Genomic DNA, 57,671 nt, shown 5'->3' with positions numbered 1-57,671 from the left:
CCCGGTGGCGGTGCTGGCGCAGGCTTCGACCCGCGAGCTGCTGGGGCGGGTGCCGGTGATCGATCTGGATCAGAACCTCTGGCAGCACCTGCCGGAGACCGATCCACAACTGCCGACGCTGACCCCGGCGCATCTGGCCTACGTGATCTACACCTCGGGTTCGACCGGCCAGCCGAAAGGCGTGATGGTCGAACACGCAACCCTGGAAAACCTCGTGCACTGGCACTGCGAGGCGTTCGACCTGCGGGCCGGCAGCCACACCGCGAGTGTCGCTGGCTTCGGTTTCGACGCAATGGCCTGGGAGGTCTGGCCGGCGCTGTGCGTTGGCGCGACCCTGCACCTGCCGCCGCAATCGATTGGCAACGAACACCTGGATGACTTGCTCGACTGGTGGCGCGCGCAACCGTTGCAGGTGAGTTTCCTGCCGACGCCGATTGCCGAATACGCCTTCAGCCGTGAGTTGCAGCACCCGACGCTGCGCACGCTGCTGATCGGCGGTGATCGCCTGCGCCAGTTCCACCGCGAACAACGCTTTGCGGTGATCAACAACTATGGCCCGACCGAGGCCACGGTGGTCGCGACCTCCGGCCAGATCCATGCCGGCCAGTTGTTGCACATCGGCCGGCCGATCAGTAACGCCCGGGTCTATCTGCTCGATGAGCAGCAACGTCCGGTGCCTGTTGGCGTGGCGGGCGAGTTGTATGTCGGTGGCGCTGGCGTGGCCCGGGGTTATTTGAACCGCCCTGAACTCAGCGCCGAACGCTTTCTCGAAGACCCGTTCAGCGACGAACCGCAGGCGCGCATGTACCGCACCGGCGACCTCGCGCGCTGGCAGGCCGATGGCAACATCGAGTACCTGGGGCGCAACGACGATCAGGTCAAACTGCGCGGCGTGCGCGTGGAGCTCGGGGAAATCGACGCCGCGCTGCTGAGTCATCCGGCGGTGCAGGACGCGGTGGTGCTGGTGCGCGACGCGCGCCTGATCGCCTGGTTCACCGCCCGTACGGCGGTCGACATCGAAGAACTGCGCCTGCACCTGCAGGCACGCTTGCCGCAGGCACTGGTGCCCGCTGCTTACGTGCGCTTGCCAGCGCTGCCACTGACCGCCAACGGCAAGCTTGACCGCAAGGCCTTGCCCGAACCGGATCAGGACGCTTGGCTCAGCCGCGAATACGCGGCGCCGCAAGGCGCGGTGGAAACCGCACTGGCGCAGGTCTGGGCCGAAGTGCTGCAGGTCGAGCAGGTCGGGCGGCACGACAACTTCTTCGAGCTGGGCGGCCATTCGCTGCTGGCGGTGACCCTGATCGAACGCCTGCGTCAGCTCGGCCTGAGCACCGACGTGCGCGTGCTGTTCAGCCAGCCGACCCTCGCCGCACTGGCCGCGGCGGTGGGCAGCGGTCGCGAAGTCGAGGTGCCGGCCAACCTGATTCCGCCTGGGTGCGCGCACATCACTCCGGACATGCTGACGCTGGTGCAACTGGATCAGCAGAGCATCGAACGGGTGGTGGCTACGGTGCCGGGCGGCGCGGCCAACGTGCAGGACATTTATCCGCTGGCGCCGCTGCAGGAAGGCATTCTTTATCACCACTTGAGCGCCGCGCAGGGCGATCCGTACCTGCTGCAATCGCGTCTGGCGTTCGACAGCCTCGAACGCTTGCAGGCCTTCGCCGCCGCGCTGCGTCAGGTCATGACCCGCCACGACATCCTGCGCAGCGGGGTGGTGTGGGAGGGCTTGGCGACGCCGGTGCAAGTGGTGTGGCGTGAGGCCGAACTGCCGGTGCAGGAAGTCGCATTCGACCCGGCGGCCGGTGACGTTCTGGCGCAGTTGTACCAGCGTTTCGATGCGCGGCATTACCGCATCGAGCTCAGTCAGGCGCCGTTGATTCGTCTGGTCTATGCACGCGATCCGGCCAACCAGCGGGTGGTCGCGATGCTGCTGTTCCATCACATCGCCACGGACCACACGGCGCTGGCCGTGGTGCAGGCGGAAATGCAGGCGATTCTTTTCGGCCACGGTGAAGCGCCGCAGCCGGCGGTGCCGTACCGCAACTACGTGGCGCAGACGCGCCTGGGTGTCAGCGAGCAGGAGCATGAAGCGTTCTTCCGTACGATGCTCGGTGACATCGACGAGCCGACGCTGCCGTTTGGTTTGCTCGACGTTCATGGCGACGGCAGTGATATCGAAGAAGTGCGCCAAAGCGTGCCCGAGGCCTTGGCCCTGCGCTTGCGCGGCCAGGCGCGGCAGTTGGGGGTGAGCGTTGCGAGCCTGTTCCATCTGGCGTGGGCGCAGGTATTGGCCGCGACGTCCGGGCAGGAGCGCGCGGTGTTCGGCACCGTCTTGCTGGGCCGGATGCAGGGCGGCAGCGGCGCCGATCGCGGCCTGGGCATGTTCATCAACACCTTGCCGTTGCGCGTGGACCTGGGCGACACCCCGGTGCGTGCCGCCGTGCGTGCGACCCATGCGCAACTCACCGCGTTGCTCGGCCATGAGCATGCGTCGCTGGCGCTGGCCCAGCGTTGCAGCGGGGTGGCGGCGCCGGCGCCACTGTTCAGCGCGATGCTCAATTACCGCCACAGTGTCAGCGAGGAGCAGCAGCAGGCCACGCGCCTGAGCTGGCAAGGTATCGAAAACCTCTCCAGCGAAGAGCGCACCAACTATCCGCTGAGCCTCAACGTCGACGACCTCGGCCAAGGCTTTTACCTGACGGCGATGATCCCTTCACGCCTCGGTGCGGCACGGGTGTGTGGCTACCTGCAACAGGCGTTGTCGGGGCTGGTCGAGGCACTGGAGCAGGCACCGCAGCAGGCGTTGAACCGTGTGCCGGTGTTGCCGGATGCCGAGCGCCGGCAATTACTGTTCGACCTCAATGCCACCGCCGTCGATTACGATCTTCAGCAGACGATTCACGGGCTGTTCGAGGCGCAGGTGCAGCGCTCGCCGCAGGCACCGGCGGTGGTCGCCGGTGAGCTGGCGCTGACCTATGCCGAGCTCAATGCCCGGGCCAATCAGTTGGCGCATCACTTGCGCGGATTGGGAGTGCAGCCGGATTCACGGGTCGGGATCTGCGTCGAGCGTGGTCTGGACATGGTGGTCGGGCTGCTGGCAATCCTCAAGGCCGGCGGCGGTTATGTGCCGCTGGACCCGGCGTATCCGCTGGAGCGTCTGGCCTACATGCTGCAAGACAGCGCGCCGCTGGCAGTGCTGGTGCAGGGTTCGACTCGCGCATTGCTCGGTGAAGTGGCGGTGCCGTTGATCGATCTGGATCAGCCGCACTGGCAGTCGCTGCCGACCGATAATCTTGCGGTCGCTGAACTGACCCCGCAGCACACCGCCTACGTGATCTACACCTCCGGCTCGACCGGGCAACCGAAAGGCGTGATCAACGAACACAGCGGGGTGGTCAACCGCCTGCTGTGGATGCAGGACGCTTATCAGCTGACGGCAGCCGACACGGTGTTGCAGAAAACCCCGTTCAGCTTCGACGTCTCGGTGTGGGAGTTCTTCTGGCCATTGATGACCGGTGCGCGTCTGGTCATGGCGCAACCCGGTGGGCATAAGGATCCGCTGTATCTCAGCGAAATCATCGAGCGCGAGCACATCACCACGCTGCACTTTGTGCCGTCGATGCTCGACGTGTTCCTCGCCCACGCCGACACTGCACGCTGCGGCAGCCTGCGTCAGGTGATGTGCAGCGGCGAGGCCTTGCCGGGCAGCATGGTGCGGCGCTTCAAACAGCAATTGCCGGGCAGCGAACTGCACAACCTCTACGGCCCGACCGAAGCGGCGGTGGACGTCACCGCCTGGCATTGCGCCGGCCCCCTTGCACAAACCCCGGACAACACACCCATCGGCAAACCGATCGCCAACACCCGCCTGTACATCCTCGATGCGCAGCAGCAACCGGTGCCGCACGGCGTGGTCGGCGAGTTGTACATCGGCGGCGTGCAAGTGGCCCGTGGTTATCTGAACCGTCCGGAGCTGAACGCCGAACGCTTCCTTGACGATCCGTTCAGCGAACAACCGAACGCACGGATGTACCGCACCGGCGATGTCGCCCGCTATCTGCCGGACGGCAATATCGAATACCTCGGCCGCAACGACGATCAAGTGAAGATCCGTGGCCTGCGCATCGAACTCGGTGAAATCCAGGCGCGCCTGACCCAGATCGACGGCGTACAGGAAGCCGCCGTGCTGGCCCGCGAAGACGTGCCGGGGGACAAGCGTCTGGTGGCGTACTACACCGGTGTGCGACTCGAAGTCGACGTTCTGCGCAGTCATCTGCTGGAGCGTCTGCCGGACTACATGGTGCCCGCCGTGTTCATGCACCTCGATACGTTGCCGCTGAGCCCCAACGGCAAACTCGACCGCAAGGCGCTGCCGGCACCGGATCAGGCAACGCTGACCACGCGCGAGTACGAGGCCCCGGTCGGCGACGTCGAGATCCTCCTCGCACGGCTGTGGGCAGAGCTGCTGAATGTCGAGCGGGTAGGGCGCCACGATCATTTCTTTGAACTGGGTGGTCACTCATTGCTGGCGGTCAGTCTGATCGGCCGCTTGCGTCAGGAAGGCATGGAAGCCGATGTCAGGTCGTTGTTCGAACATCCGACCCTGGCCGGCTACGCCGCAATTACCGAACGAATGGAGATCGTCCTGTGAACGTGATCGAACTGTTGGCCACATTGAAGGCTAAAGATATCCAGCTGGCGGTCGCGGACGACCAATTGCGCGTCAACGGCAACAAGCAGGCGTTGAACGACCCGGCCTTGCTGGCGCTGTTGCGCGAACACAAACCGGCGCTGATCGAACTGATCAAGGCCGGGCAATACTCGGCCACCCGGCACGGGCAGGTCGAGGTGCCGGCCAACGGCATCGTCCCGGGGACGACGCGCATCACCCCGGCGATGCTGACCCTGGTCGAACTCGACCAGGCGACCATTGACCATCTCGTCGAGCAAGTGCCCGGCGGCGCGGCCAATGTGCAGGACATTTACCCGCTGGCGCCGCTGCAGGAAGGCATCCTCTATCACCACGCCAGTGGCGGTGAGGGCGATCCGTATGTCATGCAGTCGCACTTCGCTTTTGCCAGCCGCGAGCGTTTTCAGGCGTTCGCCCAAGCGCTGCAAACCGTGATCGATCGGCATGACATCCTGCGCACCGCGGTGTTCTGGCAAGGGCTGGACGCACCGGTGCAGGTGGTCTGGCGTCGGGCCGAACTGCCGGTGGAAGCGGTGACGCTGCCAGACGCCGCCAGCGATGTTCTGGCGTATATGCACGAGCGCTTCGACGCCCGGCACTTCCGCCTCGACGTCACCCGCGCGCCGCTGATGCGCCTGGCTCACGCCTGGGATGAAGCCGGGCAACGGGTGGTCGCCACGCTGTTGTTCCATCACATGGCCCTCGACCACTCGGCCCTCGACGTGGTGCGCCATGAAATGCGTGCCTGCCTGACCGGGCAGCGTGAATTACTCGGGCGCCCGGTGCCGTTTCGCAACTACGTGGCCCAGGCGCGTCTGGGTGTCAGCGAAGCCGAGCACGAAGCGTTTTTCCGCGACATGCTCGGCGCCATCGACGAGCCGACGCTGCCCTACGGTCTGCAGGACGTGCAGGGTGACGGCAGCCACATCGTTGAGCTGAGCGTGCCGGTCGAAGCGCTGCTGGGCCAGCGCTTGCGGGCGCAGGCGCGGACGCTGGGGGTCAGTGTCGCGAGCCTGTTTCACCTCGGCTGGGCGCAGGTGCTGGCAGCCCTCACCGGCAAACAGCAGGTGGTGTTCGGCACCGTACTGATGGGGCGCATGCAGGGCGCCGAGGCGATCGATCGGGCGCTGGGGATTTTCATCAACACCTTGCCGCTGCGGGTGGATATCGACAACCAGGACGTGCGCGCGGCGGTCAACGCCACTCACGCACGGCTGACCACCCTGATGCGCCACGAACACGCGCCGCTGGCCCTGGCCCAGCGTTGCAGTCACGTGGTGGCGCCGACGCCGTTGTTCAGCACGCTGCTCAATTATCGCCACAGCCACAGCGTCGCCACGGCCAGCGCGCAAACCCTCGCGGCGTGGGACGGTATCGCCACGCTGCACTCCGAAGAGCGCAGCAACTATCCGCTGACCCTGAGCGTCGATGACCTTGGTGACGCGTTCAGCCTGACCTTGCTGGCGAGCACGCAAACCGACCCGCAGCGCATCTGCGATTACATGCACTGCGCCCTGCAGAATCTTCTCCTCGCCCTGGAGCAGGCGCCGCAGACGCCGGTCAATCAACTGCCGATCCTGCCGCCGGCAGAGCTTGAGCAGGTGCTGGTCGGCTTCAATGCGACGCAGGTTGAATTCGCCAACACCCTGACCATTCACCAGCGTTTTGAAGCGCAGGTGGCCGAGCGGCCTGAGGCCGTGGCGGCGGTATTTGCCGACACGCCGTTGACCTACGCCGAACTCAACCGTCAGGCCAACGCCCTCGCGCACCACCTGATCGAACGGGGAGTGAAACCCGACGACCGCGTCGCCATCGTCGCCCGCCGCGGGCTGGATACGCTGGTGGGACTGGTGGCGATCCTCAAGGCCGGCGCCGGTTATGTGCCGATTGACCCGGCGCACCCGGCCGAGCGTTTGCACTATCTGCTCGGTGACAGCGCACCGGTGGCGGTCCTGACCCAAAGCCCTCTGCGCGAGCGCTTGCCGGACCTCGGGGTGCCGATTATCGAACTCGACCACTGCACCTGGCCGCCGGGCGTTACCCATGACCCGCAAGTACCGGGCCTGAGCAGTGCACACCTGGCCTACGTGATCTACACCTCCGGTTCCACCGGCCTGCCCAAGGGCGTGATGGTCGAGCATCACACCTTGAGCAACCTGGTGGATTGGCACTGCACGGCGTTCGACCTGTGCGCCGGTCGCCACACCTCAAGCCTGGCCGGGTTCGGTTTCGACGCCATGGCCTGGGAGGTCTGGCCGGCGTTGTGCGCGGGCGCGACCCTGCATCTGGCACCGACCCACGAGGGCGGTGAAGACATCGATGCGCTGCTCGAATGGTGGCGCGCGCAGCCGCTGGACGTGAGTTTCCTGCCGACCCCGGTGGCCGAATACGCCTTCAGCCAGAACCTCGAACACCCGACCCTGCGCACGCTGCTGATCGGCGGCGACCGCTTGCGCCAGTTCAACCGCAACCAGCATTTCGATGTGATCAACAACTATGGCCCGACCGAAGCCACAGTGGTCGCCACCTCCGGGTTGGTGGAAAGCGGTGATGCGCTGCACATCGGTCAGCCGGTGAGCAACGCCACGGTGTACCTGCTCGACGAACAGCAGCGCCCGGTGCCGATTGGCGTGGCCGGCGAGTTATACGTCGGTGGTGCCGGGGTCGCCCGTGGCTACCTCAATCGCCCGGAGATGACCGCCGAACGCTTCCTGCGTGACCCGTTCAGCAGCGCACCCGACGCGCGGATGTATCGCACCGGCGACCTCGCGCGTTGGCGCGAGGACGGCAACATCGAGTACCTGGGGCGCAACGACGATCAGGTGAAAATCCGTGGCGTGCGCATCGAGCTGGGGGAAATCGAAACCTGCCTCAACCAGTTGCCGGGGATTCAGGAGGCGGTGCTGCTGGCCCGCGAAGACCAACCCGGGCAGGTGCGACTGGTGGCCTACTTCACCGAGCAGGCGCAGGTCGAGGCGCTGCCGGTGGGCGAGTTGCGCGCGCAATTGCTCAGCCGCTTGCCGGAATACATGGTGCCGACAGCGTTCGTCAAACTCGCCGCGCTGCCGCTGACCGCCAATGGCAAGGTCGACCGCAAGGCTTTGCCGGCGCCGGACCTGGCGGCGCTGTTCACCCGCGAATACATGGCGCCCGAAGGCGAGGTGGAAACCGCGTTGGCGCAGATCTGGGCCGATGTGCTGCAGGTCGAGCGGGTGGGGCGTCAGGATCACTTTTTCGAACTCGGCGGCCACTCGCTGCTGGCGATGCGCATGGTCTCGCAGGTACGGCAACGGCTGGGCGTCGAGCTGGCGCTGGGGGATCTGTTTTCCAACGCCGAACTGGCGGCGGTCGCTTTAGTCCTGAGTGAAGCCGGACGCTGTGCGCAACCGCAGATCGTGCCGGTGCCACGTGACGGTGCCTTGCCGCTGTCGTTCGCCCAGCAACGCCTGTGGTTCCTCGCGCAGATGGAGGGCGCCAACACCGCCTACAACATTCCCGTGGCTCTGCGCCTGCGCGGCCGTCTCGATGATCAGGCGCTGCAACAGGCACTGGCGCGCATCGTCGCCCGCCACGAAACCCTGCGCAGCCGCTTCGCCCAATTCAACGACGCAGCCCAAGTGCTGATTGCCCCGGTGGACACCGGCCTGCTGCTGCGCGTCGAAGACCTGCGTCAGCACCCGCAACCCGAAGAAACCCTGCAAGCGCTGATTCAGGGCGAAGCCTCGGCACCGTTCGACTTGCAGGACGATCCATTGATTCGCGGACGCCTGGTGCGTCTGGCCGACGATCACCACGTGCTGTTGCTGACCCTGCACCACATCATCTCCGATGGCTGGTCGATGGGCGTGCTGACCCGCGAACTGATGGCGCTGTATCAGGCGTTCAGCCATGGCCAGCCCGATCCGCTGCCACCGCTGGCGCTGCAATACACCGACTACGCGGTGTGGCAGCGACGCTGGCTCAGCGGCGAAGTGCTGCAACGCCAGAGCGAATACTGGCAGCAGACACTCGCCGGCGCGCCGGCGCTGTTGATGTTGCCCACCGACCGACCACGTCCGGCGCAGCAGGACTATGCCGGCAGCAGCGTTGCCGTGGTGCTCGACGAACGCCTGAGTGCCGGGCTCAAAGCCTTGGGCCAGCGGCACGGCGTGACCCTGTACATGACGCTGATGAGTGCCTGGGCGATGCTCCTCAGTCGCTTGTCCGGGCAGGCGGAAGTGGTGATCGGTTCGCCGGTGGCCAACCGCACTCGCGCCGAGATCGAAGGCCTGATCGGCATGTTCGTCAACACCCTGGCCTTGCGCATCGATACGGCGGGCGCGCTCAGCGTTGAAGCGCTGCTCGCCCGGGTCAAGGCGCAGACCCTGCAAGCGCAGGCGCATCAGGACCTGCCGTTCGAGCAGGTGGTGGAAGTCACTCGACCGGTACGCAGCCTGGCGCACAGCCCGTTGTTCCAGACCCTGCTGAGCTGGGACGGCCTCGAAAGCCCGACCCTGGTCCTCGGCGAGCTGATGCTGGAAGGCCTGGCCGAGCCGAGCCACTTTGCCAAGTTCGACCTGTCGCTGAACCTGAGCGAGTCCAACGGCGTGATCCGCGGCTCGCTGGAATACGCCACGGCGCTGTTCGACGAGACCACGGTCGAGCGCTTTGTCGGCTACTTCCAGCGCCTGTTGCAGGCGATGGTCGCCAACGATCAGGCAGTGCTGGAACATGCGCCGCTATTGGCGCAGGAAGAGCAGCAGCGCTTGCTGGTCGAGTTCAATGCCACCGCCGTCGATTACGATCTTCAGCAGACGATTCATGGGCTGTTCGAGGCGCAGGTGCAGCGCTCGCCGCAGGCACCGGCGGTGGTCGCCGGTGAGCTGGCGTTGACCTATGCCGAGCTCAATGCCCGGGCCAATCAACTGGCGCATCACTTGCGAAGTTTGGGTGTACAGCCGGATTCGCGAGTCGGGATCTGCGTCGAGCGTGGTCTGGACATGGTGGTCGGGCTGCTGGCGATCCTCAAGGCCGGCGGCGGTTATGTGCCGCTGGACCCGGCGTATCCGCTGGAGCGTCTGGCCTACATGCTGCAAGACAGCGCACCGCTGGCGGTGCTGGTGCAGGGTTCGACTCGCGCATTACTCGGTGAAGTGGCGTTGCCGTTGATCGATCTGGATCAGCCGCACTGGCAGTCGCTGCCGACCGATAATCTTGCGGTCGCTGAACTGACCCCGCAGCACACCGCTTACGTGATCTACACCTCCGGATCGACCGGGCAACCGAAAGGCGTGATCAACGAACACAGCGGGGTGGTCAACCGCCTGCTGTGGATGCAGGACGCTTATCACCTGACGGCAGCCGACACGGTGCTGCAGAAAACCCCGTTCAGCTTCGACGTCTCGGTGTGGGAATTCTTCTGGCCGCTGATGACCGGCGCCCGATTGGTCATGGCCCGGCCCGAGGGGCACAAGGATCCGCTGTATCTCAGCGAAATCATCGAGCGCGAGCACATCACCACGCTGCACTTTGTACCGTCGATGCTTGATGTGTTTCTCGCCCACGCCGACACCGATCGTTGCGGCAGCCTGCGTCAGGTGATGTGCAGCGGCGAGGCCTTGCCGGGCAGCGTGGTGCGGCGCTTCAAACAGCAATTGCCGGGCAGCGCACTGCACAACCTCTACGGCCCGACCGAAGCGGCGGTGGACGTCACCGCCTGGAATTGCGCCGGCCCGCTTGCACAAACCCCGGACAACACGCCTATCGGCAAACCGATCGCCAACACCCGCCTGTACATCCTCGATGCGCAGCAGCAACCGGTGCCGCACGGCGTGGTCGGCGAGTTGTACATCGGCGGTGTGCAAGTGGCCCGTGGTTATCTGAACCGTCCGGAGCTGAACGCCGAACGCTTCCTCGACGATCCTTTCCAGATCAATGGGCGGATGTACCGCACCGGCGACGTCGCCCGCTATCTGCCGGACGGCAATATCGAATACCTCGGCCGCAACGACGATCAAGTGAAGATCCGCGGCCTGCGTATCGAACTCGGTGAAATCCAGGCGCGCCTGACCCAGATCGACGGGGTGCAGGAGGCCGCCGTGCTGGCCCGCGAAGACGTGCCGGGGGACAAGCGTCTGGTGGCGTATTACACCGGAGAATCGCTGGAAACCGATGCGCTGCGCAGTCATCTGCTGGAGCATCTGCCGGACTACATGGTGCCCGCCGTGTTCATGCACCTCGACACGTTGCCGCTGAGCCCCAACGGCAAACTCGACCGCAAGGCCTTGCCAGCACCGGATCTGGCAGCGCTGACCACCCGTGAATACGAAGCGCCGGTCGGTGAAGTGGAAATCGCCCTGGCGAAACTCTGGGCCGACCTGCTCAACGTCGAACGGGTAGGGCGCCACGATCATTTCTTCGAACTGGGTGGGCACTCGTTGCTGGCGGTGAACCTGGTGGCGCGGATGCGCCGTGTCGGCCTCAGCGCCGACATTCGCGTGCTGTTCAACCAGCCGACGCTGGCCGCCCTGGCTGCTGCCGTCGGCGGTGAGCCCGAGGCCGAAGTCGCGGCCAACCTCATCCCGGCGGATTGCACACGCATCACCCCCGAGCTGCTGCCATTGGTGGCGCTCGACCAGCCGAGCATCGACCGCATCGTCGCGAGCATTCCCGGCGGCGTCGCCAATGTGCAGGACATCTACCCGCTGGCGCCGCTGCAGACCGGCATCCTCTTTCATCACCTGTCTGCCGTGCAGGGCGATCCGTACGTGTTGCAGGCGCAGTTTGCGTTTGCTGATGAACAGCGTCTGAACAGCTTCACCCAAGCCCTGCAAAGCGTGATCCAGCGCCATGACATCCTGCGCACCTCGCTGTTCTGGGACGGGTTGCAAGACCCGGTGCAAGTGGTCTGGCGCGAGGCGCCGCTGGCCTGCGAAAGCCTTGCGCTGGACCCGGCGCACGGCGATGTACTGGAGCAATTGCGCGCTCGGTTCGACGCCGGTCAGTACCGCATGGCGGTCAATCAGGCGCCGCTGATGCGTGTGGTGCACGCTTGGGACGCTGACAATCAGCGCGTGGTGGCATTGCTGCTGTTCCATCACCTGGTGATGGATCACGTGGCGCTGGAGGTGCTGCAACATGAAATGCAGGCCTTCCTGATCGGCCAGCCGCAACGTCTGGCCGCGCCGGTGCCGTATCGCAACTACGTGGCGCACACCCTGTCGGGGCTGACTGAGCAGCAGCACGAACGCTTCTTCCGCGAAATGCTCAGTGATGTCGGCGAGCCGAGTGTGCCGTATGGCCAGCACGGCATTGCTGAGGGCCACGCCGAAGAAGCACGGTGTTTGCTCGACCTTGATCTGAGTCAGCGCGTCCGGGCCAAGGCCCGGCGTCTGGGGATCAGCGCCGCGAGCCTGATGCATTTGGCCTGGGCGCAGGTGCTGGGGAAACTCTGCGGACAGGACGCCGTCGTGTTCGGCACCGTGTTGCTGGGGCGGTTGCAGGCGGGCGAGGGCGCCGAGCGGGCGCTGGGGGTGTTCATCAACACCTTGCCGCTGCGCGTCGATCTGGGACAACGCTCGGTGAAGGATGCTGCCCTCGCCACTCACCAACAATTGAACGGGTTGCTGCAACACGAGCATGCGCAATTGGCGCTGGCACAGCGTTGCAGTGCCATGCCCGCCGGCACGCCATTGTTCAGCACGCTGTTCAACTATCGCCACAGCGCCACTGCCGGCGCGTCCTCCAGGGAGGCCGCGAGCGCATGGCAAGGCATGCAGTTGCTCAATACCCAGGAGCACACCAACTACCTGCTGAGCGTGAGTGTCGATGACCTGGGCGAGGGGTTTGGTTTCACCGCACTGGCCGCCTCCGGCATTGATGCCGGACGCATCTGCGAGTATCTGCAACTGGCCGTGAGCAACCTGCTGCAGGCGCTGGAGCAGACACCGCAACTGAGCGTTGATCAGGTGTCGATCCTGGCGCAGGACGAACGCCAGCAATTGCTGGTCGAGTTCAATGCCACCGAGCGTGAATACCCGCGTGCGTTGACCGTGCAGGCGTTGTTCGAAAGGCAAGCGTCGGCAGATCCGCAGGCCATCGCTGTGGCACATGGCGAGCACACGGCGAGTTATGGCGAATTGAATGATCGGGCCAATCGGTTGGCCCACTACCTGATCGCTCAAGGCGTGCAGCCGGCCGACCACGTAGCGATCCTGTTGCCGCGCTCGCTGGAACTGCTGGTGGCGCAACTGGCGATTGCCAAGTGCGCGGCGGCCTATGTGCCGCTGGACATCAACGCGCCAAGCGAGCGCCAGGCGTTCATGGTCGAGGACTGCCGCGCCGTGGCGTTACTGACCCTGCGTGGAGAAAACATCGACTATCCGGTGCGACGCATCGATCTGGATGCCCTGGCGCTGAACGGCCAGCCTGCGCACAACCCGAACCTGGCACAGTCCGCGGAAGCGCTGGCGTACATCATGTACACCTCCGGCTCCACCGGCACGCCGAAGGGCGTGATGGTCCCGCACCGTGGCATCGCGCGCCTGGTGCTGAACAACGGTTACGCCGATTTCAATGCGCAAGACCGCGTGGTGTTCGCCTCCAACCCGGCGTTCGACGCCAGCACCATGGACATCTGGGGACCGCTGCTCAACGGCGGGCGGGTGGTGGTGATCGATCACCAGACCTTGCTCGATCCGCACGCGTTCGGCCGCGAATTGAACGCCAGTGGCGCGACAATCCTGTTTGTCACCACCGCGCTGTTCAACCAGTACGTGCAGTTGATTCCGCAGGCGCTCAAGGGCTTGCGCATCCTGCTGTGTGGCGGTGAACGCGGCGATCCGGCGGCGTTCCGCACGTTGCTGGCGGTCGCCCCGCAACTGCGCATCGTGCATTGCTACGGCCCGACCGAAACCACCACGTACGCCACGACCTTCGAAGTGCACGAAGTGGCGGATAACGCCGAGAGCGTGCCGATTGGCGGGCCGATCTCCAACACCCAGGTGTATGTGCTCGATGCGCATCAACAACCGGTGCCGATGGGCGTGACCGGCGAGTTGTACATCGGCGGGCAGGGCGTGGCCCTCGGTTACCTGAACCGGCCGGAGCTGACGGCCGAGAAGTTCCTGCGCGATCCGTTCAGCGATCGTCCTGGCGCGTTGCTCTACCGTACCGGTGACCTTGTGCGCTGGCTGGCGCCGGGGCAACTCGACTGCATCGGGCGCAATGACGATCAGGTGAAAATCCGCGGTTTCCGCATCGAACTCGGCGAGATCGAAAATCGCCTGCTGGGCTACCCGGGGATCAAGGAAGCCGTGGTACTCGCCCGTCGCGATGGCCAGCAGCCGCTGCGGCTGACGGCCTACTACACCGCGCACGACGGCGTGGTCGAACTTGCCGATCTGCGTGAGCATGTGCAGGCGCAGTTGCCGGAATACATGGTGCCGAGTGCCTGGGTGCAACTCGATGCCTTGCCGCTGAACAACAACGGCAAGGTTGATCGCAAAGCCTTGCCCGAACCGGATGCTGCGGCGTTGTTCAGCCGCGAATACGTTGCGCCACAGGGCGAACTGGAAATCGCGCTGGCGCAGATCTGGGCCGAGACCCTGCAGGTCGAGCAGATCGGACGCCATGACAACTTCTTCGAACTCGGCGGTCATTCGTTGCTGGCGATGCGCATGCTGTCGCAGGTGCGCCAGCGCCTGGGCGTCGAACTGCCCCTGAGCGAGCTGTTTGCCGATCCGCATCTCGGCGCGGTGGCCGCAGTGCTGAACCGTGCCGGGCGCAGCACCTTGCCGGAAATCGTACCGGCGGCGCGTGATCAAGCGCTGCCGCTGTCCTTTGCCCAGCAACGTCTGTGGTTCCTCGCGCAAATGGCCGGCGGCAACTCGGCGTACAACATTCCGATGGGGCTGCGCTTGCGCGGGCGCCTCGATAGCGAAGCGCTGCAACGCGCATTGGCCCATATCGTCGCGCGGCACGAAACCCTGCGCAGCCGTTTTGTCAGCATCGACGATCAGGCGCAGGTCACGATTGCCCCCGTCGATAGCGGTCTGCTGTTGCAGGTGGAAGACCTGCGCCAGGACCCACAGGCCGAAGCCAGCGTGCAGGCGCTGCTGGCGCAGGAAGCCGCGACCGTCTTCGATCTGCAGCACGATCCGCTGATTCGCGGGCGACTGCTGCGTCTGGCCGACACGCACCATGTGCTGTTGCTGACCGTGCATCACATCGTCGCCGACGGCTGGTCGATGGGCGTACTGACCCGTGAACTGATGGCGCTGTATCAGGCCTTCAGCCACGGCCAGCCCGATCCGTTGCCGCCACTGGCGCTGCAATATGGCGATTACGCCGTGTGGCAGCGGCGCTGGCTCAGCGGCGAGGTGCTGCAACGCCAGAGCGAATACTGGCAGCAGACCTTGGACGGCGCGCCGGCCTTGCTGACCCTGCCCACCGACCGTCCGCGCCCGGCGCAGCAGGATTTTGCCGGCAGCACGGTCGAGGTGCGGCTGGACGAGCGCCTGAGTGCCGGGCTCAAAGCCTTGAGTCAGCGTCACGGCGTGACCCTGTTCATGACCGTGATGAGTGCCTGGTCGCTGCTGCTGAGTCGGCTGTCCGGACAGACCGATGTGGTCATCGGTTCGCCCGTGGCCAACCGCACCCGCGCTGAAATCGAAGGCCTGATCGGCATGTTCGTCAACACCCTGGCCTTGCGCATCGACACCTCGGGCGCGCCGAACACGGCCGCGCTGCTGGCGCGGGTCAAGGCGCGCACGCTGGAGGCTCAGACGCATCAGGATCTGCCGTTCGAGCAGGTGGTGGAAATCGTCCGGCCGGTGCGCAGTCTGGCGCACAGTCCGTTGTTCCAGACCACTTTGAGCTGGGACAGCCACGTCGGGCCGAACCTCGCCCTCGACGATTTGACCCTCGAAGGCGTGGCCGCGCCGGCACAGGTTGCCAAGTTCGATCTGACCCTGACCCTGGGCGAGGTCAACGGCGTGATTCGCGGTTCGCTGGAGTACGCCACGGCGTTGTTCGATCAGTCGACCGTCCAGCGTTATGTCGGCTACTTGCAGCGCCTGCTGGCGGCGATGGTCAGCGATGATCAAACGGTGTTGGAACAGGTGCCGTTGCTCGCCGAGGATGAGCGTCAGCGCCTGCTCTGCGGCTTTAATGCCACTGCGCGCGATTACCCGCAGGCGCTGACCGTGCACGGGATTTTCCAGCAGCAAGCCGCGGCGCATCCAAAGGCTGTGGCGGCAGTGCACGGCGAGCATTCGCTGAGCTACTTTGAGCTGAATGCCCAGGCCAACCGCCTCGCGCATCACTTGATCGGCCAAGGCGTGCAGCCCGGCGACCACGTGGCGATCCTCTTGCCGCGCTCGCTGGAACTGCTGGTCGCGCAACTGGCGATTGCCAAGTGCGCGGCGGCCTATGTGCCGCTGGACATCCATGCCCCGAGCGAGCGTCAGGCGTTCATGGTCGAGGACTGTCACGCCGCTGCATTGCTCACCCTCAGCGGCGAAGTGCTCGACTACGCCGCGCCGCGCATCGACCTGGACCGGCTCAACCTCAGCGCCCAGCCGACGCACAACCCGAACCTGCTGCAGTCCTCGGAAGCGCTGGCGTACATCATGTACACCTCCGGCTCCACCGGTACCCCGAAAGGCGTGATGGTTCCGCACCGGGCTATTGGCCGGCTGGTGCTGAACAACGGGTACGCCGATTTCAATGCGCAAGACCGTGTGGTGTTCGCCTCCAACCCGGCGTTCGACGCCAGCACCATGGACATCTGGGGGCCGCTGCTCAACGGCGGGCGGGTGGTGGTGATTGATCACCAGACCCTGCTTGATCCGCACGCGTTCGGCCGCGAATTGAGTGCCAGTGGCGCGACAATCCTGTTTGTCACCACCGCGCTGTTCAACCAGTACGTGCAACTGATTCCGCAGGCGCTCAAGGGCTTGCGCATGCTGCTGTGTGGCGGTGAACGCGGCGATCCGGCGGCGTTCCGCACGTTGCTGGCGGCCGCGCCGCAATTGCGCATCGTGCATTGCTACGGCCCGACCGAAACCACCACGTACGCCACGACCTTCGAAGTGCACGAAGTGGCGGATAACGCCGAAAGCGTTCCGATTGGCGGGCCGATCTCCAACACCCAGGTGTATGTGCTCGATGCGCATCAACAACCGGTGCCGATGGGCGTGACCGGCGAGTTGTACATCGGCGGGCAGGGCGTGGCCCTCGGTTACCTGAACCGGCCGGAGCTGACGGCCGAGAAGTTCCTGCGCGATCCGTTCAGCGACCGGCCTGGCGCGTTGCTCTATCGCACCGGCGACCTCGCACGCTGGCTGGCGCCGGGGCAACTCGATTGCATCGGGCGCAATGACGATCAGGTGAAGATCCGTGGTTTCCGCATCGAACTGGGGGAAATCGAGAGTCGCTTGCTCAACTGCGCCGGGGTCAAGGAAGCCGTGGTGCTGGCGCGCCGCGACGGTCAGGAAAGCACGCGTCTGGTGGCCTATTACACGGTCCACGAGCAGCCGCTGGACAGCGCCGACCTGCACGCGCAATTGCAGGCGCGGCTGCCGGAGTACATGGTGCCGAGTGCGTGGGTGCAACTCGATGCCTTGCCGCTGAACAACAACGGCAAGATCGACCGCAAGGCGTTGCCGGCGCCGACTCAGGAGGCGCTGCTCAGCCGCGCTTACGAGGCACCGGCCAATGCGCTGGAAGCCGGTCTGGCGCAGATCTGGAGCGAGTTGCTGCAGGTTGCGCAGGTCGGTCGTCACGACAACTTCTTTGAACTGGGTGGGCATTCGCTGCTGGCCATGCGCATGCTGTCCCAGGTGCGCCAGCAACTGGGAATCGAGCTGGCGCTGGGTGAGCTGTTCGCCAACCCGGAACTGGCCGCCGTGGCCGAGGTGCTCGGCCGCGCCGGGCGCAGCACGCTGCCGGACATCCTGCCGGCGCCGCGTGATCAAGTGCTGCCGCTGTCGTTCGCCCAGCAACGCCTGTGGTTCCTGGCGCAAATGGGCGGTGGCAACAGCGCTTACAACATCCCGGTCGGCCTGCGCCTGCGCGGTCGCCTCGATGAAGACGCACTGCAACGGGCGCTGGGGCGAATCGTTGCGCGCCACGAAAGCCTGCGCAGCCGGTTCCACCCGCTCGACGATGCGGCTCAGGTGCTGATCCTGCCGGCAGACACTGGCTTGCTGCTGCAGGTCGAAGACTTGCGGGGCTTGCCGCAGGCCGACGAAGCCCTGCGCCGGTTGGCCGAGGCCGAGGCCAGCGCGCCGTTCAACTTGCAGGACGATCCGCTGATTCGCGGTCATCTGGTGCGGCTGGCCGACGATCACCATGTGCTGTTGTTGACGATGCACCACATCGTCTCCGACGGTTGGTCGATGGGCGTGCTGACCCGAGAACTGGCGGCGTTGTATCAGGCGTTCAGCCATGGCCAGCCCGACCCGTTGCCGCCGCTGGCGTTGCAATACACCGACTACGCGGTGTGGCAACGCCGTTGGCTGAGCGGCGAGGTGCTGCAACGCCAGAGTGATTTCTGGCAACAGGCGCTGGCCGGCGCGCCGGCCTTGCTGACCCTGCCCACCGACCGTCCGCGCCCGGCGCAACAGGACCACAGTGGCGCCGGCGTCGACATCCAGCTGGACGAGCAGCTGAGTGCCGGGCTCAAGGCGCTGTGTCAGCGTCGCGCGGTGACGCCATACATGGTGATCATGAGCGCTTGGGCGATGACGCTCAGTCGCCTGTCCGGGCAGTCCGAGGTGGTGATCGGTTCGCCGGTGGCCAACCGCACGCGGGCCGAGATCGAAGGCCTGATCGGCATGTTCGTCAATACGCTGGCCCTGCGCATCGACACCTCGGACGAGCCGAGTGGTGAAGCGTTGCTGGCGCGGGTCAAGGCGCAAACCCTGCAAGCGCAGGCGCATCAGGACTTGCCGTTCGAACAGGTGGTGGAAATCTGCAAGCCGCTGCGCAGCCTGTCCCACAGCGCGTTGTTCCAGACCCTGCTCAGTTGGGACAACAACGACGGGCCGGCGCTGACCCTGGGCGATCTGACCCTCGAAGGCGTGGCCGGGCCGAGTCGTTTCGTCAAATTCGACTTGTCGCTGACCCTCGGTGAGCACCCAAGCGGCATTCGCGGGGCGCTGAATTACGCCACGGCGCTGTTCGACGAGGCGACCATTCGGCGCTTCGTCGGCTACTTCCAGCAGTTGCTGGCGGCGCTGGTCAACGATGATCAGGTGGTGCTGGCGCAGGTGCCGTTGCTGGCGGCGGATGAGCGTCAGCGTTTGCTGGTGGACTGCAACGCGACGCAAGTCGATTGCCCGCTGGAGCAACCGCTGCAGGCGTTGTTCGAAGCGCAGGTGCGGCGCAAACCGGATGCCGTCGCGCTGCAATCCGCGCAAGGAACTCTGACTTACCGCGAGCTCAATCAGCGTGCCAACCGCTTGGCCCATCATCTACGCGAACTCGGTGTGCAGCCCGATGCGCGCGTGGCGATCTGTGTCGAGCGCGGGCTGGATCTGGTGGTTGGCCTGCTCGGCATTCTCAAGGCGGGCGGCGCCTATGTGCCACTGGACCCGAGCTATCCGGCAGAACGTCTGGCCTACATGCTCAAGGACAGCGCGCCAACGGCGGTGCTGGTGCAAACGGCCACTCGCGGGTTGTTCGATGCCTCTGCAGCGACATTGATCGACGTTGATCACAACACCTGGCAGCACCTGCCGGAGCATGACGTGCAGGTGCCGGGCCTCAACGCCTCGAACCTCGCTTACATGATCTACACCTCGGGTTCTACCGGACTGCCCAAAGGCGTGATGATCGAACACCGCAGCGCCTGCAACATGGTGCACTGGGGTTCGGAGATTTCCCCACCCACCGAGCACGGTGCGCTGCTGCAAAAAGCCCCGTTCAGTTTCGACAGTTCGGTGTGGGAGATCTTCTGGCCGCTGTGCTCCGGGATGCGTCTGGTGCTGGCGCGGCCGGATGGCAACCGTGATTCGGCGTACGTGGTGCAAACCATTCGCGAGCAGCAGGTGACGGTGGTCAAGTTCGTGCCGGCGCTGCTGCAGCAGTTCATCGAGCAGGACGGTGTCGAGCAGTGCACCAGCCTGACTGATGTGCTCAACGGTGGCGGCGAACTCAGCGCCGCGCTGGCGCGCCAAGTGCGTGCGCGGCTGCCGTGGGTGCGTTTGCACAACGTCTACGGTCCGACCGAAACCACGGTCGACAGCACCGGCTGGACGCTGGAACCGCACATGAGCGTGCCGGACAGCGTGGTGCCGATCGGCAAGGCGTTGAGCAATACTCGTTTGTACGTGCTCGATGCATACGATCAACCAGTGCCGCAAGGTGTCAGCGGTCAGTTGCACATCGGCGGCGTCGGCGTGGCGCGGGGTTATTACGGCTTGCCCGAGATGCAGGCCGAGCGCTTTATCGACAGCCCGTTTGTGCCCGGTGATCGGCTGTACTGCACCGGGGATCTGGTGCGCTACAACAATGACGGCGAACTGGAATTCCTCGGCCGCAACGACTTCCAGATCAAGCTGCGTGGCTTGCGTCTGGAACCGGGAGAAATCGAGGCGCGGCTGGTCGAGCATCCGGCGATCCGCGAAGCGGTGGTGATGGTTCGTGACGAGCGTCTGGTTGCCTGGTACACCGTGCGCTCCGGCGTCGACGCGCCCAGTCTGGAGACCTTGCGCGCGCATGTGCTGGAGCGTTTGCCGGAGTACATGGTGCCGGGCGCGTTTGTGCAACTCGACGCGTTGCCGCTGACGCCGAACGACAAGATCGACCGCAAGGCCTTGCCGGAACCGGGGGCGGACGCGGTGATCAACCGGCCTTATGTGGCGCCGCAAGGTGAAATCGAAACCACGCTGGCGCGGATCTGGGGTGAAGTGCTGGGCGTCGAACAGGTCGGGCGTCACGACAACTTCTTCGAACTCGGGGGCCATTCGTTGCTGGCGGTGCGGCTGGTCAATCTGATGCAACGGGCCGGGCTGACACTGTCGTTGGCCGAACTGTTCCAGCATCCGAGCGTCGAGTCTGCCGCCGCGCTGCTCAGTCAGGGCGCGGTGGGCGGGCAGCCGGACGGGCTGGTCGTGGTACGTGCCGGGCGCCACGGTACGCCGTTGTTCCTGATGCACGAGTTCAGCGGCCGCGACGTGTATTTCCCGACGCTGGCCCGGCACATCGGCGGCGAATTCCCGATCTACGGCTTGCCCGGCGTGCCCCTTGGGCAAGCGCAATTGCGCACGCTCGAGTGCATGGCGCAGCGCATGGTCGGGATCATCCGTGCGGTGCAGCCGCACGGGCCGTATCGACTGGCGGGCTGGTCGTTCGGCGGGGTGCTGGCACACGAGGTCGCGCAGCAATTGCTCGGCCTCGACGAGCCGGTGGAATTCATCGGCATGCTCGACAGCTACGCGCCGAACCCGCTGGCCCAGGACAAGGTGATGTGGAGCGGCGAGGGCCTGGACAAGCGCCAGTTGCTCGGCCATTGCCGTGGACGTTCGCTGATGCTCGGTGCCGAAGGCGAGGCGGCGCTGGTGGCGGTGCAGGCGCTGGAAGCTCAAGTCGAACAGCTGGCTTTCCCTGAGCTGTTCCAGCGTTGCCAGGCGCAACAACTGACCGACCCGGAACTGGCGACGGTCAGCGCGGCGGATGCCTGGCATTACTTCGATCGCGAAGCGGCGCATCGCCTGGCGCTGGCGCATTACCGGCTCAGCCCGGCGAGCCAGACGATCCACCTGTTCCGTGCCCAGGAATTGATGGACGGGCAGTCCATGCCGAGCCCGACCCGTGGCTGGGAAGAACGCTTCGACAGCGGTTTGCTGCGCTGCATCGACATCCCCGGCGATCACCGGACCATGATGAAAGCACCGCACATCCAGGCTCTCGGCCAGGCGCTGACGCAGGCACTGGACGCGGTGGTGGCGCCGACAGCAGCGCCGTATCAGCCGCTGCTGACGATCCAGACCGGGCACGCCGGGCATGCGCCGATTTTCTGCGTGCCGGGGGCGGGTGACAGCGTCACCGGGTTCATTCACCTGACCGAGGCCATCGGTCCGGAATGGCCGATCATCGGCCTGCAACCCCGAGGGCTGGACGGCGTCAGTGTGCCGCACAGTGCGGTGGAGGCGGCGGCGACGTGCTACCTGCAGGCCATCGAGCAAATCTATCCGCAAGGGCCGGTGCACCTGATCGGCCATTCGTTCGGCGGCTGGGTGGCGCATGCGATGGCGGCGCAGTTGCAGGCGGCCGGCCGTGAAGTGGCGTCGCTGACCTTGATCGACAGCGAGGCACCGGGCGGCGATGGCACCGCGGGCAAGCCGTACACCGCCACCGCTGCGCTGCAACGGCTGATCGACACCCTGCAGTTGTCCTGTGGCAAGTCGCTGGGCATCGATCCGGCGGCCTTCGCAACCGCCGATGACCGCACGCAATTGCGTCTGCTGCACGACGGCATGGTGCGCGCCGGGGTGTTGTCGCAGCGGGCGGCGCCGGACGCGATGCACGGTCCGGTGCGCACCTTCGCCACGGCGCTGCGCACGGTCTATCAACCGCGTCTGGCCTACACCGGGCCGGTGCGGCTGGTGCTGGTCGATGACCCGACGCTGGACGAGTGGGGCAATCAGCGCGAACAGGCGGCGATGCTCGAAGGCTGGCAGCGGCAGGTCAACGATCTGGCGGTGTGGTACGGGCCGGGCAACCACTTCACGATTCTCAAGGCGCCCAACGTCTTCAGTTTCGCCGCGTGGTGGCATGACGGTCTGTCGCTGGCGGTCGACCAGGTGCTGTCCTGAGTGTGGTTTTTCTATCAAGACCCGGCCGCTGGCCGGGTCCATCCCTGAACGAACTTGTGGTTATTTATGGAAAAGTCGAAGTTGCGCAAAGTCGGTATGGGGTTGGCGTTGGCGGCGGTGGCCGGGTTGGTGCTGTACACGGTGCAGGCACCCGCCGAAGCACCGAAATATCAGACGGCGCCGGTCGAACGTACGGACATCGAAAACACTGTGCTGGCTACCGGTTTGCTCGAGGGCATCAAGCAGGTGGACGTCGGCGCGCAGGTGTCGGGGCAGTTGAAGTCGCTCAAGGTCAAGGTCGGCGACAAGGTCAAGAAGGGCCAGTGGCTGGCGGAAATCGATCCGCTGGTGCTGCAGAACACCCTGCGTCAGGCCCAGGTCGACGAGGAAAACCTGCAAGCGCAAAAGCGTGCGACGCAAGCCCAGCTCAAGCAAACCAAAGCGATCTACGAGCGCTATCAGAACCTGCAGGAAGACGCGTCGATCTCGCGTCAGGATTTCGAAACCGCGCAATCGAACTACGAGGTGCAGCAGGCCAACCTGTTGTCGCTGGAGGCGCAGATCAAGAGTGCACACATCCAGATCGACACCGCCAAGGTCAACCTCGCGTATACGCGGATCATCGCGCCCATCGACGGTGACGTGGTCGGCATCGTCACCCAGGAAGGCCAGACCGTGATCGCTAACCAGTTGGCGCCGGTGCTGCTGAAACTGGCGGATCTCGACACCATGACCATCAAGGCCCAGGTCTCCGAAGCCGATGTGATTCACATCGCGCCGGGGCAGGCGGTGTATTTCACCATTCTCGGCGAGGACAAACGTTATTACGGCAAGCTGCGCGGCACTGAACCGGCGCCGCAGAATTTCCTCGAAACGCCGCCGGCCGGTACGCCGAAACAGAACACCGCGGTGTTCTACAACGCGCTGTTTGACGTGCCCAACCCCGATCATCGCTTGCGCATCTCGATGACCGCGCAGGTGCGTATCGTCCTCGACACCGCGCAATCGGTGCTGACCGTGCCGGTGGCCGCACTCGGGCCACGCAATGCCGATGGCAGCTTTCCGGTGCGGGTGCTGGATGCCAAAGGCCAAGCGCAGTCGCGCAACGTTCAGACCGGGATCAACAACAACGTCAAAGTGCAGATCAACCAGGGCCTGAGTGAAGGCGACCGGGTGGTGATCGGCGAGCCGTTGCCCGCCGTGGCGGGGGCCTGAGCATGACGCACGCGCTGCTGCAACTGACCGGCATCACCCGCAGTTTCACCGCCGGCGACCGCGAGTTCCTGGCCCTGAACAACATCAACCTGACGATCCATGCCGGAGAAATGGTGGCGATCATCGGCGCCTCCGGCTCCGGCAAATCGACCCTGATGAACATCCTCGGCTGCCTCGATTACGCCACCGCCGGCAGCTACAAGATCAATGGCCAGGAAACCCGCGACCTCGATGATCAGGCGCTGGCCGAGCTGCGCCGCGATTACTTCGGCTTCATCTTCCAGCGTTATCACTTGCTGCCGCACCTGAGTGCGATGCACAACGTCGAGATGCCGGCGATCTACGCTGGCATCCCCGCGCCGCAGCGTCACGCCCGGGCCCGCGAGTTGCTGGCGCGGCTGGGGCTGGACGGGCACCTGACCCACCGTCCAAGCCAGCTCTCCGGCGGCCAGCAACAACGGGTGAGTATCGCCCGCGCCCTGATGAATGGCGGTGAAGTGATCCTTGCCGACGAACCCACCGGCGCCCTCGACACCGCCAGCGGCAAGGAAGTGATGCGCATCCTGCTTGAGCTGCACGCCGCCGGGCACACGGTGATTCTGGTGACCCATGATCCGAAAGTCGCGGCCAACGCCGAACGCATCATCGAGGTCAGCGACGGTGAAATCCTCAGCGACCGCCTCAACGAGCGCGATAGCGGGCAACTGCCGAGTGAAGAGGACGTGGCGCCGAAACCCCCGGCAACCCGCCGACTGGTGGCCAGCCTGGGCCTGTTCAAAGAGGCGTTCAACATGGCCTGGGTGGCGCTGGTGTCACACCGCATGCGCACCTTGCTGACCATGCTCGGGATCGTCATCGGCATCACCTCGGTGGTGTCGATTTCGGCGATCGGCGAGGGCGCCAAGCGCTACGTGCTCAAGGACATCTCGGCAATCGGCAGCAACACCATCGATATCTATTCCGGCACCAGTTTCGGCGACAAGCGCGCCGCGTCCATCGAGACACTGGTGCCAGCCGACGTCACCGCGCTGAATCAGCTCTACTACGTCGACAGCGCAACCCCGGTGGTCGGCCGCAGCATGCTCCTGCGTTACCGCAACATCGACCTCGACGCGCAGATCAACGGTGTCAGCGACCAGTATTTCCAGGTACGCGGGATCAAGCTGGAGGCGGGGATTGCCTTCAGCGAAAACGACGCCCGGCGTCAGGCGCAAGTGGTGGTGATCGACTACAACACCCGGCATCGGCTGTTTGCCGAGGGCGTTGATCCGCTGGGCCAGGTGATCCTGATCGGCAACCTGCCGTGCACGGTGATCGGCGTGGCGGCAGAGAACAAGAACCTGTTTGCCTCAGGCAAGACCCTCAACGTCTGGGTACCCTACGAAACCGCCGCCGGCCGTCTGTTGGGCCAACGCTTCCTCGACAGCATCAGCGTGCGGATGAAGGACGGGCAGTCGAGCAAAGTGGTGGAGGAGCACGTCAACCAGCTGATGCTCCAACGCCACGGCATCAAGGACTTCTACACCAACAACCTCGACAGCGTGCTGCAGACCGTGCAGAAAACCAGCCGCTCGCTGGCGCTGCTGCTGTCGCTGATCGCGGTGATTTCGCTGGTGGTCGGCGGCATCGGCGTGATGAACATCATGTTGGTGTCGGTCACCGAGCGCACGCGGGAGATCGGCATTCGCATGGCGGTCGGTGCGCGTCAGTCGGACATTCGTCAGCAGTTTCTGGTGGAAGCGGTGATGGTCTGTCTGCTCGGCGGGGCGATCGGGATTTCCCTGTCGTATGCCATCGGGCACCTGTTCTCGGTGTTCATCAAGGAATGGGAAATGGTCTTCTCGCTGGCCTCGGTGATCACCGCAGTGATTTGCTCGACGCTGATCGGCATCGTTTTCGGCTTCGTGCCGGCGCGCAACGCGTCGCGTCTGGACCCGATCGAGGCGCTGGCACGGGACTGAACAACGCCCACAAAAAAACCGCCGTCCGGGAGGGCGGCGGTTTTTTTGTGGGTGGTCCGGCTCAGGCCGCGCTGGTGGCGTGGCCGGTGTCGTCGGGTGAATACATCCAGCGCATCAACGAATGCCGGCCGCTGATGCCCAGTTTGATCGCGGCGCGCTTGAGGTAGCTTTCCACCGTGTTGACCTTCAACTGTAACTGCTCGGCCAGCTCCGGCGCGGTACGCCCGGCGAGCAGCCCGATGCACACTTCGGTTTCGCGATTGGACAGGCTCAGGCCCAGTTGCTGCAGCCGTTCGCCGAAACGCTGGCGCAGGTTGTCCAGTCCCGGTTGCGTGCCGTCGGCGTTGGGCGCCTGATCGTCAACGTTGGCCCTTGGCGGTTGCAGGGCGTGAATGTGTTTTTCCACCATCGGCAACAGCACCGGAGAAATATCCTGCAACAAACTTCGCTCCTGGGCCGAGAAACGTTGCGACTGATCGTTGCGATACACCGAGATCACATAGCGGTAGCCGTCCTTGCGTCGGGTCAGGTGCAGTTGTGAGGCATCAGTGCTGGCCGGGTGCGCGTCGACCGGCTCGGCACTGCGCGCGGCGCTGTGTTCGGAGAACACCGTTTCGGCCAGCAGGGCCGGGTCCTTGCCGGCGTCCGCCTGGCTGCGGTGGGGGCGGCCCACCGGCTCGACGCGCATCTGGCAGATGTGCATGGCGTCCACCGCCAGTTGCGTCTGGATCAAGTCATGCAGCATCCGTGGAAAGTGCCGGCTGCCGGTGCTGGCAATGACTTTACCGATGTGGGGAAACAGGTGTGAGTTCATAAGCGTCATCCATGATTTACAGGTGAAACGATCCATTCCTGACCGTGCGCCGAGCGTGTTCCCGGGCCAACGCAATTCCAGCAATTGGATCCTATCCTAGTACAACGTTTGGAAGACGGCTTAATGAAGGTGTTATTAGCTCATAACCGCTTATTGTCCCTTTTGAGTTGACAGTGAAACGCTTTTCAACCGATTTATCCGCTCCGGTTGTGTCCGTAATCTGTGCCCATGTTCAACGCAACGCCAACTACCACAACCAAGAAAAGGGATTCAACCATGAGCACTGCAACCTACAACCGCCTCAATAAAGACGACGCCGTAGTTCTGCTGGTCGACCACCAGACCGGTCTGATTTCTCTGGTTCAGGACTTCTCGCCAAACGAGTTCAAGAACAACGTGCTGGCCCTGGCCGACCTGGCGAAATTCTTCAACCTGCCGACCATCCTCACCACCAGTTTCGAACAAGGCCCCAACGGCCCGCTGGTCCCGGAACTGAAAGAAATGTTCCCCGACGCCCCGTACATCGCCCGTCCAGGCCAGATCAACGCCTGGGACAACGAAGACTTCGTCAAGGCCATCAAGGCCACCGGCCGCAAGCAGATCATCATCGCCGGCGTTGTGACCGACGTCTGCGTCGCATTCCCGACCCTGTCCGCACTGGCCGAAGGCTTCGACGTGTTCGTCGTCACCGACGCCTCCGGCACCTTCAACACCACCGTCCAGCAAGCCGCCTGGAGCCGCATGACCCAGGCCGGCGCACAAATGATGAACTGGTTCTCGGTGGCCTGTGAGCTGCACCGCGACTGGCGCAACGACATCGAAGGGCTGGGTAACTTGCTGTCGCAGCGGATTCCCAACTATCGCAACTTGATGAACAGTTATTCGGCGTTGACCGCGCAGCAGAAGTGACTGCAGCGTTGTAAAAATGAAAGCCTGCCCTGAAAAGCAGGCTTTCTTCGTTTGCGCCGCTGCATCGACCCACGCTACCCGGCGCGGTGAGGTGAGTGCTGGCTTCTGCGGTTTTTGATCAGCCTGTGCTGGGTATTCCCTGACGTTTGCGGCTAATCTGCGCACTCGCTGACGACAACAAGACAAAAACAGGAGTCACTGATGCAACCGATCCGTCTCGGTCTGGTGGGCTACGGCAAGATTGCCCAGGATCAACATGTGCCGGCGATCAACGCCAATCCCGGGTTTCACCTGGTGTCGGTCGCCACGCAAGGCAAACCCTGTGCCGGGGTGGAGAACTTTTCCTCGTTGAGCGAGTTGCTGGAAAACGGCCCCCAGGTGGATGCGATTGCGTTTTGTACGCCGCCGCAAGGTCGGTTCGCACTGGTGCAGCAGGCGCTGGCTGCCGGCAAACATGTGCTGGTGGAAAAACCGCCGTGCGCCACGCTGGGCGAGGCGATGGCCTTGATCAGTCAAGCGCAGCAGCAGGGTGTCAGTGCGTTGTTCGCCTGGCATTCGCGCTACGCCCCCGGGATTGAGGCCGCCCGCGACTGGCTCGCCAGCCGAACGCTGCAAAGCGTGCAGATCGACTGGAAGGAAGACGTGCGCAAGTGGCATCCCGGTCAGACGTGGATCTGGCAGCCCGGTGGTCTGGGCGTGTTCGATCCGGGCATCAATGCCTTGTCGATTGTCACCCGTTTGCTGGCGCAGCCATTGATTGTCGAAGCCGCCGAACTGCGCGTACCGGACAACTGCCAGTCGCCGATTGCCGCGTCGATCAAGATGTCTGACGCGAACCGGCTTGATGTGCAGGCCGAGTTCGATTTTGACCACGGTCACGACGAACTCTGGAGCATCGAGATTCGCTGCGCCGAAGGGCTGCTGCGTCTGGATAACGGCGGGGCACTGCTGAGCATCGACGGCGTGCGCCAGGCGGTGTCGGAGGAGGGCGAGTACACGGCGGTGTATCGCCACTTCCGGCAACTGATTGGCGACCGGGCCAGCGACATGGATCTGCAGCCACTGCGGCTGGTGGCTGACAGTTTCTTTGTCGGCAGCCGGGTGGCGGTCGAGCCGTTTTATGACCCGGCCCGCTGATCAATTGAAGCGCTCCTCACCTCGATGACTGTCGAGACAGGTTGTCGTTGGCATTAAGGTTTTTGCGCAAGCAGCCGAGTCAGACCGTAGGCAATATTCAAACAGGTCCGACTCCTGGTCATCACAGGGAGAGGCGAAGGTATCAGGGAGCGCTTGATGTTCGGGTTTCGCAAATTGGCTGGGTGCGCGCTGGTGGCGGGCACTGTCGTGCTCAGTGGCTGCACTTCACTTTTCATGGGCAAGCAGTATGAGTTTCCTCGCGCGGACGAGCCTTCGGCCACTGTTCGCTTGAAATATGGCTCTGGCACCACACTGGACGCCATCACCTTCAGCGAAAAAACCTGCTACGCGGGGTTCACCCCGCTGCCCTATAACGGTGAATACATCGAGTCGAAAGTCGCCGTGGACAAAGAACTTGTCCTGAATTACACCAACGTGGTGGGTGGCGCGCAGTGTCAGATTCCGTTTGCCTTCACACCGCAGGCTGGCGCGACGTACCTCGTCAAAAGCGGCTTCTGGAGTGAAACCAAGCCTGGTCTCATCCCTGTCTTGAACCACGACCAATACCATTGCGGGATAGTCGTGATGAAGAAGGTTGGCGATCAGGAGAGTGTTCAACCCATCCAGCAACTGCGCATGAGGACGGGATTTCCCTGCCTCAGATTCCTGCCGTTGGAGAAGTAGCGTTTTCGCGTTAACGGCAAACGTGAGCGTCAGGCCTAAGCTAATGCAAAAAGGGTATTTGTTTGTCGTTTTTAAGATCGTTTAGTTTTGTCTCACGACGAATCAAACGCATCAAACCGATAGACCCCCGATTGCCATGACGGCACACGCTGAATCGATCAAAGGCTCTTCAGGTTTGGTTCACACGGGAGTGAATCATGCCGCATACCCTGGATATCACCGCGCTGCCGACGCTGGACCTTTCGTTGTTCGAAGGCACCGCGCAACAGCGTTATGAATTTCTTGAAAACCTGCGTCACGCCGCGCGTGACGTCGGCTTTTTCTATCTCACCGGCCATGGCATCGACAGCGACCTGCTCAAGCAGGTGCAGGATCATGCCCGGCAGTTCTTCGCCTTGTCCGAGCACGAAAAGACTGCCGTCGGCATGATCAATTCGCCGCATTTTCGCGGTTACAACCGTGCCGCTTCCGAGATCACCCGTGGTCAACCCGACTGGCGTGAGCAGTTCGATCTCGGGGCCGAGCGCGAGGCTTTGCCGCTGGACGCGGACAGTCCGTTCTGGGCACGGTTGCAGGGGCCCAACCAATGGCCGGCGGCGCTGCCTGAGCTCAAACCCCTGCTGCTCGAATGGCAACGAGCGATGACACACATGGCGTTGCGCCTGCTGCGCGCCTTCGCCCAGGCGCTGTCGCTGCGGGCGGACGCGTTCGATCAGTTGTACGGCGACAAGCCCAACGAACACATCAAATTGATGCGCTATCCAGGCCAGGCCGCCAACGCGAGCCAGCAGGGCGTCGGCGCGCACAAGGATTCCGGGTTCCTCAGCTTCCTGCTGCAAGACCAGCAGGCCGGTCTGCAGGTGGAGATCGAGGAGGGGCGCTGGATCGATGCACTGCCGCGTCAAAACACCTTGGTGGTGAACATCGGCGAACTGCTGGAACTGGCTACCAATGGTTACCTGCGCGCCACCGTGCACCGGGTGGTCTCGCCGCCGGCGGGCAGTGAACGCCTGTCGATCGCGTTTTTCCTCGGTGCGCAACTCGACGCTGTGGTGCCGCTGTATCCGCTGCCGACCGCACTGTTGCGTGAAGCCCGCGGGCCGGCCAGCGATCCGCTCAACCCACTGTTTCGCGACGTCGGCTGGAATTACCTCAAGGGGCGCCTGCGTTCGCATCCGGATGTCGCCCGCCGGTTCTATGCCGATGCACTGATCCCGCAAACCGCCTGAATCATCACCCGATCAAGGACCAAGACCATGTTGAAAAAAGCAGGTGTGAACCTGGCCGTCCTCGGCGCGCTGGTGACTTCGTTCGGCGTTCAGGCACTGGAGCCGTTGCGCGTGGCTGCCGACCCGGTGCCCCACGCGCAGATCCTCGCGTACATCCAGACCATCGATCCGCAACTCAACCTCAAGGTCATCGAGATCCCCAACGGCGTGAACTCCAACGAGCTGCTGGTGCACGGCGATGTTGATGCCAATTACTTTCAGCACCTGCCGTACCTGAAATCCCAAGAGCAAGCGCTCGGGCAAAAACTCGCAGTGGCCGCCACGGTGCATATCGAGCCGCTGGGGATTTACTCGCGCCGGCACAAAAGCTTCGCCGAGGTGCCGGAAAAAGGCACCGTCGCCGTGCCGAACAACGTCACCAATCTGAGCCGTGCGCTGTACCTGTTGCAGGACAATGGGCTGATCAGACTCAAGCCTGGTTTCAACGATCCGGCGGCTGATCAGGCCACGCCCAAGGACATCGCTGAGAACCCGAAACAGCTGAAGATCCTCGAAATCGAATCGCCGCAAATCCCCCGGGCGCTGGACGATGTCGACCTTGCGGTGATCAACGGTAACTACGCGCTGGAAGCCGGGCTGGTGCCGGCCCAGGATGCACTGGGGCTGGAGAAGGCCGAGCACAATCCGTACGCCAACATTCTGGTGACCACGCCAAAATTGCAGAACGATCCGCGCATCGCGCAACTGGCCAAGGACCTGACCTCGCCGCAAGTGGCGAAGTACATCACCGATAACTTCAAGGGTTCGGTGATTCCAGTGGTGGATGCCAAGCCATGATCGTCGTCGAGCAGTTGAGCAAAACGTATCCGTCGGCGGCCGCGCCGGCACTCGATCAGGTGTCGCTGAGCATTCCCGACGGCGCGGTCTACGGCATTCTCGGGCGTAGCGGTGCGGGCAAATCGACCCTGTTGCGTTGCCTCAATTTGCTCGAACGCCCGGACAGCGGGCGGATCCTGATCGACGGCGTAGACCTGCTGACGCTCTCTGCCAGCGACCTGCGCCGCCAGCGTCAGCGCATCGGCATGATTTTCCAGGGCTTCAATCTGCTGCATTCGCGCACCGTGTTCGACAACATCGCCGTGCCGCTGGAAATCGCCAACGTCGGCAAACCGTGGCGCCATGTGCGCGTGCGCGAACTGCTGGAACTGGTCGGTTTGAGTGACAAGGCGCAAGCCTTTCCCTCGCAGTTGTCCGGTGGCCAGAAACAACGGGTGGGAATTGCCCGCGCCCTGGCAGCCGAGCCGGCGTATCTGCTGTCGGACGAAGCCACCAGCGCGCTGGACCCGGAAACCACCGCGTCGATTCTCGAACTGCTGCGCGACATCAATCGGCAACTGGGCCTGACCATTGTGCTGATCACCCATGAGCTAGACGTGGTCAAGTCGATCTGTGATCACGCCGCCTCCATGGCCGGCGGGCGACTGGTCGAGGCCGGCCCGGTGCCGCGCTTGCTCGCAGATCCGCAGTCGCTGCTCGGCGCCTCGCTGCGCCCGACCTGCGGCCTGCCACTGGGGCATGCGGCGCCGGGGCTGAGTTTCCTCAAGCAATACGGCGTACGGGCGGCCCAGTCATGAACCGCACGATCCACTGGGATGAAATCCTGCAACTGGTGTGCAACGCCACCGGCGAAACCCTGTACATGGTCCTGCTCGCAGGCCTGTTCACGCTGCTGATCGGTTTGCCGCTGGGGGTGTTGCTGTTCCTCAGTCGCCGTGACGGACTGTGGCCGATGCCACGGCTGAATGCCGCACTGGGTTCGCTGGTCAATCTGGGGCGCTCGCTGCCGTTCGTGGTGATGCTGATCGCGCTGATTCCGCTGACCCGTCTGGTGGTCGGCACGACACTCGGCAGCACGGCAGCGGTGGTGCCGATCACCATTGGCGCGTTTCCGTTTTTTGCGCGGATCGTCGAGAACGCGCTGGACGAAGTCGACAAGGGCCGGATCGAAGCGATCCTCGCCATGGGCGGCGATATCCGTCATGTGATTTTCAAAGTGCTGCTGCCCGAAGCGCTGCCGGCACTGCTCGCGGGAATCACCCTGACGCTGGTGATGCTGATCGGTTTTTCCTCCATGGCCGGGGTCATCGGCGGTGGCGGTCTGGGCGATCTGGCGATCCGTTACGGCTATCAGCGTTTCAACAATGAAGTGATGGTCGCCACCGTGGTGGTGCTGGTCATCCTCGTGCAAGGCGTGCAGAGCCTGGGTGACCGGCTAGTGCGTTCGCTGGCCCATCGTCGTTAAGGAATTTTATGAGTGTGGTCGTGGCCCGCGCGCCGCTGATTCAAGTGCGTGAACTGAGCAAAACCTTCGGCTCGAACCGCGCACTGGATGGCGTCAGCCTGCAGATTCATCCCGCCGAAGTGGTGGCCTTGCTCGGTGCCAACGGTGCCGGCAAGTCGACGCTGGTGAAGATTCTCGCCGGCAGCCAGCGCGCCGACGCCGGCGAAATTTTCGTCGATGGCCAGCCACGGCAGTTCAGCTCACCGCTGTCGGCTCGCCGGGTGGGGGTTGTCGCGGTGCATCAGCAGATCAACGACGGCATCGCCCCTGGTTTGAGCGTGGCGGAGAACCTGCTGCTCGATGAACTGTGCCGGCCCGACGCGGACTTCTGGCTCAATCGCAAACGCCTGCTGGAGCGCGCTGCGAGCATCGCCGCCGGGCTCGGTCTGGTGTTGCCGCTGGAGCAACCGATTGAGCACCTGGGCCAGGCCGAACGGCAACTGGTGGTGCTGGCCCGGGCCTTTGCCCTGCAACCACGGCTGCTTATTCTGGATGAGCCGACGGCCGCGTTGTCGGACGCCGAAGCGCAGCGCCTGTTCGGTTTGATCGACACCTTGCGCGGCCGTGGGGTGGCGATCGTCTACATCTCGCATCGCTTGTCCGATCTGCAACGGGTGGCGGATCGCGCCATCGTCCTGCGTGACGGGCGCCTGGCCGGGGAGTTCAGCGCGCGGCAGTTGCCGGAGGCGGTGCACGCGATGCTCGGGCAGGCGCTCGACGGGCATGTCTACACGCCCGGCCTTGTCGGCCGAAACGTTCTCGGCGTGCGCGGTTTGCAGATTTTGCCGCGCTCGAAGCGTTTCGATTTCGACCTGCACCAAGGTGAAGTGGTGGTGCTGACCGGGCTGCTCGGCGCCGGCAAAAGCGAGATCGCCGAGGTGCTGTTCGGCCTGCGTCAAGCCGTGGCCGGCAGCCTGCAACTGGATGGCGAGGACTGGGTGCCGGGTTCGCCAAGGGCGGCGATTCGCAGCGGCGTGTTTCTCGCGGCGGAGGACCGTGCCAGCCAGTCGCTGGTGCCGGACTTTTCCCTGCGCCGCACCCTGACCCTGCCGTTTCTGGAGCGCTTCACCCGTGCCGGGTTCATTCGCAACCGCGCCGAAGCCGCAGCGGTGCAGGCGCAAGTCGCGGCGCTGGGGATCAAGACCGCTGGCATCGACGTGCCGATAAGCGCGTTGTCTGGCGGCAATCAGCAAAAGGTCGTGCTGGGCCGCTGGTTGCTCGGGGCCGGGCGGCTGTTGATCCTCGACGAACCGTTTCAGGGGGTCGACGTGCGCGCCCGCCGCGAGATCGGCCAGTTGCTGCGCGACAGTGCCGCTGGCCGCGCGACCCTGGTGATTTGTGCCGACGTCGACGAAGCCCTGGAAATCGCTGACCGGATCCTGTTGGTGCGCGATCACGCGGTGGTCGCGCAATACCCGCGTGCCGGTCTTGAGCGCGCGACCCTGGTCGCTGCGCTGGCGGGTAGCGACCTGATCGAACATCCCCTTCATGCCACGCCAAGGAGCAGAGCGAGTGCCTGATTCGAGTTCACTGTTGTCTTCCACTGCGGCACCCGCCGAGCGCCTGCTGCAAGCGCTGATCCGCTACGGCCTGTTGTGGTTGCTGGCGCTGATCGTGGTGTTTTTCAGCGTCGCGGAGCCGGCGTTTTTGCGCGTCGGCAATCTGTTCAGCATCTTGCAGTCGGTGTCGATCGTCGCGCTGCTGGCCCTCGGGGTGACACTGACCATGGCCGTCGGCGGGCTCGATCTGTCGATTGGTGCGGTGGCGGCGATGAGCCTGATGATCGCCAGTTACGTGATGGTGGTGCTCGGCTGGGGCGCGGTGCCGGCGGTGCTGATCAGCCTGGCCGGTGGCGCACTGGTCGGGCTGCTCAATGGCTGGCTGATCGTCAAGCTGCGGGTGCCGGACATTCTCGCGACGCTGGGCAGCATGTTTCTGGTGATTGGCGTGCAACTGATTCCCACCGGCGGCCGCTCGATTGCGGTGGGCATGACCTTGCCCAGCGGCGTGGAAACCGAAGGCGCGTTCAGTGCGGCGTTTCTTGCGCTGGGTCGCGGGCGGTTGTGGGACGTGGTGCCGGTCCCGGTGTTGATCACCGCGCTGGTGGCGCTGGCGGTGTGGCTGTTTCTCGAACGCACGCGCATCGGCCGGTTATTTTATGCCATCGGCGGCAACGAGCAGGCGGCGCGACTGGCAGGGGCGCCGGTGCAGCGCTTCAAATTGCTCGCTTACGTGCTGTCGGCATTGCTCGCCTCACTCGGCGGTTTGCTGTTGGCGGCGCGCCTGGGCCGCGGCGATGTCAGCTCCGGTAACGGTCTGGTACTGGACGCCCTTGGCGCGGCGCTGATCGGTTTTGCCGTGCTCGGGGCGAAGAAGCCCAACGCCTTCGGCACCTTGGTCGGCGCACTGCTGGTGGCTTCGCTGCTCAACGGTCTGACCATGCTCAACGCGCCGTACTACGCGCAGGATTTCGTCAAGGGACTGGTGCTGGTGCTGGCCCTGATGTTCACCTTCGGCCTCGCGCATCGGGCGCGCTGAGCCGACATCGTTCAAGGAAAGTCGTATGCAAGGTTCACTCAAACAGTTCGCGCGCCATTGCCTGCTCGGGGTGATGCTCTCGGCGTTGGCCGTGAGCGCGCAGGCCAAGGCCTTACCGGGAGCGCCAGCGCCGTTCGACAAGGGCCAGGTGCAGATCGCCCTGGTCGGCTATCTGTTTTCCGGAGACTTTCCCGAGGCGTATCTGCGCGGCGTGGAGCAACAGACCGAAGCGCTGGGGGCCAACCTGCGGGTGTTCGATGCCCGGCAGCAGGCGGCGAGTCAGGGCGAGATGATCGATCAGGCGATCGACCTCGGCGTGGACGGGATCATCGTGCAACTGGGCCTGGCGGAAACTCTTAAAGGCCCGATTGACCGGGCGATCGCCAAAGGCATCAAGGTGGTGGCGTTCGACGTTGACCTGAACAGCCCGCAGGTGACCCAGGTCGAGCAGGATCACCACGCGCTGGCGCGGCTGGCGCTGGATCAGGCGGTGAAGGACAACGGCACGCGGTTCGACGCCGGTTACGTTTACATCAGCGGCTTCACGCCGATGGAGCGTCGCGATGAGATCTGGAGTCAGGTGAAGCAGGCCAATCCGGGCATCATCGAAAAGGCGCGGTTCGGCACGCTCAACCCGCCAATTGCCAATTCGGTAGCGGATCAGGCCAGTGCGGTGCTGCGGGCCAATCCGGGGATCAGCGTGATCTTCGCGCCGTTCGACGAATTCGCCAAAGGCGCAAAAATTGCCGTCGACGAGGCCGGGCTGGGGCGCAAGGTGAAGATCTACAGCGCCGACATTTCCACCGCCGACATCCAGATCATGAAAGAACCGGACAGTGCCTGGGCGGCCACGGCGGCGGTCAATCCGCAAGTGGCGGGGGCGATCAGCGTGCGCAGTCTGGCGATGTTGATTGCCGGCGAAAACCCGGGGCATCAGGTGCTGGTACCGCCGACCCTGATCACCCGTCAGCAGTTGCTGGACCTGGACGTGAAAAACGTCCGCGACCTGGCCCAGAAACTCCCGGCCTTCGGTGATAGCGCCAACGTGGCGCGGGCGGAGTGGATACCGGTGGCTAACTGAAATCCCCCGCAGGGTCGGCATTCAAGAAATGAGGTCAGTGTGAGCATGCACGACAAGGCAACGCGATTACGCAAAAGCCGTTCACCCCAAGCAGATCCCGCATTCAGCGCACGGCTGCCTCCCGGCCAGGTGTTGACCGAGCGCTTCCCGATCCTGCACGAAGGCAGCGTGCCGCAATACGATTTGCCGAACTGGTCGCTGCGTCTGTTTGGCACACTCAAACACCCGGTCGAACTGCGTTACGCAGACCTGCAAGCGCTGCCACAACGTCAGTTGCAATGCGACATCCACTGCGTGACACGCTGGTCGAAGTTCGACACGCAGTGGAGCGGGGTGCATCTGCAGGATCTGTTGCAGGCCTTCGATATCCAGCCGCCAAGCGCCTACGTCATGGCCCACGCCGATCACGACTACCAGACCAACCTGTCACTCGACGACCTGCTGCACCCGGACAGCCTGCTGGCCACCCATTACGCCGGCCAACCCTTGACCGCCCAGCACGGCTGGCCGCTGCGGCTGGTGGTAGCGGGGCGGTACTTCTGGAAGAGCGCCAAATGGCTGCGCGGTCTCGAGTTTGTCGACCAGGAGCAACCCGGTTTCTGGGAGCGCAATGGCTTTCACCTGCACGCCGATCCGTTTGTGGAACAACGCTTCAGTGCTGACGCTTTGGACATTGCCGAAGATGCCTGGCTGGAAAAGGAGTTCGACTAAGGTTATGCGCTTGTTTGCAGTCAAGATATCGGGTGACTGATCGGCCACCTTCGCGAGCAAGCTCGCTCCCACATCAGCGCGATCAACCTGTAGGAGTGAGCCTGCTCGCGAAGGGGCCCGGACATTCAACTACTTCGGTGGCTGATAAACCGCCATCGCGAGCAGGCTCACTCCTACAAAAGATCTTTACCTGATCTTGAGTTAGTTGGTGTTAGTTAGAGTTTAAGTGTTTGTCTGGCAACACTTGTGTTGCTCTAAAAGCAAATACTCAGCCCGATCTAACCTAAGTGTTATTGGTTCTTTTGCGAAACCTGTCCGCTCGTCTAGCATCGGTGTTCAAGGGGAAACAACTAACTTTGGGGATCCTGCGCTTAATCAACTTAATGCGTTCAACCAGCCTTCACTGCCTTCCTGATTTCTAAAACTACAGCAGACATTGCCGTGCATTGATTGCCGAACGCTTATTGTCGGCAACGGCCGGGTATTAGCTGCGATAAAGGAGCTGTCCCATGTATCAGCGTTCCCGTTCATTACTGGCCATCGCGGTTGTCGGTGCGATCTGGCAACTACCGGCGCAAGCCGAAGACACTTCCACGCGCGTTGACGATGACACACGGCTGGGTACCGTGCTGGTCACCGGCACCCGTGGTACCGCGCGCACGGTGCTGGACTCACCGGTGCCGGTGGACGTGTTGACCGCCGCCGACCTCAAGTCCACTGGCGCTGCCGACGGTGAACTGGGCCAGGCGCTGCAGACCTTGCTGCCATCGTTCAGCATGCCGCGCCAATCCAACTCCGGCGGTGCTGACCATGTACGCGCCGCGCAGTTGCGCGGCATGAGTCCGGACCAGGTGCTGGTGCTGGTCAACGGCAAGCGCCGGCACACCTCGGCGGTGGTCAATGACTCCTCGAAAATCGGTCGCGGCACGGCACCGGTGGACTTCAACTCGATCCCCATCAGCGCGATCAAACGCATCGAAGTGCTGCGCGATGGTGCCGGGGCGCAGTACGGCTCCGATGCGATTGCCGGGGTGATCAACATCATCCTCGACGACGCGCCCGAGGGCGGCGAAGTGTCCACCAGCTACGGCGCGTTTCACACCCATCAGGACGCCATCGGGCGCACCACCACCGACGGTCAGAACAGCGTAACCACCGCCAAGATCGGCACGCGCCTGGGCGAAGAGGGCGGGTTCATTCGGGGCGGCACCGAGTACAAGAACCGCAATCCGACCAACCGCGCCGGTTTCGACGGATTCGCCGATACCCCCGAGCAGCGCAACTACGTGATGGGCGATGGCCTCGCGCGCGACGTCAACCTGTGGTTCAACAGCGAGCTGCCGCTGGCCGGCGGCAAGGCTTACAGCTTTGGCACCTACAACCAGCGCCACACCACCGGCGCCGAGTTCTATCGCTACCCCTACGAACAGCCGCAGTTCTATCCCAACGGCTACCTGCCACAGTCCCTGGGCGACAACAAGGACATCTCCGCCACCGCCGGTTTCAAAGGCATGATCGGCGAGGACTGGGACTTCGACAGCAGCGTCACCCACGGGCGTAACCGCTTTGACGGATCCACCCGGCGCACCCTCAATGTCAGCCTGGGGGCCGATTCGCCCACCTCGTTCGATACTGGCGATTACGAGCTGCGTCAGACCACCACCAACCTCGATTTCAGCCGCGAACTGCGCCTCGGCGGACGTTCGTTTGTGCTGGCGCTGGGCGGCGAATACCGCTACGAAAACTACCTGACCTACGCCGGTGACGCGGCTTCGTACATCGGGTCTGGCGCTGACGGCGCCAATGGCTTGCGCCCCAGCGAAGAGTCGGACCTGGACCGCAACGTGTTCGCCACTTACGCCGAACTCTCGGGCGATCTCACCGACCGCTTCTTCGTCGACGCCGCCACCCGCTGGGAGCATTACGACGATGCCGGCAGCAAACTCACCGGCAAACTCAGCGGTCGCTACAAACTGACCGAGCAGTGGGCGTTGCGGGGTGCGGTGTCGAACAACTTCCGTGCGCCGTCGCTGGCCCAGAGCGGTTTTCAGAACACCACCAGCAACTTCGGCGAAGGCGGCACGCTCACCGATATCCGCGTGCTCTCGGTCAACGATCCGATTGCCCGCGCGCTGGGCGCCCAAAAGCTTGACCCGGAAACCTCGAAGAACTTCAGCCTCGGCCTGACCTTCCAGTTCAACGAACGCTTCGATGCCTCGCTCGATGTGTTCCGTATCGACGTCAAGGACCGCATCACCCTGTCGCAGCGCATCGGCAGCGATGCCATGGAGCAATACATCAACGACAACTTCGGCGTGGCCGGGGTCCATGACGTCAACTTCTTCACCAACGCCGCCGACACCAGCACCCACGGCGCCGAACTGGTGCTCAACTACCACCAGCCGCTGTATGACGGGACGTTGGGCCTGACCACCGCGTACACCTACAACCACACCACAGTCACCAGTACCAAAGGCACGCCGTCGCAACTGACGGCGCTGGGTATCGGCAACGACGCGCTGGTCGGCGTCGAAGAAACCAACACCCTGACCGACGCCGCACCCAAGGATCGCTTCGTGTTCAGTGCCAACTGGGCCAGCGAACACTGGGGCCTGCTTGGCCGTCTGACCCGTCAGGGCGAGACCACCCGGGTGTTCGACTTCGGTGACTCGCAACCGGAGCAGACCTACGGCGCGGTGTGGCAACTGGATGCCGAGGTGACCTACAAATTCACCCCGAAATTCAGCGTGGCCCTGGGCGGCAACAACCTCACCGACAACTACCCGGAGCGCTCCGGCTCGGCGATCAACTACGGCGGCAACCTGCCGTATGACGTGCTGTCGCCGATCGGTACCAACGGTGCCTATTACTACGCCAGCGCCACCTACGGTTTCTGAGCCGAACCGCCACGGACGGCGGACCTTCTGCGGGACTCTCCATGAATCACTCGAACGGCCCCAGGCGCCATCTGCCGGTGGCGCAGGCGCTGTTGATCACGCTGGGCATGGTGATCACCACCGACATCCTCAAGACCGCGCCGACCGTGGCGCTGAACGTCGGGCCGGACTATTTCTACTGGGTCTGGGTGCTCGGCGGCTTGGCGTCGATGGCCGGGGCCTTGTGCTTCGCCGAAATGGCCACGGCGTTCCCGCATCCGGGCGGCGACTATCACTTTCTGCGCACGGCGTATGGCGAGCGCATGGGGTTCCTGTTCGCCTGGTCGCGCTTCTCGGTGATGCACACCGGCTGGATCGCCTTGTCGGCGTTCATGTTTGCCGATTACGTCAACGCCGTGGTGCCGCTCGGTCGATACGGCTCGGGGCTGTTTGCCGGCGGGGTGATCGCCGCGCTGGTGCTGCTCAATCTCAGCGGCAAGCACATCGGCTTCATCACGCAGACCTTGTTGGTGGGCCTGTTGGCCCTGGGCTTTTTGAGCATCGCCAGCGCCGGTGTGTGGCTGGCGTGGCAGGGGATCGAAGCGGCGCCGCCCAGCGCGTCGGTCACACCTCAGAACACCGGCATGGCCGGATTTTCTGCGGCGATGATTTTCGTCTTTCTCGCGTTCGGCGGCTGGAGCGATGCGGCGACCTTGTCGGCGGAAGTGCGTGACGGTCGACGCGGCATCTTCATCGCGATGCTCGGAGCGCTGACGCTGCTGATGGCGATCTATCTGGCGCTGAACTGGGCGTTTGTCCGTGGCCTGGGGTTCGCCGGACTGGCCGCGAGCAATGCTCCGGCCGTGGAGTTGCTGAACCGCGCGTTCGGCGCGCCGGGGGTGCTGCTGATTCTGCTGATGGTCGGCATCGCGGCCATCGTCACCATCAATTCGACCTTGCTGGTCGGCGCCCGCACCACCTACGCCGCCGCCCGCGACGTGCCGCAGTTGCGCCGCTTCGGCGAGTGGCACGAACGCGACGGCGTGCCGCGCAAGGCCTTGCTGGCGGAGGGCGCAGTGGCGTTGTTGCTGGTGCTGTTCGGCAGTTTCACCCAGAGCGGTTTCAACACCATGGTCGAATACCTGACCCCCGTGTACTGGTTGTTCCTGAGCTTCAGCAGCCTGGCGTTGATCATCCTGCGCCGACGCTTCCCCGAAGTGCCGAGACCGGTCCGGGTACCGTTGTATCCGCTGTTGCCCCTGCTGTTTTTCGGCCTGTGCCTGTACATGCTGTATTCCAGCGTGACGGTGGTGGGGTGGGGCGCGTGTCTGGGGCTCGGAGTGTTGCTGGTGGGGGCGCTGCTGTTGGCGGGATTGAGCCGCCTGGCGTCGACGCCTCGGCAAGCTCTGGGGTCGATCACTGATTAGAAAGATACGTCGGCCGGTTGCGACAGACGCAGGACCGACAAATCCCCGGTGATGCGCTTGTACGCCAGGCGAATTGCCTCGATGTTGCCGGCGTTCTGCGGGTTGTTCTCGTGCAGGATCACGATGACCTTGGTGCTCAACCGCTCCGGCTCCTTCGCCCCATGATCGCGCCACTGCCCATACGCATCGAACACGGTGAAACCGTCGGGAAACCGCGACGTCACTTCCTTGTCGAGAAACTCGCGCCAGCGCGCGGGGCTGACCGCGCCTTCCTTGCCATCCACCGTGCCCACCGAGAAATACAACTCGGTGCGGATCCACTGCGCCTGCGCCGGACGCGTGGCGTCACCTTGCAGGGTCGAACTGACGGGGTCTTTGGTGTGCACGGAAACGGCAGGAGGACTGGCGCACCCGGCGACAGCGACAAACAGTGCAGCCAGTAACAGGCGTCTTTGCATGGAACTTCCCTTTTTATGAGTGAGTGCAGACGCGCAATTATAGGGGCGCCCTTTAATAGCGATAAAAGATTAAAAAGTGGTTTGCTTGTTTATTAATGGAATAAGAAAAATAGCCGGGGCTGGTTAGACCGATAATTTCTTTCGGTTATTTATATAGCGTTGTTTTACATATCGATGATGTCGTAATCGATGTCAGTGCATTGGCTCTTTCTGTCATGGTGTCCAGTCTGCTGCTGCAACAGCTCAACGCGCATGCAACGCTGCGCTTGAGCGGTTCGAACAGTGCTTTTTGCTGTTCGATGGGCATCTTGTACGGGATCTTCAAGCCCATAGAATCAGCGCCATCAGCTTTTCATCCAGTTCTTAAATCCTCAGGGAGCTACACCATGATGAACGCCATGCAGATGCCAATGCCAATGAACGCCAACATGCCGATGATGCCCATGACGGGCATGCCGATGATGATGGCGACCATGAGCTGCGAAATGATGGACGACGGCATGATGTGCAAGATGATGCCGGCCGCCGGCATGGACATGGCCATGTTCAAGAACAGCGGCGAAATGATGCAGATGATGATGGACTGCGGCATGCCGATGATGATGCATTGCGGCAACATGAGCATGATGTGCATGTCCCAGGCGGCCATGGCTATGCCGATGATGAACATGATGATGCCAATGCCGATGATGGGCATGCCGATGCCATCGATGAAGTGCGTGATGGAATGCACCATGATGGCCGACTGCATGATGTGCAAAATCATGCCGATGCCCGGCATGAGCATGGACATGATGAAAAACTGCTGCGCCCTGATGATGAAAATGATGAACGACTGCAGCATGCCAATGATGATGAGCTGCAACGGCATGCCGATGATGTGCTGCACCTGCTGATTTCCGGCAGCACAAAAAAGCCCCCGACGGCCCAAGGCCTCGGGGGCTTTTTCATTCCATTGACCAACACTTGTCCAGCCCACACCACGCCGGCTTCGGCTATCACCACGAAACCATGTGGGAGCGGGCTTGCTCGCGAAAGCGGTGTGTCAGGCAATACAGATGCTGAATGTGCCGACGCCATCGCGGGCAAGCCCGGCTCCCACAGGGATCTTCAGTGGCCATAAATCTTGAACCCACCTGGAAACCTGTGGGAGCTGGCTTGCCAGCGATGGCGGTGTGTCAGGCAATGAGATGCCGTATCTGCCAAAAAGCCTGGATCCCACGGCGATTCGTCAGTCCAGCCGTTCGGGGTAGGTCACGACCAGATAGGCCACGGCCTCGCTGTCCGCCGGGTTGCGGTAGCGGTGGGGCTGGTCGGCGTAGAACAGGATCGAGTCGCCGGTGGACAGCAGATAGCGTTCGTCATTGACGCTGATCTCCAGCACGCCTTGAGCCACCACCAGGTTTTCCTGCACGCCCGGCCCATGGCCCTCGGACAGATCTTCGCCCAGCGGACTCAAACGCAGTTCATAAAATTCCGACTGCCGCGCCACGTCGAACGGGAACAGTGCGCGGCTGACAAACGCACCGCTGGCACTCACCAGCCGTTTGCTCTGACTCGCCGACAACACCGCCACGCCCTCAAACGCGCGATGCTCGAGAAACGCCGCCACCGACACCTTCAAGCCCTTGGCGATTTTGCACAGCACCTTGATCGACGGCACGCTGCGCCCGGACTCGATCTGCGCCAGCATTGCCCGGCTCACGCCGCACTGACGGGCCAGTGCATCGAGCGACAAATGCCGCTTGCCGCGCAAGCGTTGCAGGTTTTGTGCAACCCGTTCGCAGATCGGGTCTTCTTCCAATGCTTCGAGACTGTTCAGATCCAGCACAGGTTCGTCGGCGCTCGCCAGAAAGCGCGAGGGATCACCGGCGTTCACGCTTGACGCGGCTCGGTCGAACGCTTGGCCTGCACCCATTGAAAGGCCTGGTAACCAGCGTTGCGCGCATACATTTCCCACATGGCCCGCGCGAGTTGCTGGGCTTGGCGGCGTTTGCGGTAAGCGACGAAGTCGATCAGGTTGGCAGTCGGGTTCATGGCGCACTTCACTGTGATCAATGAGGGAATGAACAGAGAGTACGCACAAATTTATATAACGATAAATACTGATTTTATATTTATTAATTCCTTTCTGTTCTTTATCAGGCTTGGCGCTTACCACGACACCTGTGGCTGGCTTGCCAGCGATGGGTCACCACCCTTGCAGGCTGACCCACCGCCATCGCTGGCAAGCCAGCTCCCACAATGGTCTCGGCCAGTCGCTAAGTCCGTGTCCACCGCAAAACCCTGCAGGGTCACGGGCTCGAGGCCGGTTTTGCCAGCGCTATCCCCGCATCCCCCAACCGCTTGAGAATCTCGAACAGCAGATCGCTCTTGGTCCCCCCAACGATCCGCGGGCTGCCGACATAACCCGTCACCGTCAGGGTGATGCCGTCCGGCGAGAGCTTGCTGAAGCGCACGTACGCGGCCGGTTTGTCGAGGATGTGTTCGTTTTCCAGGTAGGTAGTAAGCAGCAGTTCCTTGACCTGTTCGGGGTCGATGTCCAGCGGGAACATCAGCTCCAGGCTTGCCACCCCCTGGGCACTGCCGCCCAGGGTGACGTTGCGCAGGTTCTGCGAGATCAGCTGCGAGTTGGGCACGATGACGATGGAGCGGTCGCTGAGCTGGATTTCCGTGGCGCGTACGTTGATCCGGCGGATGTCGCCCTCGACGCCGCTGATGCTGATCAGGTCGCCGACTTTCACCGGGCGCTCGGTAAGCAGAATCAGCCCGGAGACGAAGTTCTTGACGATCTCCTGCAGGCCGAAGCCGATCCCCACCGACAGGGCGCTGACGATCCACGCCAGGTTGGTCCAGCGCACGCCCAGTGACGACAGGGTCAGCAGGATGACCGCGGCATAACCGATGTTGGAAAACAGCGTGCTGAGCGATGCGCACATGCCCGGGTCCATATCGGTCTTGGGCAGAAACTCGTTATCGAGCCAGCGACGCAGGGCGCGGATCAGGTAGATGCCGATCAGCAAGGCGAGCACCGCGTTGAGCAAATGAGCGGGCACGATGTTCAGCTTGCGCAGTCCGGCGCCGCCGAGAATGCCCATGATGTTGGTGGTCAACTGGCCGAACGTGGTGCCGATGCCGCCGACGAACAGGGTGATCACCGCCAGCAGCAAGAGCCCGGCGCGGCTGGCGCCGGACAGCACCGTCGAGATTTGCTCCAGGCGTCGGTCGCTCATGCCCAGCGTCTGCTTGATGGTCTTGCCGGCCGGGTAGCGCGGCGAGAACAGATGTTCGCAGGCGTCCTTGACCACCTCGATCAGCAAATAGAACCCCGACAGCACGATATACGCCCACACCAGTTCATAGGTGATGAACCGCGCCAGCGACACGTAACCGGTGAGCAGGGCCAGCGCCGAGATACACATCGACACCGTGGCAACGCTGTAGATCACCCCGGCGAACGTACTGCCGGCCTCCGGGTCATTGGCGCTGAGCAACGCCTTGCGCACCTTGCCAGTGCGGATCAGCAACGGCACCAGAATCGCGATCACCACGATGGCGATCACCCCGCGCTGGGCGATCACGATCTGGCTGCTCATGCCGGTGGCGTTGCAGACTTGCACCAGCGTCACCAGCACCAGCAGGGTGGCTGCGAGAATCCGCGGATAGGGTTTCAGCGCCAGTGCCACGGCATCGGCAATCGCCGGCAGCCGCCACGACGGATGTTGCGTCGACAGCAGCGCGCGGCTCAGGGCGGTGATCAGGGCGCAGGCGTAGACGGCTTTTTCGAACTCCTCGGAGAACGTCGACAGCATCGGGGGTAACGGCGCGTGGCGGGTGCACGCATAGAACAGCAGGTGCAAGGCGATGGCGGTGGTGCCCAACGTCGCCAGTGCCGAGGCGAACGCCAGCGCGCTGCGACGCAGGCGGCCCTCCGGCATGCGGTGGATGCACAGCCAGGTCAGTGCGCGCTCGGCGAGACGTCGTCCGAGGGTCCAGAACAGCAGCGCCAACAGCACCAGCACGCAGGTGAAAAACCGCTGCCCGGGTGCCCAGACCGTGGCCCAGGTGTTGTTGACCTGATCGATGAAAAAAGTCAGCCGCTGGCGGTCGTCGGGCGCCGGCGAAACCAGAGGCGACCAGAAATCCGGACTGAGAATGCTGTCGGTGCGCAGCGTCAGTTCGCTTTCGAGCAGCGTGCGGCGAATACCGGCAATTTGCGTGATCAGGTCGGCGGCGCTTTGCTTGAGCGCGGCCAGACTTTTCAGCGTGGCGTCGACCTTGTTCTTTTGCTCGCTGAGTGTCGCCCGTTGCGCGGCGATATCGGCTTGTTCAGCGGCAATTTGCGTATCCGGCGCCGCGCCGAGCACACCCAGTTGCACCGCCAGTTGCGCCTGCTGCGGCAACAATGACGCCGACAAGCGATCGACATCCAGGATGAACGCCTGCACCCGGTCCTGCGGACCTTCGAGCTGGTTGTAGTTGTTGGCGGCGGAAATCTGCTGCTTCAACCCGTCGAGGCGCATTTGCAGCGCTTGCAGATCGCTTTGCGAGACCTCCAGCAGCGGCACCGTGGTGGTCGCCGACGGCGCCGGCAAGTCCGCCGCCCACAGCGCCGAACCACCCGGCGCGAGCAGAATCAGCGTCACAAACAACAATGACTTCAAGGCGTTGCGCATGGGCGGGACCGGTTCTCGTTGAGCACACAATCTATGAGGTTAGGTGATCGAACCGCACGCCGAGAAAAATTTCCGGGGAGCGGGGCGGGCAGGTGCATCAGCCCGAGTGTTGGCGGGGCCCGATCAGCACATTCGCCTTGGTGAGCGATTGTCCGCGCGTTTCAAAAAATTGCGCTGACAGGCATGCTACGGCCCACGAATGTTCGGATATCAGGGATAGTCAGCTGCATGTGGAAAAGTTGGTTACAAAGACTCATTGGAAAGACTTCCACTGCCGCAGCCATCGTGCATTCGGCCGAACCTGCAGGCCTGCCAGCAGTTCCGCGTGCACAAGACTGGAAGTCGCTGGTCACTTCCTGGCAGGGGTTTGATCGGGAGGTCGGTCTGCGGCTCATCAGGTCATCGCTGTCGCCCGAGCGGTTGGAAGCCATTGTCGTGCGGCTGAACGATTGGGTGCCGCAGGTTCGCGCGGCGGCCAGAGAGGCTTTCGAAGACTACCTGACACCCGAGCATGCCCCTTGGCTGATCGCTCGAATGCCCGCCATTCTTGCCCTCGAGCAGCGCCGGCGAGAAGATCATGGTGTCACCCTCGACAAGCTTGAAGCGCTGCTGGCGTCACCCGAATGCCTTGAGCAAAGTGCGGCAGCCTTCGACGCCAGCCGTGGCGCCTGTACACGAATGTTGTTCAGGGTGCTCACTCGGGCAAAGGGCGCGGATGAGCTGGAGGCGTTTCTCGTCGCATGCCTGAATCATGTCGATTTCGGCGTGCGCCGGCTGGCACTCGGCAGGGCCATGGCGCTTCCCCCGGCTTCGGCGCACAAGGCCGTTACTTATGGGCTGGAGAGCAACAGCAGCATCCTCAGACGCCTGTCATTTCTGCAGGCCATCGAGCTACCAACGGACCGTGCACCGCTGATCGAGGCTTTTTTGACAGACGCCTCGTCAGCGGTAAGGTCCACTGCGCTTTGGGCCGCAAGTAAGTATCAGATCGACCCCGTGCACGTCCTTCAGGCGCAACTGGCGGGGCCAATACCTGCAACCAAAGCCCGCTGGCTCGGCGTGCTCGGATTGGCGTTGTCGTTGGGTGTGCGTATTCCGCAAGAGTGGATGAGTGCGGCCTTGAACCAAAGCAGTGGTGAGGTTCGTTCGCTTGTCTTGATCCTTGAGGGAGAGGACAGGCCCGCGTTGCTGATCGAGGCGATCGCGGATCCGTCGCGGCGTGTGTTCGAGGCGGGTGTCCACGGACTGCGTCCCCAGCCATGGCGCGTCATCGAATCGGCATTGACTGCTCAGCTTGAGAACCTCTGGCCAACGTTGTCCGCCGCCCGGCGCCAGGCACTCCTTGAGCTGATGCCCAAATGGACCCAGGCCGGGTTTCTGCTTCAGCAACTTCGCCTCCAGCCTGGTGACTCGTCAGCACTTGAGCCGATAGGCAGGTGGGTCTGCGGGCAGACTTACTCGATCACTGACCGGGAGACACCCGAACACGAGCGCGTGCGGATTGTCGAGCAACTGCGGCGGCTTGAGCAGCTGGGGGTGGTGCCGGCAGGGGCCGTTGCCAGACTGACATGACATTGCGCTAGGGTGGGTAATCGGCAGTTGTCGATTCGTAGCGGACAATCGAACCTCAGGACATGCGATCAATGTTGGCCGCCACGCTCGGCCCGTCACGCCCGGCCAATGTGCTGGTGGTTGGCGTATAGGCGTGTCGGCTGCCTGTTTCCGCCGACTGAGGCCCTGCACGCCTGAAAGGCTGGATCAACTCTCGGTGCTTTCGACCGGTTCCGCCGCTGCCTCAGCAGCCATTTTCAGGCGGTCAGCCTTGCTGATGTACTTGGGCTTTTTCGGCGCCAGTTTGGCACTGGCCTTCTTGGCCTTTTCCTTGAACAACTGCTGCAGTTTCTTTTGACGGTTCATGTTTACTACTCAACTTGAAAGTACTTGGATGAGGGCGGCAGCCTGAGTGCTAAGCCTGAGGCGCGAGATAGGGCTTCACAGCGTCTTCGAGGATGTCTACCAGTTCGGGATCCATGAAACGGTAGTCATCGGGAATATCCAGGGTGTGGATGGGCTTGTGCTCAAGCAGGCGGGCGTATTCAGCCTGCAGACGATTGAGGTGCTTGCGCTCCATGACAAAAATCACATCGGCCCAGCGGATATCCGCCGGGCCGATGGGTTTGCGCGCGTTGGGGCTGGTGCCCGCCGAGCGGGCTTCGAAGCCGGGCCGGCGGCGCCAGATCGCTTCCGCCGTCGGGCTGCGCCATTGGTTACGGCTGCAAACGAACAGGAGATTGGTCACACTTGATCCAGCAGTTGGCGGGTGGTGCGGATGGGATAGCTCATGCCCAGTTGGCGTGCCCTGGCCAGTTTTTCGGCGCGGGTATACATCAGCTTCCAGTTCTTTTGCGGTTTGAACTTCAGCGGATCAGCCGCTTTGCCGTTGCCGCGTTTACGGGCCTGATGACGTCTCCAGGCGCGGGTTCTTTCCATGGTTCATTTCCTCGTGAGTACCGGGTTCAGCAGCCGCGGTAATACGAGTTGTGGGTATGGTAAGCGTGAATCGAGCCAGTGGCTAGGTGGCTGAGCAGGCGTTAGCGCCTATAGAAACGGGCTTTTTGGCAACCTCTCAGATTCATCACGCCCAAGGGGATAGTCTTCAGGCGCGAACCGCTCGGACGTATCCATCCGAACCCCGCGCAAATCCGCAGTTTCCCGCTGCGCCGCATAAAACGCCTGCGCGATGGCTGAACAGCATGGAGCACCGGACGCGCCGCGCATTTGAAATGCCCGCCGCACCTCGCTAGAGTCGCGCCCCTTGTCCGGCCAGCAGTGCCGGCGGTGGTTGGGGAAGAGGGCGGCAGTTGAACGAACACACTTTGTCCATGCGCCTGGAGCGTGTGGCGGCGCAGGTTCCAGCGGGTGCGCGGTTGGCGGATATCGGCTCGGATCACGGTTATCTACCGGTGGCGCTGATGCGCCGTGGCGTCATTGTGGCGGCGGTGGCCGGCGAGGTGGCGTTGACGCCGTTCCACGCAGCGGTGCGCACGGTGCGCGACAACGATCTGCAAGCGCACATCACCGTGCGGCATGCCAGTGGTCTGGCGGCGATCGAGCCGGGTGACGCAATCACCGCGATCAGCCTGTGCGGCATGGGCGGCGAGACCATCCGCGACATCCTTGACAGTGGCAAGGCGCGCTTGAGCGGGCACGAGCGGCTGATCTTGCAACCCAACGGTGGCGAGCAGCCGCTGCGTCAATGGCTGATGGAAAATGGCTACTGCATCGTTGTCGAGGACGTGCTGCAGGAAAACCGGTTTTTCTACGAAATCATCGTCGCTGAGCGCTCCGGGCCGGTGGCGTACAGCGCCGCACAACTGTACTTCGGCCCGCTGCAGATGCAGGCGCGCAGCCCGGCCTTTCTCGCCAAATGGCAGCGCTTGTTGCGCAAAAAGCAGAAAACCCTGAACGGTTTCACCCAGGCGCGCCAGGCCGTGCCCGAAGAAAAGTTGCAGGAAACGGCGCAGCAGATCCAGTGGATTACCGAGTTGCTGGCGTGAGCTGAGCGCCACGGTCGACTGTGGCTTGCTGCGCCGCGATCCGAAGATTGATCCACGCCCGGCTGTGCGCCAACACCCGCTCGGCCATCGCCGTCGGGAAGTGAATAAACCCATGGGCGCAAGCGGGTAGCAGGTGCGCCTCAACCGCTGCCGATGCGTTCCAGCGTGCGGCCAGCTCCAGGGTGTCGTCGCGCAACGGGTCCAGCTCGCCGGCGAACATCAGCGCAGGGGGCATGTCGGTAAAGTCGCCGTACAGCGGTGACAGCGGCGGTTGCTGGCGTTGCGCGTCGCTGCGATCCGGCGTCAACAGGCGTAGCGCTTCAACCATGCCCGGGCCGTCCAGCACCAGCGTGTCGGCAGTCGCCGCGCGGACGCTGGCAGTTCCAGTCAGGTCATAGACGCCGTAATAGAGCAGCGCCCCGTGAATGCGCTTCAACAATTCGGGCGAAGATTGCAGCCCCAACAATGTCGCGGCCGCCAGATGCCCACCCGCCGATTCCCCGACGACGATCGCCGGCAGATCCGCGAATTCCTTGCAGCCGAGCAACCAGCGAGCGGCAGCCAGACAATCTGCCAGCAACCCCTCGACCGGCGTGTTGGTCGCCAGCCGATAATCCACCGAGACCACCGCCACGTTGCACGCATTGACCATGCCCGCGTTGAGTTCGTCGTTCATCTGCGGGTTGCCGATGACCCAGCCACCGCCATGAAAATCCAGCACCACGCCCCGTGCTTTGCCTTTGGGCCTGATAATCCGTAACGGCAGCGAGAGGCCGTTTGCATCAATCACGGTGTTTTCGGCTTCGAGGCCATGTTTGCGCAGTTTGTCCGCGCCGGCCTTTTGGCTGACGCGCAGCAAGGTCTGGATCAGACGCGGCGTGACGCGATTGCGGATGCGAAACCGAGGCAGCCAGCCGAGGGTCTTGTTGAAACGCTGCATTTGCGCGATGTCGTTCGCGCCGAATTCGAGTTTTTCGGTGTCCATGCTGGCCCTCTATGACGTTCGCTGCGGCATGCCGACACCGCTGAGCACTTGTGCAATCCGACAGATTGCCGGCAAGCACGTTCACTCTTGAGAATCGCCAGAAAACCACCCGAGGCGAGCCCTTTGCCGAGGGCCCGCCAGCGTCAGGCGATCAATTGGGCATCAGCACCGTGTCGACCACGTGAATCACGCCATTGGATTGCATGACGTCAGCAATGGTAATGGCCGATTTGCCTCCTTTGGCGTCCTCCACCCACAACTTGCCATCGTGCAGCATCACGGTCAGCGATTCGCCCTGGACGGTTTTCAGCATCACTTTGCCGCCGTGCATTTTCGCCTGGTCCATCAACTGTTTGGCGGTGTGCGTACCGGCCACTACGTGGTAGGTGAGGATCTTGGTCAGGTCGGCTTTGTGTTCCGGCTTGACCAAGGTCTCAACCGTGCCGGCGGGCAATTTTGCGAACGCCTCATTGGTGGGGGCGAAGACCGTGAACGGCCCCTTGCTGTTGAGCGTATCCACTAGCCCGGCGGCTTTGACCGCTGCGACGAGCGTCGTGTGATCCTTGGAGTTGACCGCGTTTTCGACGATGGTTTTGGTTGGATACATGGCCGCGCCACCGACCATCACGGTATCGGCAGCGAAGCTGGATCCAGCTCCAAGGGCAAGCAGGGTGAAACAAGCGACAGCAAGGCGTTTGATGAGCGAGTGCATGGTGCGTCTCCTTGATTCTTCGACCCTTCGAATGAGGGTGATGAATGTACGCAGCAGCGCCGGAAACGGATGCAGCACCGGGCGAAATACTTTTTTGGGCTGACCGGTTATTCGCGCAGGATGGCTTCACCGGTGCGCGGATGGGTGAGCGTCACACGCTCCAGCGCCCTGATGGGCCAAGCCCCGTTGTGTTGGCTCGGCACCGTGAGAATCAGCGTATCCACTGACCGGGGACGTCTTCCGGGCGGTTCATTTGAGTCACGGCTGAGCGCTCGCAGGGTTAGAATGCGGCTTTGACCATAAGTAACTCCAGCATGGACGTCCAAAGGAGAAACCCATGACCACAGGGCAGTGTCTTTGCAGCGCAGTACGCTTCAGTCTTTCGGTTAAACCACGCTTCTTCTACCGCTGCCACTGCTCATTGTGCCGCAGGCAAACCGGTGTCGGTCACAACCTCGCCACGCTGGTGGGCGTCCACGATTTCCGCTGGGAAGCAGGGCAGGATTCGATCAGCAGCTGGGTTAAGCCCAGCGGTTACAGAAACGACTTCTGTGCCGATTGTGGTTCGACCGTGCCCAACCCGCTGCGCGGATCGCCTTATGTTTGGGTTCCGCTCGGCCTGCTTGATAACGATCTGAGCCTGGAGTGCGCGGGCGATTTCTGCGTTGACGATGCCATGTCATGGGATGCACAGCGTTCGGCCAATAATCATCACGCTAGCGTGGAGTCCTTGGCGTTTCTTGTGCGGGAACTGCGGGTCGACGCTGATTGAACGGTCAGCCTCGCCTTGGGATAAAAGGGTCGGCGAGGTTCGCAGGCGCCGGGCGATCCTGGCCAATCTGATGCGGTCTTTTATCGTTGATCTGAGTCTTTCTTATGGCGGCGGCACTGCCTTATAAAGAGTGCTCGGGGTACGGTTGGACTGTGCCCGGCCGCTCACTTTTCCAGACGCTATGACGAACGGATAGTCTCGGCAGTCCTCAGGAACCACATGAATACCCCCTGCACGAGCTATCACGGCGTGGGTCTTCCCGAGTCGCAACGTGACATTCTTGGCATGATCGCGACCAATCAGCAATTGGACGACATTCTTGCCGCCATCTGTTCAATGCTCGACGCGCAAGACCCTGACACCCTTTGTTCGATATTGCTCACCGATACGCAGGGCAAGCACCTGCTTAATGGTGCTGCACCCGGGCTGCCGCCTGAATACAGTCAGGCCATCCATGGCATGCCCATCGGTCCGCAGGAAGGAACCTGCGGTACAGCGGCCTTTCGGCGGGAGCTGGTGGTCACCGAGGACATTGCCCGGGATCCGAGCTGGGAGCGGTTTCGGAACCTCGCGCTTGGATACAATCTGCGGGCCTGCTGGTCGCTGCCATTGTTCTCGCATCAGGGGCGCGTGGTAGGGACGTTTGCGCTGTACCAGAATCGAGTCAACGGGCCAAGTGAGGCGCAGATTCAACGGCTGACCAGCGCGGCGCAATTGGCGGCGATTGCAATCCGTCATGAGCGCGATGGTCAGTGTCTGGAAGAAAGCGAACAACGTTTTCGTTCTTTGTTCACCTACAACCCCAACCCGGTTTTCGCCCTCGATCTGGCCGGTAACATTCAGAGTGTGAATACCGCAGGCCTGAAGCTGAAACCGGACACGGCAAGCGATTTCATTGGCCATCATTTTTCGCGCCTGGTGCTCGAAGAAGACCTGCAACGGGTCAGTCGGCATTTTGCTGCCGCACGCGCGGGAGAGCCTCAACGATTCGAAGCACGGGTTCTCGACGAGAACGGAAAACTGTTGACCATGGACATTTCCAATCTGCCGATCATGGTCAACGGGGCGATTGTCGGTGTATTTGGCATTGCCCGCGACGTCAGCGAGCAGAAGCATTACGAGCGCCAGTTGAGCTTCAACGCCTGCCATGACGGGCTGACCGGCTTGCTCAACCGTGCGTCCCTTGAAGGCCGGCTCATTCTGGATTGTCACATCAGTCATCGTCGCAAGCGCCGACTGGCGGTGATGTGCATCGATCTGGATGGATTCAAATCCATCAACGACTCGATCGGGCATTATTTCGGCGATCAGGTGTTGATCGAGGTGGCGCAGCGCATGACACAGCAGGTGCGTCCCGGCGATACCATCGTGCGCATGGGGGGCGACGAGTTTATCGTTCTGCTGCCGGACCTGCTTCGTGACGAGGACGTGGTGCCAGTGGCTGAACGCCTGATGGCCAGCATTGCCAGACCCTACTGCATTCAGGGCATTGACCTGCACGTGAGCGCGAGTATCGGTATCACCCTGAGCGACGGTCAGATCGAGCAGCCTATGCAATTGATCCAGCAGGCGGACATGGCCATGTACAAGGCCAAGCAGCAGGGGCGCAACAATTTCCAGTGGTACACCAGCGATCTCAACCAGAGGGTCTGCGAGCACGCGAGCCTGCGCAATGACCTGCAAAAGGCGATCGAAACGCAATCGCTTCAGCTGCATTATCAACCGCAGATGGACGCGCGAACGGGGCGGGTGGTCGGCATCGAAGCCTTGTTGCGCTGGGAGCATCCGGAAAAAGGATTCATCTCTCCAGCGGTGTTTGTGCCGGTGGCTGAAGAAAGTGGGCAAATCATCCCGCTGAGCCGCTGGGTACTCGACAAGGCCTGCGCACAGTTACGTCAGCTCGTTGATCAGGGCCTTGGAGACATCGTCATGGCCGTGAACATTTCGCCGATGCATTTCCAGCGTGGCCAGTTCGTTGAGTCTATCCAGGCAGTGCTCAGCCTGTACGGACTCAGCCCCGGGCAGTTGGAGCTGGAGATTACCGAGTCACTCCTGCTGCATAACGTTGAACAGGCAATCGATACGCTACACCGGCTCAAGGCCCTGGGTGTACGCATTGCGCTCGATGATTTTGGCACCGGTTTTTCCAGCCTCAGCTACCTCAAGCGATTGCCCATCGACAAAATCAAAGTTGACCGCTCATTCATCGAGGACATCGCCACCGATCATCACGACGCAGCAATCACTCAGGGCATTATTTCCATGGCCCACCACCTCAGCCTGACGGTGGTCGCAGAAGGCGTGGAAACGGCGTCTCAGGTGAATTTTCTCAAGGGCAGCCGCTGCGATATTTTCCAGGGCTATTACTTTGCCAAACCGATGCCGTTCGCCGCACTCGAGATGTTCCTGGCCACCGAGACGCTTGGTGCTTGAAGGGTTACGCTATTCAACCTTGCTCAAATATGCAGCCAGGCCAGCGAACCCAACATGACCCCCACACCCGCAGCGCCAAACGAGACGCGCCTGAGCCACTCCTTGCGCGTCAGCAAGGTGATGGCCGCCAGTGAAATGGCGATCTGGATCGCGGTCATCGCCTGGGCCCAGCGGTGATGCTGGTGCAGCGCCTGCTCTGACTTCTCGTCCCACTCGTGCGCCTGCTGCTCAAGTGCTTCAGCCTTCTTGCGCGCCTCCTCCTTCTGCTCGCCGTAGCGCCGCGCCTCGGCAGCGTAATGGGCAGAGTCCAGCCCCGGCAGGTGGCTGGCCAGGTCCGACAGATTCTGTCGACTGGACTTGGCCTGGTAGTAGTTCCATTCGTTGGCGGCTTCGGTCTTCTGGATGGCCGCGTTGTTTTTGTCCATGGCCGCCTCGCTTTCCGTCGAGCCGGCCTGATAGCTCATCAGTGCGCCGACCGTCGCCATGATCGCAGTCATTACCGCAATCTTGCTGGCGAAGCGATCGCCTTGCGCGTGGGCGTGATGGGTGGTGTGCTCGATATGTTGCTCGTGGGGGCTGGGGACTTCGAACTCTTCAGGCATGGCTGGCGAACTTGGATGGGTGAGTAGGGAAGGGCGGCATTATGAGTGGCGGCGGTTTTTTTAGACACCGGTGCCTGGCGGTTTCTGCCGCAACGACAGTCGCGCAGGTTTCTTCTTTCACTGGGGGGAGGGCCCTGGTCGCGGCCTGAAGGACATCGTTGATCGAGTACAGCCAACGCACGCGACCTCTGCAATAATGACGACCACCCAGGCACGGCAGCGGATTGACTGCTCGTGCCAGCACCTGGCATTCGCTTCTGGAGGACATCATGCGTGACATTATCGACGGCTTTCTGCGCTTTCAGCGCGAGGTTTACCCGCAACGCGTCGAGCTGTTCAAGCAACTTGCAACGGCACAAAATCCGAAGGCGTTGTTCGTCACCTGCTCGGACAGCCGTGTTGTGCCCGAACTCCTGACGCAGCGTGAACCTGGCGAACTGTTCGTGATTCGCAACGCCGGCAACATTGTGCCGTCGTACGGCCCTGAACCGGGCGGCGTCTCGGCCACCGTCGAATACGCGGTCGCCGTGCTCGGCGTACAGGACATCGTGATCTGCGGTCACTCGGACTGCGGGGCGATGGGCGCGATTTCACGCTGCACTTGCCTGGATCACCTTCCGGCGGTCGCCAACTGGCTGCGTCACTCGGACGCCGCGAAAGCGATTAACGCCGCCCACGAGTTCGACACGCCCCGCGCCAAGCTCGATGGCCTGGTACGCGAAAACGTAATCGCCCAACTGGCGAACCTGCGAACGCATCCCTCCGTGGCCCTCGCGCTCGAGCAGGGGCGCCTGAATCTGCACGGCTGGGTCTACGACATCGAGGCGGGGTGCATCGACGCACTGGATGGTGCAACCCGACGCTTCGTTCCCCTGGCTGAATCTCCGGCCACCGTGGCGATTGCTGCGCGGGACGGCAAACAGTTGTAAAGCGCGGAACGGGCCGGAAATAGCCATTTTTTGACGGCCACTTCCGGCCCAAAAAGCGGCCATTCGTCTTGACGTCGCCCAAGGCAGGAAGCCTGGGCCGACAAGACCTCATTGAACAAGCCACTTCTGGAAAATGTTCGTGATCGTCCTGCTGATGGCGACGAAGATGAAAATCGGGGCAATGGTGCTCAATGCTGTTGTAGCCCGGCGCTCACAGCTTCGCTTTCAGAAAGCGGCGTTCGTGATCGGGATCGGGTAACAGGCAGGTGTCGTACTTGCCGAAGATCCGGTAGCGATTCAGCGCCACGCGGTCGTAGGCCCAATCCCTAAGTATCCGTGGGAAGATGCGTAGAAGCCTGAACACCCGCCAGCGGTCAGGCAATAGTGCGATGACTTCGAAGACCGCATCCGAGCGCACCCAATAATGCCGGTCGCGGATCACCGCCATGCTATCGAACTGATCCACTGGCAGACCGGCCCATGCCAGCAGTGCCTGGCCCTCTGGCGATTGCACTGAAGCCGGACGCATTCGGTGCTCGCGGTCGTGGCGAATCAGAAATCGTGCCCAGCCGTTGCACAGCTTGCAGACGCCATCGAACAGAACCACAGTCTCATCAGGATTGAGCAATGGCGCGGGAGTTGGGCGAATCCGGAAGGCAGGCATGGGGTGGGTCCGATGGAGTTGGTCGGGTTTGATCATACCTGTGCGCGATCAGTGAAATCTGTTGCAGACGATGGTCGTTGGCGATGGCCCCATTAATAACAGCCATAAATGAAGCGTCTGTTGATGGAGCACGCCTTCAAGGCGTACGACACCATCTACCTCCATGGCTGATCAGGGCGTAGGGGGCATTGTCGCAACGACGCAGCCTGAAACAGGGGTTTGAGCCCTGCCTTCGATCCGACGCTAACGACAGCATCTATAGTAGTGGCGGGTTTAGTTGTTTGTTTTGAAAAGAATTTTCCGGAGGGGGTTGACCGGTAAATTCAGTCCTGTATTATTCGCCTCCCGCTGACGAGAGATCGGAAGCGCAAGTGGTTGAAGTTGTTGAAGAAATCTTCGAAAACTTCTGAAAATAATCACTTGACAGCAAATGAGGCTGCTGTAGAATGCGCGCCTCGGTTGA

At 62.9% G+C, this 57,671-nt stretch carries 35 protein-coding genes (1 of these 35 running past the window's edge); 23 read left to right on the top strand and 12 right to left on the bottom strand.

The window, feature by feature from the left end:
• The 4 genes from J5M57_RS24125 to J5M57_RS24110 all read left to right on the top strand — a co-directional run.
• Positions 1-4,657, top strand: the final stretch of a protein-coding gene (locus J5M57_RS24125; RefSeq protein WP_207849301.1) for a non-ribosomal peptide synthetase. The gene continues 8,366 nt to the left of window position 1, outside the view; 4,657 of the gene's 13,023 nt are visible here — the last part of the coding sequence; its start codon lies off the left edge, out of view; the stop codon is at positions 4,655-4,657.
• Positions 4,654-22,497, top strand: coding sequence for a non-ribosomal peptide synthase/polyketide synthase (locus J5M57_RS24120; RefSeq protein ID WP_207849302.1), 17,844 nt, complete (start codon positions 4,654-4,656; stop codon positions 22,495-22,497). The genes J5M57_RS24125 and J5M57_RS24120 overlap by 4 nt, the downstream gene beginning before the upstream one ends.
• Before the next feature lie 66 nt (positions 22,498-22,563).
• Entirely contained in the window at positions 22,564-23,712 is a 1,149-nt protein-coding gene (macA, locus tag J5M57_RS24115) for a macrolide transporter subunit MacA (RefSeq protein WP_064587244.1), read from the top strand.
• A gap of 2 nt (positions 23,713-23,714) precedes the next feature.
• Positions 23,715-25,673, top strand: coding sequence for a MacB family efflux pump subunit (locus tag J5M57_RS24110; RefSeq protein WP_207849303.1), 1,959 nt, complete (start codon positions 23,715-23,717; stop codon positions 25,671-25,673).
• A gap of 61 nt (positions 25,674-25,734) precedes the next feature.
• Here the strand turns inward: J5M57_RS24110 and J5M57_RS24105 are convergent, their stop codons facing one another.
• Positions 25,735-26,487 (bottom strand): helix-turn-helix transcriptional regulator, encoded by a 753-nt coding sequence (locus tag J5M57_RS24105; protein ID WP_207849304.1) that lies wholly within the window; start codon positions 26,485-26,487, stop codon positions 25,735-25,737.
• A 276-nt stretch (positions 26,488-26,763) separates the two neighbouring features.
• On the opposite strand from J5M57_RS24105, the gene ycaC reads away from it, so the two are divergent.
• The 13 genes from ycaC to J5M57_RS24040 all read left to right on the top strand — a co-directional run bounded on the left by ycaC (position 26,764) and on the right by J5M57_RS24040 (position 41,420).
• Positions 26,764-27,396 carry an isochorismate family cysteine hydrolase YcaC gene (gene ycaC / locus J5M57_RS24100; RefSeq protein ID WP_007966399.1) on the top strand — a complete coding sequence of 211 codons (633 nt, stop codon included), beginning with the start codon at positions 26,764-26,766 and terminating at the stop codon, positions 27,394-27,396.
• A 201-nt stretch (positions 27,397-27,597) separates the two neighbouring features.
• Positions 27,598-28,533, top strand: coding sequence for a Gfo/Idh/MocA family oxidoreductase (locus tag J5M57_RS24095; RefSeq protein WP_207849305.1), 936 nt, complete (start codon positions 27,598-27,600; stop codon positions 28,531-28,533).
• Between the two features lie 156 nt (positions 28,534-28,689).
• Positions 28,690-29,217 (top strand): hypothetical protein, encoded by a 528-nt coding sequence (locus J5M57_RS24090; RefSeq protein ID WP_169840475.1) that lies wholly within the window; start codon positions 28,690-28,692, stop codon positions 29,215-29,217.
• Between the two features lie 197 nt (positions 29,218-29,414).
• The gene (locus J5M57_RS24085; RefSeq protein ID WP_207849306.1) at positions 29,415-30,446 is read left to right on the top strand and encodes an isopenicillin N synthase family oxygenase; all 1,032 of its coding nucleotides are present in this window, start codon (positions 29,415-29,417) and stop codon (positions 30,444-30,446) included.
• Positions 30,447-30,473: 27 nt separating this feature from the next.
• Positions 30,474-31,283 (top strand): MetQ/NlpA family ABC transporter substrate-binding protein, encoded by an 810-nt coding sequence (locus tag J5M57_RS24080; RefSeq protein ID WP_207849307.1) that lies wholly within the window; start codon positions 30,474-30,476, stop codon positions 31,281-31,283.
• The gene (locus tag J5M57_RS24075) at positions 31,280-32,080 is read left to right on the top strand and encodes a methionine ABC transporter ATP-binding protein (protein ID WP_082920304.1); all 801 of its coding nucleotides are present in this window, start codon (positions 31,280-31,282) and stop codon (positions 32,078-32,080) included. The genes J5M57_RS24080 and J5M57_RS24075 overlap by 4 nt, the downstream gene beginning before the upstream one ends.
• Positions 32,077-32,748: a methionine ABC transporter permease gene (locus tag J5M57_RS24070; protein ID WP_169840472.1), complete on the top strand. Its 672-nt coding sequence runs from the start codon at positions 32,077-32,079 to the stop codon at positions 32,746-32,748. Before J5M57_RS24075 ends, J5M57_RS24070 begins: the two co-directional genes overlap by 4 nt.
• A gap of 8 nt (positions 32,749-32,756) precedes the next feature.
• The gene (locus tag J5M57_RS24065; RefSeq protein WP_207849308.1) at positions 32,757-34,307 is read left to right on the top strand and encodes a sugar ABC transporter ATP-binding protein; all 1,551 of its coding nucleotides are present in this window, start codon (positions 32,757-32,759) and stop codon (positions 34,305-34,307) included.
• Positions 34,300-35,325, top strand: coding sequence for an ABC transporter permease (locus J5M57_RS24060; RefSeq protein WP_064587258.1), 1,026 nt, complete (start codon positions 34,300-34,302; stop codon positions 35,323-35,325). Before J5M57_RS24065 ends, J5M57_RS24060 begins: the two co-directional genes overlap by 8 nt.
• 25 nt (positions 35,326-35,350) lie before the next feature.
• Positions 35,351-36,406, top strand: coding sequence for a substrate-binding domain-containing protein (locus tag J5M57_RS24055; protein WP_207849309.1), 1,056 nt, complete (start codon positions 35,351-35,353; stop codon positions 36,404-36,406).
• 45 nt (positions 36,407-36,451) lie between these two features.
• The gene (locus tag J5M57_RS24050) at positions 36,452-37,117 is read left to right on the top strand and encodes a sulfite oxidase-like oxidoreductase (RefSeq protein WP_207849326.1); all 666 of its coding nucleotides are present in this window, start codon (positions 36,452-36,454) and stop codon (positions 37,115-37,117) included.
• A gap of 509 nt (positions 37,118-37,626) precedes the next feature.
• Positions 37,627-40,014, top strand: coding sequence for a TonB-dependent receptor (locus tag J5M57_RS24045; RefSeq protein ID WP_207849310.1), 2,388 nt, complete (start codon positions 37,627-37,629; stop codon positions 40,012-40,014).
• Between the two features lie 41 nt (positions 40,015-40,055).
• On the top strand, positions 40,056-41,420 hold the full coding sequence (locus J5M57_RS24040) for an APC family permease (protein WP_207849311.1): 1,365 nt from the start codon (positions 40,056-40,058) through the stop codon (positions 41,418-41,420).
• On the opposite strand, the gene J5M57_RS24035 is transcribed toward J5M57_RS24040, so the two are convergent.
• Positions 41,417-41,878, bottom strand: coding sequence for a DUF3574 domain-containing protein (locus tag J5M57_RS24035; RefSeq protein WP_207849312.1), 462 nt, complete (start codon positions 41,876-41,878; stop codon positions 41,417-41,419). The genes J5M57_RS24040 and J5M57_RS24035 overlap by 4 nt on opposite strands.
• Positions 41,879-42,264: 386 nt before the next feature.
• Here J5M57_RS24035 and J5M57_RS24030 point away from each other — a divergent pair, with 386 nt between their 5' ends.
• Positions 42,265-42,774, top strand: a complete 510-nt coding sequence (locus J5M57_RS24030) for a hypothetical protein (protein ID WP_207849327.1) — start codon at positions 42,265-42,267, stop codon at positions 42,772-42,774.
• Positions 42,775-43,109: 335 nt separating this feature from the next.
• Here J5M57_RS24030 and J5M57_RS24025 read toward each other — a convergent pair whose 3' ends face one another.
• The 3 genes from J5M57_RS24025 to J5M57_RS24015 form a co-directional block, all read right to left on the bottom strand.
• Entirely contained in the window at positions 43,110-43,757 is a 648-nt protein-coding gene (locus J5M57_RS24025; RefSeq protein ID WP_338110608.1) for an XRE family transcriptional regulator, read from the bottom strand.
• A complete protein-coding gene (locus J5M57_RS24020) occupies positions 43,754-43,915 on the bottom strand; it encodes a hypothetical protein (RefSeq protein WP_169840464.1) in 162 nt (53 codons plus the stop codon). The genes J5M57_RS24025 and J5M57_RS24020 overlap by 4 nt, the downstream gene beginning before the upstream one ends.
• A 257-nt stretch (positions 43,916-44,172) precedes the next feature.
• Positions 44,173-46,554, bottom strand: a complete 2,382-nt coding sequence (locus tag J5M57_RS24015; protein ID WP_207849313.1) for a DUF3772 domain-containing protein — start codon at positions 46,552-46,554, stop codon at positions 44,173-44,175.
• 228 nt (positions 46,555-46,782) lie between these two features.
• Here J5M57_RS24015 and J5M57_RS24010 point away from each other — a divergent pair, with 228 nt between their 5' ends.
• Entirely contained in the window at positions 46,783-48,126 is a 1,344-nt protein-coding gene (locus J5M57_RS24010; RefSeq protein WP_207849314.1) for a hypothetical protein, read from the top strand.
• 186 nt (positions 48,127-48,312) lie between these two features.
• On the opposite strand, the gene J5M57_RS24005 is transcribed toward J5M57_RS24010, so the two are convergent.
• The 3 genes from J5M57_RS24005 to J5M57_RS23995 are packed head-to-tail and all read right to left on the bottom strand — an operon-like array spanning position 48,313 to position 49,044.
• Positions 48,313-48,471, bottom strand: coding sequence for a DUF2986 domain-containing protein (locus J5M57_RS24005; protein WP_064587265.1), 159 nt, complete (start codon positions 48,469-48,471; stop codon positions 48,313-48,315).
• 49 nt (positions 48,472-48,520) lie between these two features.
• Positions 48,521-48,853, bottom strand: coding sequence for a phosphotyrosine protein phosphatase (locus tag J5M57_RS24000; protein WP_064587266.1), 333 nt, complete (start codon positions 48,851-48,853; stop codon positions 48,521-48,523).
• Positions 48,850-49,044: a hypothetical protein gene (locus tag J5M57_RS23995; protein WP_169840459.1), complete on the bottom strand. Its 195-nt coding sequence runs from the start codon at positions 49,042-49,044 to the stop codon at positions 48,850-48,852. The genes J5M57_RS24000 and J5M57_RS23995 overlap by 4 nt, the downstream gene beginning before the upstream one ends.
• A 371-nt stretch (positions 49,045-49,415) precedes the next feature.
• Between J5M57_RS23995 and J5M57_RS23990 the strand changes: the two genes are divergently transcribed.
• Positions 49,416-50,111: a tRNA (adenine(22)-N(1))-methyltransferase TrmK gene (locus J5M57_RS23990; RefSeq protein WP_207849315.1), complete on the top strand. Its 696-nt coding sequence runs from the start codon at positions 49,416-49,418 to the stop codon at positions 50,109-50,111.
• On the opposite strand, the gene J5M57_RS23985 is transcribed toward J5M57_RS23990, so the two are convergent.
• Both J5M57_RS23985 and J5M57_RS23980 read right to left on the bottom strand, forming a co-directional pair.
• Positions 50,092-51,096 carry an alpha/beta hydrolase gene (locus J5M57_RS23985; protein ID WP_207849316.1) on the bottom strand — a complete coding sequence of 335 codons (1,005 nt, stop codon included), beginning with the start codon at positions 51,094-51,096 and terminating at the stop codon, positions 50,092-50,094. The two genes, J5M57_RS23990 and J5M57_RS23985, sit on opposite strands and share 20 nt — an antisense overlap.
• A gap of 151 nt (positions 51,097-51,247) precedes the next feature.
• Positions 51,248-51,808 (bottom strand): fasciclin domain-containing protein, encoded by a 561-nt coding sequence (locus J5M57_RS23980; RefSeq protein ID WP_207849317.1) that lies wholly within the window; start codon positions 51,806-51,808, stop codon positions 51,248-51,250.
• Positions 51,809-52,145: 337 nt separating this feature from the next.
• Between J5M57_RS23980 and J5M57_RS23975 the strand changes: the two genes are divergently transcribed.
• Both J5M57_RS23975 and J5M57_RS23970 read left to right on the top strand, forming a co-directional pair.
• Positions 52,146-52,580 (top strand): GFA family protein, encoded by a 435-nt coding sequence (locus J5M57_RS23975; RefSeq protein ID WP_207849318.1) that lies wholly within the window; start codon positions 52,146-52,148, stop codon positions 52,578-52,580.
• 219 nt (positions 52,581-52,799) lie between these two features.
• Positions 52,800-55,013 (top strand): EAL domain-containing protein, encoded by a 2,214-nt coding sequence (locus J5M57_RS23970; protein ID WP_207849319.1) that lies wholly within the window; start codon positions 52,800-52,802, stop codon positions 55,011-55,013.
• A gap of 23 nt (positions 55,014-55,036) precedes the next feature.
• On the opposite strand, the gene J5M57_RS23965 is transcribed toward J5M57_RS23970, so the two are convergent.
• Positions 55,037-55,615 (bottom strand): DUF4337 domain-containing protein, encoded by a 579-nt coding sequence (locus J5M57_RS23965; protein ID WP_207849320.1) that lies wholly within the window; start codon positions 55,613-55,615, stop codon positions 55,037-55,039.
• Positions 55,616-55,884: 269 nt separating this feature from the next.
• Between J5M57_RS23965 and J5M57_RS23960 the strand changes: the two genes are divergently transcribed.
• The gene (locus tag J5M57_RS23960; protein WP_064587274.1) at positions 55,885-56,544 is read left to right on the top strand and encodes a carbonic anhydrase; all 660 of its coding nucleotides are present in this window, start codon (positions 55,885-55,887) and stop codon (positions 56,542-56,544) included.
• 211 nt (positions 56,545-56,755) lie between these two features.
• Here the strand turns inward: J5M57_RS23960 and J5M57_RS23955 are convergent, their stop codons facing one another.
• The gene (locus J5M57_RS23955; RefSeq protein ID WP_207849328.1) at positions 56,756-57,208 is read right to left on the bottom strand and encodes a thiol-disulfide oxidoreductase DCC family protein; all 453 of its coding nucleotides are present in this window, start codon (positions 57,206-57,208) and stop codon (positions 56,756-56,758) included.
• Between the last annotated feature and the right edge of the window lie 463 nt (positions 57,209-57,671).

The organism is Pseudomonas sp. 86_A (assembly GCF_017491705.1).
In the GTDB taxonomy this organism is placed as follows: Bacteria; Pseudomonadota; Gammaproteobacteria; order Pseudomonadales; family Pseudomonadaceae; genus Aquipseudomonas; species Aquipseudomonas koreensis.
This window is presented reverse-complemented; position numbering and strand designations above follow the sequence as displayed.

Excerpts from the sequence above, each read along its gene's own strand:
- macA (WP_064587244.1), top strand. The coding sequence starts at position 22,564 with ATGGAAAAGTCGAAGTTGCGCAAAGTCGGTATGGGGTTGGCGTTGGCG.
- J5M57_RS24110 (WP_207849303.1), top strand. The coding sequence starts at position 23,715 with ATGACGCACGCGCTGCTGCAACTGACCGGCATCACCCGCAGTTTCACC.
- J5M57_RS24105 (WP_207849304.1), bottom strand. The coding sequence starts at position 26,487 with ATGAACTCACACCTGTTTCCCCACATCGGTAAAGTCATTGCCAGCACC.
- ycaC (WP_007966399.1), top strand. The coding sequence starts at position 26,764 with ATGAGCACTGCAACCTACAACCGCCTCAATAAAGACGACGCCGTAGTT.
- J5M57_RS24095 (WP_207849305.1), top strand. The coding sequence starts at position 27,598 with ATGCAACCGATCCGTCTCGGTCTGGTGGGCTACGGCAAGATTGCCCAG.
- J5M57_RS24090 (WP_169840475.1), top strand. The coding sequence starts at position 28,690 with ATGTTCGGGTTTCGCAAATTGGCTGGGTGCGCGCTGGTGGCGGGCACT.
- J5M57_RS24085 (WP_207849306.1), top strand. The coding sequence starts at position 29,415 with ATGCCGCATACCCTGGATATCACCGCGCTGCCGACGCTGGACCTTTCG.
- J5M57_RS24080 (WP_207849307.1), top strand. The coding sequence starts at position 30,474 with ATGTTGAAAAAAGCAGGTGTGAACCTGGCCGTCCTCGGCGCGCTGGTG.
- J5M57_RS24075 (WP_082920304.1), top strand. The coding sequence starts at position 31,280 with ATGATCGTCGTCGAGCAGTTGAGCAAAACGTATCCGTCGGCGGCCGCG.
- J5M57_RS24070 (WP_169840472.1), top strand. The coding sequence starts at position 32,077 with ATGAACCGCACGATCCACTGGGATGAAATCCTGCAACTGGTGTGCAAC.
- J5M57_RS24065 (WP_207849308.1), top strand. The coding sequence starts at position 32,757 with ATGAGTGTGGTCGTGGCCCGCGCGCCGCTGATTCAAGTGCGTGAACTG.
- J5M57_RS24055 (WP_207849309.1), top strand. The coding sequence starts at position 35,351 with ATGCAAGGTTCACTCAAACAGTTCGCGCGCCATTGCCTGCTCGGGGTG.
- J5M57_RS24050 (WP_207849326.1), top strand. The coding sequence starts at position 36,452 with ATGCACGACAAGGCAACGCGATTACGCAAAAGCCGTTCACCCCAAGCA.
- J5M57_RS24045 (WP_207849310.1), top strand. The coding sequence starts at position 37,627 with ATGTATCAGCGTTCCCGTTCATTACTGGCCATCGCGGTTGTCGGTGCG.
- J5M57_RS24040 (WP_207849311.1), top strand. The coding sequence starts at position 40,056 with ATGAATCACTCGAACGGCCCCAGGCGCCATCTGCCGGTGGCGCAGGCG.
- J5M57_RS24035 (WP_207849312.1), bottom strand. The coding sequence starts at position 41,878 with ATGCAAAGACGCCTGTTACTGGCTGCACTGTTTGTCGCTGTCGCCGGG.
- J5M57_RS24030 (WP_207849327.1), top strand. The coding sequence starts at position 42,265 with ATGATGAACGCCATGCAGATGCCAATGCCAATGAACGCCAACATGCCG.
- J5M57_RS24020 (WP_169840464.1), bottom strand. The coding sequence starts at position 43,915 with ATGAACCCGACTGCCAACCTGATCGACTTCGTCGCTTACCGCAAACGC.
- J5M57_RS24015 (WP_207849313.1), bottom strand. The coding sequence starts at position 46,554 with ATGCGCAACGCCTTGAAGTCATTGTTGTTTGTGACGCTGATTCTGCTC.
- J5M57_RS24010 (WP_207849314.1), top strand. The coding sequence starts at position 46,783 with ATGTGGAAAAGTTGGTTACAAAGACTCATTGGAAAGACTTCCACTGCC.
- J5M57_RS24005 (WP_064587265.1), bottom strand. The coding sequence starts at position 48,471 with ATGAACCGTCAAAAGAAACTGCAGCAGTTGTTCAAGGAAAAGGCCAAG.
- J5M57_RS23995 (WP_169840459.1), bottom strand. The coding sequence starts at position 49,044 with ATGGAAAGAACCCGCGCCTGGAGACGTCATCAGGCCCGTAAACGCGGC.
- J5M57_RS23985 (WP_207849316.1), bottom strand. The coding sequence starts at position 51,096 with ATGGACACCGAAAAACTCGAATTCGGCGCGAACGACATCGCGCAAATG.
- J5M57_RS23980 (WP_207849317.1), bottom strand. The coding sequence starts at position 51,808 with ATGCACTCGCTCATCAAACGCCTTGCTGTCGCTTGTTTCACCCTGCTT.
- J5M57_RS23975 (WP_207849318.1), top strand. The coding sequence starts at position 52,146 with ATGACCACAGGGCAGTGTCTTTGCAGCGCAGTACGCTTCAGTCTTTCG.
- J5M57_RS23970 (WP_207849319.1), top strand. The coding sequence starts at position 52,800 with ATGAATACCCCCTGCACGAGCTATCACGGCGTGGGTCTTCCCGAGTCG.
- J5M57_RS23965 (WP_207849320.1), bottom strand. The coding sequence starts at position 55,615 with ATGCCTGAAGAGTTCGAAGTCCCCAGCCCCCACGAGCAACATATCGAG.
- J5M57_RS23960 (WP_064587274.1), top strand. The coding sequence starts at position 55,885 with ATGCGTGACATTATCGACGGCTTTCTGCGCTTTCAGCGCGAGGTTTAC.
- J5M57_RS23955 (WP_207849328.1), bottom strand. The coding sequence starts at position 57,208 with ATGCCTGCCTTCCGGATTCGCCCAACTCCCGCGCCATTGCTCAATCCT.